We start from the raw sequence: 54,331 nt of genomic DNA, 5'->3' as shown, positions 1-54,331 counted from the left end.
GACCGCGACGTACCAGCTGCATCGCACGAACGGCCGCTACGCGCTCTGCACGATGTGCATCGGCGTCGGTCAGGGGATCGCCATCGCGATCGAGCGCGTCTGATCCGCGCCGCCGCGCAGCGCGCGGCGATCGGCCAATGCGGCTGATCGTCGGCCAATCCGACCTTACGGCCCTACGGCCCGTGCCCGCAAGCGCACGGGCCGTTTTGCTTCATGCGCATCGCGACGGCGGCGTCGGGCGCACCACGCCGCACTGCACCGCACCGTGTCGCGCAATCGTGGCGAATCGCGTCGGGCCCATTGCCCCTTCCCGCAGGATCGCTTTCGCATCGTCCGGCAAGCTCTTCATTATTCGGATAACTCCTTGCTTGAAAAAGGTAAATCCGATTCGTCGCGGAATTCCCGCTCACTCATATTGGCGCACGCCGCCCGCTTATCTCGCCATTCGAGGCAAGCTCCGAATATCAATGCATCTTATTTCCAATTCCTGAATATTCCGGTGATAAAAATCGTGAAATAATTCATCTTGAATTATTTGATGTCGATCAGAAGCGCCGAATGGGTTCGAGCAAACATTCTAGTGCTGCAGGGCCGGCAACGACGACGAAAAGCCACGCCGGAAGCCCGCGTGCGGAACTCCGGTTTGATATGCGTCAAAGCGCAATTCATCATCTCTTGTTTTCGGGCGCGCCGGATTTGCCGAATGGCTGACGAAAACGGGGTGCAGGCCGATCGAACACAATTCGATCGATTTTTTTCGGCCGATGAAATCAATTAAAGGACACAGATCCAGCAATCGGAGCGTTCATGCGTAACAACCAACCCGTCACCCAACACGAATTCGATTATCCCGACGATGCGACCTTGATGTCGACCACCGATCCGCACGGCCGAATCACGTATGCGAACGCGACGTTCGTGCACGTCAGCGGGTATTCGAGCGACGAGATCGTCGGCGAGGCGCACAACGTCGTGCGCCATCCCGACATGCCGCGCGAGGCGTTCGCCGACATGTGGGCGACGTTGAAGCGCGGCGAGCCGTGGACCGCGCTCGTCAAGAACCGCCGCAAGAACGGCGACCATTACTGGGTGCGCGCGAATGCGGTGCCGGTGATTCGCGCCGGGCAGACGCAAGGCTACATGTCGGTGCGCACGAAGCCCGCGCGCGGCGAGATCGCCGCCGCCGAAGCGCTCTATCGCGGCTTGCGCGAAGGCCGCGCGGGCAGCCGGCGCTTCCACAAGGGCCTGATCGTGCGCACGGGGCTGCTGCGCGTCGGTTCGCTGCTGCAGACGATGTCGGTGCGCGCGCGCGTCCATCTGCCGATCGTCGCGCTGACGCCGGCGGTCGTCGGCGTCGCCTGGGCGGCGGGCGTGACGGGCGCGCCGCTCGCGCAGCTCGCGGGCGCGACGCTCGGCGGCGCGGCGCTCGCCGCGTGGTGGCTCGACGCGCAGATCGCGCGGCCGCTGCGCACGCTGCGCCGGCAGGCGCTCGACGTCGCGACCGGATCGAGCCGTCAGGGCGTCAACATGAACCGCACCGACGAGATCGGGATGACGCTGCGCACGATCAACCAGCTCGGGCTGATGTTCCGCTGGTTGATCGACGACGTCAGCGAGCAGGTGCTGACCGTGCAGCGCGCGATCAACGAGATCGCGCAGGGCAACAACGACCTGAGCGCGCGCACCGAGCAGGCGGCGACGAGCGTCCAGCAGACGGCCGCGTCGATGGCGCAGATGACGGCGACCGTGTCGAGCAACGCCGAGACGGCGACGCAGGCGAACCGGCTGTCCGAATCGGCGAGCCACGCGGCGGAGCGCGGCGGGCAGGCGGTGCGCGAGGTCGTCAGCACGATGGGCGAGATCACCGAGAGCTCGCGGCGGATCTCGGAAATCATCGGCGTGATCGACGGCATCGCGTTCCAGACCAACATCCTCGCGCTGAATGCCGCCGTCGAGGCCGCGCGCGCGGGCGAGCAGGGGCGCGGCTTCGCGGTCGTCGCGGGCGAGGTGCGCGCGCTCGCGCAACGCAGCGCGAACGCGGCGAAGGAGATCAAGACGCTGATCGGCGCGAGCGTCGAGCGGGTCGACTCCGGCGCGCAGACCGTCGACTGCGCGGGCAGGACGATGGACGAGATCGTGTCGCAGGTGAAGCGGGTGTCCGATCTGATCGCCGAGATCAGCGCGTCGACGAGCGAGCAGCGCGCGGGCGTCGCGCAGGTCGACGACGCGGTCGTCCATCTCGACAACATCACGCAGCAGAACGCGGCGCTCGTCGAAGAGAGCGCGGCGGCGTCGGAAAGCCTGCGGCAGCAGGCGACGATGCTCGTCGACGCGGTGGGCGTGTTTCGCTGAAGACGGGGCGGCGATGCGCGCGCATGCGTGCCGGCCTCGGCCGGGCGCGGTGCGGCGCGAAACGCATGCGTGTTTCGTCGCCGCGCGAGGTTCGGGCTGGCCGGCGCGTCGCGGTGTCCGTGTCCGGCGATGCGCGTGTTCCGCCGATGTCGATGTCTGCCGCCGCGCGCGGCCGAACGCGCGCCGGCGTCTCGAGCGGCCGGTGCGGCGCGCATGACGCATGTGCGCGCGTCGGAGCGCGGGCTCGGCGACGCGGCTCGGGCGTTCGTCGTTTTGGCGTCTTGCTTGGAGGCGGCATCGGATGCGATCGCCCGCGCGCCGCCGATCGCGGTGCGTCGGCGGTGCGTCGGCGCGCGGGCTTGGCCCAGGTCCGCGTTCATCTCGGCGTTGCGCGCGTCGTCATGCGATCGCGCCATCGCATCGGCGGGCTTTTGCGCCTTGACGTCGCCGCCGCGGCGCGTGGCGCATGCGTCGCATGGCGCGTAGCGCCCGATCGTCGGGATGCCATGGCGCGGCGCGTGCGTCGCGCATGACCGACATTTCCGGCTGCGGAATCCGCCGCGATTTCAGCGCGCAAAACAAGAAACGCCGCCGGAGCACGAGGCGCCGGCGGCGTTTCGCATGCCCGCGCCGCTCGCGCGGCGCGCGTCGGACATCACACGGCGACGCACATGTACTTGATCACGACGTAATCGTCGATCCCGTAATGCGAGCCCTCGCGCCCGAGCCCCGACTGCTTGACGCCGCCGAACGGCGCGACCTCGTTCGAGATGATTCCCGTGTTGATGCCGACCATCCCGTATTCGAGCGCTTCCGCGACGCGCCACACGCGGCCGATGTCGCGGCTGTAGAAGTACGCGGCGAGGCCGAACTCGGTGTCGTTCGCATGGCGAATCGCTTCGTCGTCGGTCGAGAACCTGAAGAGCGGCGCGAGCGGCCCGAACGTCTCTTCCTTCGCGACCTTCATCTCGGTCGTCACGCCGGTCAGCACGGTCGGCTCGAAGAAGCCGTGGCCGAGCGCGTGGCGCTTGCCGCCCGTCGTCACGCGCGCGCCCTTGCCGAGCGCGTCGGCGATGTGCGATTCGATCTTCTGCACGGCCGCCTCGTTGATGAGCGGCCCCTGCACGACGCCCGCGTCGGTGCCGAGCCCGACCTTCAGCTTCGCGACGGCCGTGGAGAGCTTCTCGGCGAACGCGTCGTAGACCTTCTCGTGCACGTAGAAGCGGTTCGTGCACACGCACGTCTGCCCGCTGTTGCGGTACTTCGACGCGATCGCGCCCTCGACCGCCGCATCGAGATCCGCATCGTCGAACACGATGAACGGCGCGTTTCCGCCGAGCTCGAGCGACACCTTCTTCACGGTCGGCGCGCATTGCGCCATCAGCAGGCGCCCGACGGGCGTCGAGCCGGTGAACGACAGCTTGCGCACGACGGGGTTCGACGTGAGCTCGCCGCCGATCGCCTTCGGGTCGCCCGTGACGACGCTGAACACGCCGGCCGGCACGCCCGCGCGCTCGGCGAGCACCGCCATCGCGAGCGCGGAGAACGGCGTCGCCTCGGCCGGCTTCACGACGATCGGGCAGCCGGCCGCGAGCGCCGGGCCGACCTTGCGCGTGATCATCGCCGCCGGGAAGTTCCACGGCGTGATCGCCGCGCACACGCCGACGGGCTCCTTCGTCACGACGATGCGCTTGTCGGCGGCGGGCGTCGGGATCGTATCGCCGTACACGCGCTTGCCTTCCTCCGCGAACCATTCGAGGAACGACGCCGCGTAGCCGATCTCGCCCTTCGCCTCGGCGAGCGGCTTGCCCTGCTCGGTCGTCAGGATGAGCGCGAGGTCGTCCGCGTGCGCGACCATCAGGTCGTGCCACTTGCGCAGGATCGCCGCGCGTTCCTTCGCGGTCTTCTTGCGCCACGCGGGCCAGGCGGCGTTCGCCGCGTCGATCGCGCGACGCGTCTCGGCCGCGCCCATCGCGGGCACGGTGCCGATCAGCGCGCCCGTGGCCGGGTTGCGGACTTCGAACGTCGCGCCGCCTTCGGCGGCCTGCCATTCGCCCGCGACGAACGCGCGCTCGCGCAGCAGCGCGGGATCTTTCAGTGCAAGGGTTTCGTGAGCTGTAGTCATCGTGTGTCGACCGTATGCGGAACCGATTGGCGCCGCCCGCGCGGCGCGGCGAGGGCCGCGACGCGCGCGGGCGGGCGGCGAAAAACTCAGGCGGGCACGCCCACCGCTTCCTTCAGCACGCTCTCGAGAATGCCGAGCGCTTCGTCGAACACGGCGTCCTGAATGGTGAGAGGAAACAGGAAACGTATCACGTTCGCGTCGACGCCGCAGATGAGGAGCAGCAGGCCGCGCTCGAGCGCGAGCGTCTGCACGCGCTTCGTGAACGCGGCGTCGGCCGCGCGCGTGTCCGGATCGACGAATTCCGCCGCGACCATCGCGCCCGGGCCGCGCACGTCGGCGATCTGCGGCACGTCCGCGCGCCATGCGGCGAGCTTCGCCTTCAGCTTGTCGCCGAGCACGGTCGCGCGTTCGGCGAGCTTCTCTTCGTCGATCACGTCGAGCACCGCGTGCGCGGCCGCGACGGCGAGCGGGTTGCCCGCGTACGTGCCGCCCAGGCCGCCCGGCGCGGCGGCGTCCATCACGTCCGCGCGGCCGACGACGCCGGACAGCGGCATCCCGCCCGCGAGGCTCTTCGCGATCGTCATCAGATCGGCGGATACGTCGTAGTGCTCCATCGCGAACAGCTTGCCCGTGCGCGCGAAGCCCGTCTGCACTTCGTCGGCGATGAGCAGGATGCCGTGCGCGTCGCACAGCTTGCGCAGCGCGCGCACGAAATCGGCGGGCGCGGGGTTGAAGCCGCCTTCGCCCTGCACCGGCTCGAAGATGATCGCGGCGACGCGCTTCGGATCGATGTCGGCCTTGAACAGCGTCTCGACGGCGGCGATCGAATCGGCGGTCGTCACGCCGCGCAGCGCGTTCGGGTACGGCGCGTGGAACACGTCGCCCGGGAACGGGCCGAAGCCGATCTTGTACGGCGCGACCTTGCCCGTGAGCGCCATGCCCATCATCGTGCGGCCGTGGAAGCCGCCCGCGAACGCGATCACGCCCGGCCGGCCGGTGTATGCGCGCGCGATCTTCACCGCGTTCTCGACCGCCTCCGCGCCCGTCGTGAAGAACGCGGTCTTCTTCGGCAGCGCGATCGGCGCGCGCGCGTTGATCTTCTCGGCGAGCTCGACGTACGACGCGTACGGCACGATCTGGTACGCGGTGTGCGTGAAGTGCTCGAGCTGGTCGGCGATCGCCTTCACGATCTTCGGATGGCGGTGGCCCGTGTTCAGCACCGCGATGCCGGCCGCGAAGTCGATGAAGCGGCGCCCCTCGACGTCCCACAGCTCGGCGTTCTCCGCGCGCGCGGCGTAGAAGTCGCACATCACGCCGACGCCACGGGGCGTCGCAGCGTTCTTGCGGGCGTGCAGATCGGCATTTTTCACAATCGTCTCTCCTGGCGGTTCGAATGCGCGGGGGGCGGCGGCCGCCCGCGGGCACGTTGTCCCGGCGTGCGCGTTGAAACCACTATAATCAAACTTGGCTCTGAAAATCAGAGCCATTTTGATAAATATGTAGGAGCCAATTATGCGGGTGAGCGTGCTGTCGGACTGGCTGGCGCAGCGGATCGTGCGCGGCGGCGGCGCGCAGCCGATCTACCGGCAACTGCACCGGCTGCTGCAGCAGGCGATCCTGACCCGCGAGTTGCCGGCCGGCGCGCGCGTGCCGTCGTCGCGGCTCCTCGCGGCGGAGCTCGGGATCGCGCGCAACACCGTCACGCAGGTCTACGAGCAGCTCGCGCTCGAAGGCTACGTGAGCTCGGCGACCGGGCGCGGCACGTTCGTCGCGGACAGCGCGCCGGACGAGATCGTCGGCGCGCCGGCCGAATCGCCGCGGGGTGCGCGCGGTGCGGCGGCGTCGGGCGCTGGAGCGTCGATCGGCGGCTCGGCGTCCGGCACGGCATCCGGCTTGGCATCCGGCTTGGCATTCGACACGGCGTCCGGCTCGGCATCCGGCTCGGCATCCGGCTCGGCGTCCGGCACGGCGTCCGGCTCGGCGTCCGGCTCCGCATCCGCGCCCGGTTTCGCGCGCCGCTCGCTGTCCGCGCGCGGCGCGTGCCTCGTCGGCGGCGCGGGCGTGTCGAAGCGGCAAGGCGGCGCGTTCATGCCGGGCGTGCCGGATGTGTCGCGTTTCCCGGCGCGCGTGTGGACGCGGCTGCACAACAAGTACTGGCGGCGTCTGCGCCCGGAGCTGCTGACCTACGCGCCGGGCGGCGGCCTCGCGTCGCTGCGCGAGGCGCTCGCCGATTATCTGCGCACGTCGCGCTCGGTGCGCTGCGCGCCCGAGCAGATCATCGTGACGACGGGCATTCATCAGTCGATCGATCTCGCGGTGCGCCTCCTGACCGATCCGGGCGACGTGATCTGGACCGAAGACCCGTGCTACTGGGGCGTGCGCAGCGTGATGCACGTGTCGGGCCTGACGACGCGGCCGATTTCCGTCGACGAGGAAGGGATCGCGCCGACGCCCGCCGATTTCGCGGCGCCGCCGAAGCTGATGCTCGTCACGCCGTCGCATCAGTATCCGCTCGGCATGGTGATGAGCCTCGCGCGGCGGCGTACGTTGCTCGAATACGCGCGCCAGCACGGCGCGTGGATCATCGAGGACGATTACGACAGCGAGTTCCGCTACGGCAGCCGGCCGCTCGCGTCGCTGCAGGGGCTCGACACGGCGGGGCAGGTGATTTACGTCGGCAGCTTCAGCAAGACGCTGTTTCCGGGCCTGCGGGTCGGCTATCTGGTCGCGCCGGAGCCGCTCGCCGAGAGCTTCGCGACCGCGAGCGCCGAGCTGTACCGCGAAGGGCAACTGCTGCAGCAGGCGGTGCTCGCCGAGTTCATCGCGGAAGGGCACTTCGTGTCGCACATCCGCAAGATGCGCACGCTGTACGGGCAGCGCCGGCAGACGCTGCTCGACGCGCTCGCGCGCCGCTACGGCGATGCGCTGCCCGCGGTCGGCGGCGATGCGGGGCTGCATCTCGTGATGCGGCTGCCGGACGGCGCCGACGATCGCGCGGTCGCGCGCGCGGCGCTCGAGCGCGACATCGTCGTGCGCGCGCTGTCCGGCTATTACGCGGATGCGAAGCGCGCGGGCTCGGGCCTGCTGCTCGGCTACGCGTGCGTGCCGGAGGACGAGATCGGGCGCGCGTTCGACACGCTGTCGTACGCGATCGACGACATGGTGTTCGGGCGCGAGGCGGCGGCATCGGCGGCGGATCGGGCCGAGCGGGCCGCCGCCGCACGCTGAGCGGCGCGCGCGTTTGCCGGCGGCCGATCCCGCGCGGCGATCGCGAGCGCGCCGCGCGATGCGCATCATCCGCACGCGAACGCGGGGGCGGCGTTTTCCGGTTTCCTGTCGAAGCGCACGGACGTCGATCCGAGCGGGTTTCGTCAGCGCACGTCGCCCGGGGGGCCGCGGCTGCGATCGAGCAGGCGCGGCACCGTCGGGCACGCGCTGCGGAGCGCCGCCGCGGCGGGCATTCGGCACCAGTTCCGACGCGCCGCTCGCGCGCGGCCGCGCCGCGTCACAGCCGGATCAGCATCGCGCCCGCGACGACGAGCACGCATGCGGCGAGCCGTCGCGCGTTGGGCTGCTCGTGCAGCGCGAACCAGCCGATCGCGACCGCGAAGATCGAGCTCGTCTCGCGCAGCGCGGACACGGTCGCCACCGGCAGGTGCCGGTACGCGACGATCGCGATCGCATACGCGGCGAGCGACAGCGTGCCGGCGACGAGCCCGCGCGAGGCGGCGGCGCGCGTGCCGACGACCGCGCGCAAGCCGCGCAGCCGGCAGATCAGCGTGAACTGCGGCGCGTTCCATAGCAGGTACACCCATGCGACGTACGCGAGCGGGTTGCCGGCGAGCCGCACGCCGCGGGCGTCGACGACGGAGTACGCGGCGATGAAAAGGCCCGTCAGGATCGCGTACGGCACGCTTTCGCCGGAAAAGCGCAAGCCGCGCTTGAACGCGAGCGACACGATGCCGAGCGACACGAGCGCGATGCCGGCGAGCGCGAATGGCGTCGGTTTTTCGCCGAGCGCGCCGAGCGCGAGCGCGCAGACGACGAGCGGCGACAAGCCGCGCGCGATCGGATAGATCTGGCTGAATTCGCCGCTGCGGTACGCGCGCAGCAGCGCGACGCAATAGCCGAGCTCGAGGAGCGCCGAGCCCGCGATGTACGGCCACGCGGCGGCGGGCGGCAGCGGCAGCGCGAGCGCGAGCGCCGCGCCGAACAGCAAATACGGCACCGACATCGTGCCGAGCTGCGCGACGCGGTCTTCGCTGACGTGCAGGAACGCGTTCCACGCCGCGTGCAGCAGCGCGGAGAACAGCACGAGCAGGACGAATAGTTGATCCATCGGCGCGGGAGCCAGCGGCCGGCGAGCGGCTTGCCGGAATGGCGGAGCGCACGATTATCGCCGCGTTTGCGATCTCGCGTCGGTTTGCGCGGCGGCCGCGCGCCGCGCGCCGTGCGCATGTGCCGCCCGGAAAAAGGAGCACAGCGAACGCGCGCGGCGGCGGCGCGGTCGGCTCGCGCGCAATTGCGCGCCGGATTGTCGATAATAGAGCGTTCTGTCCTTTATCGGATTCAGCGATGACCGAGACCAAGCCAACCGACGCGGCGGCGCCGCGCCTCACGAGCCTGTCGCACGGCGGCGGCTGCGGCTGCAAGATCGCGCCCGGCGTGTTGTCGGAGCTGCTCAGGCGCAATGCGCCGCCCGCGCTCTTTCCCGATCTGCTCGTCGGCACCGAGACGTCCGACGACGCGGCCGTCTATCGTCTGAACGACGAGCAGGCGATCGTCGCGACGACCGATTTCTTCATGCCGATCGTCGACGATCCGTTCGACTTCGGCCGCATCGCGGCGACGAACGCGCTGTCCGACGTCTACGCGATGGGCGGCAAGCCGATTCTCGCGCTCGCGCTCGTCGGCATGCCGATCAACGTGCTGCCGCACGAGACGATCGCCGCGGTGCTGCGCGGCGGCGAGGCGGTGTGCGCGGACGCGGGCATCCCCGTCGCGGGCGGGCATTCGATCGATTCGGTCGAGCCGATCTACGGGCTCGCGGCGCTCGGCGTCGTCCATCCGGCGCGCGTGAAGCGCAACGCGGCCGCGCGCGCGGGCGACGTGCTCGTGCTCGGCAAGCCGCTCGGCGTCGGCGTGCTGTCCGCCGCGCTGAAGAAGGACCGCCTCGACGCCGACGGCTACGCGCAGATGATCGCGACGACGACGAAGCTGAACCGGCCGGGCACGGCGCTCGCCGCGCTGCCGGGCGTGCATGCGCTGACCGACGTGACGGGCTTCGGCCTGCTCGGCCACACGCTCGAGCTCGCGCGCGGCGCCGGGCTGACCGCGCGCGTGCGCTACGGCGCGCTGCCGTGGCTCGCGGGCGTCGAGGCGCTCGCCGCCGACGGCGTGTTCACCGGCGCATCCGGCCGCAACTGGGCCGCGTACGGTCACGATGTGCGCCTGCGCGACGGCCTGCCCGCCGTCGCGCAGGCGCTGCTGACCGATCCGCAGACGTCGGGCGGATTGCTCGTCGCCTGCGCGCCGGAAGCGGTCGACGACGTGCTCGCATGCTTTGGCGAAGACGGCTTCGATCGCGCGGCGGTGATCGGCGAAATGGTCGACGGGCCGGCGCGGGTCGATGTCAGCTGACGAGCGCTCGCGGAGGTTCACGCGAGCCCATGAGAGCCCGCGAGCGCCCACGAGGCGGCGCGATGCGCGCTCGCGGCGCGGCCCGCGGGCATGCGCCGCGGCGAACGGCGCCCGCGCGCGTGACCCGCAGACCGTTCGGGCACGGGGCGCGGGTTCGAATGCGCGATCGTGTGCTCGTGCGGTTGCGAGAGGCATGAAGCTTGGAACATGACGCGCGATCGGTAGCGGCGCGGTCGCATGAAACGCCCGGGCTCGGCGCGCGGCGCACGAACGTAGCGAAAGGCGGCGATGCGCGGCCCGTAGTGCGTGGCGAGAGGCGCGGCGAGTCGCTCGCGGCGAGCGGGCCGCTTCTGTCGCATGGACTGGTGTCCGGCATGTGCGGATTCGAGCACGTACAACGCGCGGCCGCGCCGTCTGCCCTCCGCCGCCACGCGGTCACGCGGTCATGCGGCCCGCGGCCCGCGGCCATGCGCCGCGGCGAACGCGCCTGTCGCGTCGCCATGCGCCGCGAATCGCTCGGCGCCATCCTCGTCGCACCTGCCTCGCCGGCCCGCGCTCGTCTCCTGCGCGAGCGCGCCGGCCGGTCAACGCTTTTCCTGCTCGCCGAACTTCGCCAGCAGGAAATCGATGGCGCTGCGCAGCTTGGCCGTCGGGCGGCGGTCCTGCGCGTAGACGAGATACATCGGCGACGGCGCGAGCGACCACGCGGGCAGGACGGGCACCAGGCGGCCGGCGGCGAGATCGTTGGTCAGCACGGCTTCAGGCTGCAGCACGATGCCGAGGCCTTGCAGTGCGGCGACGCGCAACGCATCGCCGTGGTTGGCGGTGAAGCTGCCGCGTACGGCGACCTCGCGGATCTCGCCGCGCGGCCCGACGAGCCGCCAACGGTCGCGGCGCCGCCAATACGACAGGCCGAGACACGCGTGCTCGGCCAAGTGCTCGGGACGCTTCGGGGCGCCATGCCGCGCGAGATAGGACGGCGCGGCGGCGAGCCGCCTGCGGTAGGGCTTCAGCGGCCGCGCAACCAGCCCCGGCGCGTCGATGTCGCCGATATGGACGCGCAGTTCGAAATCGTCGTGCCAGAAGCGCGGCGCGTCGTTGTCGAGCGTCAGGTCGACGCGAACCTGAGGATGTTGCGCCATGTATTCGGCGAGCGCGGGCACGAGGCTGTAGCTTCCGAAACCCACCGGCGCGACGACGCGCAGCACGCCGCTCGGCGTCGCGTGCAGTTCGGCCGCGCTGTGTTCGGCCAGCTCGACTTCCGCCAGCGCGCGCTTGCAGCGCTCGTAATAGAGCTGGCCGACGTCGGACAACTGCTGCCGGCGCGTCGTGCGATGAAGCAGCCGCGCGCCGAGGCGCGTTTCGATGGCCTGCACGCGTTTGGCCACCATCTGGGCGGACACCTGGCTCGCTTCGGCCGCGGCGGCGAAGCTGCCGCATTCGACGACCCGCACGAACATCTCCATATCGGCGAGGACATTCACGATTGACAACCCATGGGTTTGGAGTGCCGTGAATTGTCGCATGTTTATTCGTCGCGTCTTTGCGCTCATCCTGTCGCTTCGCCCCGATTCCCGGGGTCTTGGACGAGGACATGCGATGCCTACGATTCATCTGGAAATGCACCCGGGCCGCACGCTGGAGCAGAAGCGCGCGTTCGTGAACGAAGTGACGCGCGTCACGGCGCAGACGTTGAACTGTCCCGTCGAGAGCGTCGACATCGTCATCACCGAAGTGCCGCGCGACGCATGGGCGAAAGCGGGCAAGCTGATTTCGGATCGCTGAGCATGAGCGCGCGCGCATCGGCCATGCGCGCGCGTTCGCGTGCTCGGCGTTCCGGGACGACGCACGACGAACGTACGTTCGCCGCGGAGATCGGGGCGCGCGGGAGCGGACTGATCGCTTGCTCGCGCATTCGCGCTGAATGCGCTGAATGCGATGGGCGCTCGCGTGCTGTCGCAGGCGAGCGCCCCATCCGTGCCGTGCGCCGGAAGAAGCACTGCCCGCATTGCGCGTGCGCCGGCGCGCTTCGCCGCGCTCGCGAGCCCGCGACGATCGTCCTCTTCTTCCACGCCGATGCGCCGCCACCGGCCGCGTCCGTTCGCGCGCATTGCCCGCCGCGCACGCACACGGCTTTTGCCGCCAGCCTCGCCGGGCAGCGCATGTTCGCGCGCGGCCGCGGCGCGAACGCGCGTTTCGCCCGGTCTTCGAGCCGGCTCGCGGCGACGCGGGCCGCAACCGCCGTCGTCGTGCTCGCATGCGGCGCCGCAGCCTTTGCACCCGTTTGAATATTGACGTCCTTTATACTGCTCGCGCAGTCTCCGAACGCCGTTCTCATCGAACCTACTTTTAATAAGGAACGCTAATGCTGACTCGCTCGATACTTTCCGCAGCCGTGTTTTCGCTCGCCGCTTGCGCGACGGCGCAATCCGTCGCGCAGAACAACGGTGACGCGTTCGCCGAAGCCGGTGCACAGGGCCGCCCGGTGAAGGTGATGATCGTCACGATGTTCGGCCCCGAAGGCCAGGCGTGGCTCGACCGTCTCGGCCCGTGGAAGAACATCGCGGTGCCTGGCCTGTCGCCCGATTATCCGGACGTGCATTGCAACAAGCAGGACGTGTGCGTCGTTACGACGGGCATGGGCTACGCGAACGCGGCGTCGACGATCATGGCGCTCACGTTCTCGCGCCGCTTCGATCTGCGGCAGACGTACTTCCTGATCTCGGGCATCGCGGGCGTCGATCCGGCGCGCGGCACGCTCGGCACCGCCGCGTGGGCGAAATACCTCGTCGACTTCGGCCTGCAATGGGAGCTCGACGCGCGCGAGATTCCGGCCGGCTGGAGCGGCGGCTATCTCGGCATCAACACGAAGAGCCCGAGCGACAAGCCGCCGCTCGACTATCGCACCGAGGTGTTCCAGTTGAACGGCACGCTCGCGGACGCCGCGTACGCGCTGTCGCGCAACGTCCAGCTCGCCGACAGCGCGCAAGCGCAGGCGGCGCGCGCGAAGTTCAACTACGCGCCGGCGAACCAGCCGCCCGTGGTCACGCGTTGCGACACGTCGTCGGGCAACACGTGGTTCTCCGGCACGCTGCTCGGCGAGCGCGCGCGTCAATGGACGAAGATCCTCACCGACAACAAGGGCACGTATTGCATGACCGCGCAGGAAGACAATTCGACGTTCGAAGCGCTCAAGCGCGCGGCGAGCGTGAACCGCGTCGATCTGAATCGCGTCGCGGTGCTGCGCACCGGCTCGGATTTCGATCGCCCGTATCAAGGCCAGACGAGCGTCGACAATCTGCTGAACTACGCGGATCAGGGCGGCTTCCCGCTCGCGACCGAGAACCTGTATCGCGCGGGCAACCCGCTCGTGCAGGACATCGTCACGCACTGGGGCGAATGGAAGGACGGCGTGCCGCGCCGCTGACGCATGCGGCGCGCGTCGGTCAGCGTGACGGCGCGGTCGAGCGGAACGGTTTCCACACGGGCGTGCTGTCGTCCCAGTGATCGAGCTGCGATGGAATCGGACTGTTCATGATCGTGATCTCGCACTGAAGAATGACGTGGCTGCATGCTGCATGACGCGCCGCGCATCGGCTTCGATGCGCGGCGCGTCGCGTTTACCGGCCTGCGCCCGCGAGCTGATTCGCGTCGGGGTCCGGACGATACGCACGCTGCGCGACGAGCTCGGCGCCGGGCGGTGCGTACGACATCGACTTGCGCAACGCGGCGAGCGTGCCGTCGCGTTGCGCCTGTTCGAGATCCGCGCGGACTTCGGCGCGCGTGCGGGGGCTGTGGCCGTGCCACGACGCGTCGCCGTCGCTGCCCGCAGGGCTGATCCCGCCGTCCGCGAATGCCGGCGCGGCAACGGCGAGCGCGAAGGCGGCGACGGCGAGAAGACTGCTGCGTTTCATGATGTGACTCCTGTCGATTCGATGCGCACGCCGAAAGCGGTGCGCGACAGGCTGTACTTTAGGCGCGCGCGCGGCGGCGATAAATGGCGATGTCGCGAATTGAATTGTTGCGAGGATGGAACAATCGGAGTCCGTGACGTCGGCAGGGGCTTGCGACGAGGGCGCGCGACGCGTGTCGTGGATAAGCGGGGCGGCGTGCGAGCGGCGACGTGCGCGCCCGGGCGGAACGCTGCGCCGCGTGCGAATGCGCCGCGCACTTTCGCGGCGCGCCGCAACAAGCGCGGCGGCGCGTTGCGTGAAGCATCGCGCCGAATTTTCCGGGCGAGGGGGGATCTGCGCATTGCGCGATATGCGCTACGCGAACGGAGAGCGCAGCAAGCAGCGGCCACGTCGAACGCGAGCAACAAACTGGCTCGTCGTCCGAACGGGACGCGATGGGCTCGCGTCCACGTTTGCCCCCGATCGTCGCGCGTCATGCGCGGGTTTCGATCGACAGGCGCTGCCGCGATCTCGCGTGCGGGCCGCGCCGGCCGTCGTGCGCCGCGCGTTGCACATCGCACATTGCACGTCGCAATCAACCGTTGAAATGATGCAAGCCGGTGCGGCAAAGAGATTCGCGCAGTGCCGGGTGACATGCAGAGAAAGAGGACCTGCGAAGATTGTGCGCGTCGCCAGTCCGTTCATCGTTCACGCGCGCGCTGCGATATGCCCGAGCGCTTCGCAGGCGAGGGAGCCGGCGCGCATTCGCTGCTGCGGCTCGCAGGAACGCTGTCGGCGAAGGCGCTGCGAACGCCGCGCCGTCGACGTTCCGAATGCACTGGGAAGACGGTGCGGGGCCGGCAGACCGAATCGCGGCGCGCATTGCGCCGGGAGCGTTCTCGAGGTCTGGCGAACGCCGCGAAGCGCCGATTGCGTCAACCGGCCGATCCGCTCTTAAGAAGGCGTTCAATTAAAAGCGGACAAACGAAAGAATGAGTTGCGCGTACGATCGTCTATCGCGGCGCTCGCCGGCGCAACGCGGCATTCCCGCGCGCGGCCGCTGCGGCGCGCCCGTTCGTCGACGGCGAAAAAATTGGACGACCGGCCCGCGCGCGCTTTTGCACGCGCGCGCGACCGACCCCGACCGCTCAAGCGACCCACTCGTTCAACACCGGCGTGTCGAGCGACGGCGCGCGCTCGGCTTCCTCGAACGTGCGCTTGCTGCAGGTCGCATCGAGCCCCTTGCGGCCGCTCAGCAGCGGGCAGCGCTCGAAGATCTCGGCGATCCAGTCGACGAACACGCGCACTTTCGGCGACAGATGCCGGCTGTGCGGATAGACGACCGAAATCGGCATCGGCAGCGGCTTGTAGCCCGGCAGCACCTCCTTCAGCGCGCCGTTGCGCAGTTGCGGCAGCACCATGAAGAGCGGCGGCTGGATCAGCCCGAAGCCTTCGATCCCGCAGGTCACGTACGCGTCCGCGTCGTTGACCGATACGAGGCCGTTCATCTTCACCTCGACTTCCTTGCCGTCGATCAGGAACGCCCAATCGATCGTGCGCCCGGTGCGGCTCGAGAAGTAGTTGACGGCCTTGTGCTGCGCGAGCTCCTCGATCGTCTGCGGCTCGCCGTACTTCTCGAGATACGCGGGCGAGGCGACCGTCGTGCCCTCGAACAGCCCGACGCGCCGCGCGACGAGCGACGAATCCTGCAGCGCGCCGACGCGGATCACGCAGTCGATGCCTTCCTGCAGCAGATCGACCGGCCGGTCCGACAGGCCGAGCTGCAGGTCGATGTCCGGAAAGCGCGAATGGAATTCGCACAGCGCGGGAATCACGATCAGGCGTCCGATCGAACCCGGCATGTCGACCCGCAGCTTGCCGTGCGGTTTTCGATTGTTCGTCTGGAAGCTCGCCTCGGTTTCCTCGACGTCCGCGAGAATCCGCACGCAGCGCTCGTAGTACGCGGCGCCGTCGGGCGTGAGGGACAGACGGCGCGTCGTCCGGTGCATCAGCCGCACGCCGAGGAAGGCTTCCAGATTCTGGATGATCGTCGTCACCGACGCGCGCGGCAGGCCGAGCGTCTCGGCCGCTTTGGTAAAGCTGTTCGTATCGACGACGCGCGTAAACACCTGCATGGCCTGCAGCCGGTCCATTACTTTACCTCCGCGATATTGACGCCCTGAACAGACGCAGGCCGCGACACCGATGAAGGCGGCGCAGCCGACGATTGTTCAGGGGACGTGAATTGTGTTGCCGGATTATAGGCATTTATCCCGATGTCTGCCGGACCCAGAATTCGATCCATCTCGTAATGGACGCGCGACGCCGCGCACGACACGTCATGGACGCATTCGATTTCCGCCGCCCAATCCCCCGCACGAGCGCAGAAGGCGCGCGCGCGCGGCCGGCGCTCGCGGTGTCGGACGTCGTGATCGGCGGCTACGCGCAGGACATCGTGCTGCGCCTCTACCGGCGCCCCGAAAAGTCCTCGTTGCCGGTAGTGCTTTATTTCCACGGCGGCGGCTTCGTGCGCGGCTCGCTCGACGATGCCGACCGCGCCGCGCGCCATCTCGCCGAGCACGTGCCGGCGCTCGTCGTGTCGGTCGATTATTCGCTCGCGCCGCGGCATCCGTTCCCGGCCGCGCCGGAAGACGCGTACTGCGCGGCGCGCTGGGCCGAGGCCCGCGCGCGCGCGTTCGGCGGCAATCCGCGCAAGATCGGCGTCGCGGGGCACGACGCGGGCGGCCAGCTCGCGAACTGCCTCGCGTTCATCGCGCGCGACCGCGGCGAGATCCGCATCGCCGCGCAGGCGCTGATCGGCCCGATGCTCGATCCGAGCCTCACGCGGCTCGCCGACGCGGCGCGCGTCGCGTCGTCCGACATCACCGCGCAGGAGTGCGCCGCGTGCTATCGCGCTTACTTGCCGCAGCCGTCGCAGCGCATGCATCCGTATGCGGCGCCGCTCGAATCGGTGCGCCTCGCGGGGCTGCCGCCGACGCTCGTCGCGACCGCGCAGAACGACGTGCTGCACGTCGAGGCCGAGAAATACGCGAGCTGTCTGATCGACGCGGGCGTGCCGACGCAGGTGGTCCGCTACCGGGACGTGTCGCACGCGGCGCTCGCCGATCACGCGCCCGCGCTCGAAGAGGCGGCGCGATTCTTTCAAAGCCGCTTCAGCACGGGTTCGCCGGGCTGACGCTGCTTTCATCCGAATCCAGAACAACCGACAACTTGGGGGTTTATTCATGGCTATCTTGCGTACTTCCCGTTCGCGGATCGCGGCCGCGACGCTTGCGGCCGTCGTCATCGCGGGCCTCGGCGCGTTCGGCGCGATCCGCGTGAACGCGGGCGCGCCGGACAAGGCGGCGGCGCCGCTGCCGGAGGTCGACGTCGCGACCGTGCTGTCGAAGACGATCACCGACTGGCAGTCCTATTCGGGCCGGCTCGAGGCGGTCGAGAAGGTCGACGTGCGTCCGCTCGTGTCGGGCACGATCGTGTCGGTGAACTTCAAGGACGGCGCGCTCGTGAAGAAGGGCGACGTGCTGTTCGTGATCGATCCGCGCCCTTACCAGGCGGAAGTCGATCGCGCGGCCGCGCAGCTCGCCGGCGCGCAGGCCCGCAACGGCTACGCGCAGAGCGACTGGCAGCGCGCGCAGCGCCTGATCGGCGACAACGCGATCGCCAAGCGCGACTACGACGAAAAGCAGAACGCCGCGCGCGAGGCGACGGCGAACCTGAAGGCGGCCGAAGCCGCGCTCGAAACGGCGCGGATCAACCTCGGCTACACGAGGATCAGCGCGCCCGTGTCGGGCCGCGTGTCGCGCGCGGAGATCACGCTCGGCAACGTCGTGTCGGCGGGCGCGTCGGCCGCGCCGCTCACGACGCTCGTGTCGGTGTCGCCGATCTACGCGTCGTTCGACGCCGACGAGCAAACGTACCTGCAATACATCGGCGGCGCGAAGGACGGCCGCAAGGTGCCCGTCGAGCTCGGCCTCGCGAACGAGCGCGGCTACTCGCGGCAGGGCGTGATCGATTCGGTCGACAACCGGCTCGACACCTCGTCCGGCACGATCCGCGTGCGCGCGCGCTTCGACAACGCGGACGGCGCGCTCGTCCCGGGCCTCTATGCGCGCGTGAAGGTGGGCGGCAGCGCGCCGCATCCGGCGCTGCTGATCGACGATGCGGCGATCAACACCGACCAGGACAAGAAGTTCGTGTTCGTCGTCGACCAGCAGGGCCGCGTGTCGTACCGCGAAGTGCAGCTCGGCTCGCAGCACGGCAATCAGCGCGTGATCGCGGGCGGGCTCGCGGCGGGCGACCGGATCGTCGTGAACGGCACGCAGCGCGTGCGTCCGGGCGAGCAGGTGAAGCCGCATCTCGTGCCGATGACGGGCGGCGACGACGCCGCAGCCGCGACGCCCGTGGCGGGCGGCGTGCAGCGTCCGCAGGGCGCGCCGGGCAACGCGCGCGCGTGACGGGCGGCCGTATTCCCGGAGCGCCCGCCGCGCCGGCGCGCCTAATCAGATAGAGCCTTCCATGAACATATCGAAATTCTTCATCGATCGACCGATCTTCGCAGGGGTGCTGTCGGTCGTCATCCTGCTCGCCGGGATGATCGCGATGTTCCTGCTGCCGATTTCCGAGTATCCGGAAGTCGTGCCGCCGTCCGTGATCGTCAAGGCGCAGTACCCGGGCGCGAACCCGAAGGTGATCGCCGAGACGGTCGCGTCGCCGCTCGAGGAGCAGATCAACGGCGTCGAGGACATGCTGTACATGCAGTCGCAGGCGAACAGCGACGGCAACATGACGATCACCGTCACGTTCAAGCTCGGCACCGATCCGGACAAGGCCACGCAGCTCGTGCAGAACCGCGTGAACCAGGCGCTGCCGCGCCTGCCGGAAGACGTGCAGCGGCTCGGCATCACGACGGTCAAGAGCTCGCCGACGCTGACGATGGTCGTGCACCTGATCTCGCCGAACGACAGCTACGACATGACGTATCTGCGCAACTACGCGCTCATCAACGTGAAGGATCGTCTGTCGCGCATCCAGGGCGTCGGCCAGGTGCAGCTCTGGGGCGCGGGCGATTACGCGATGCGCGTGTGGCTCGATCCGCAGAAGGTCGCGCAGCGCAATCTCACGGCCGACGACGTCGTGCGCGCCATTCGCGAGCAGAACGTGCAGGTGGCCGCCGGCGTGATCGGCGCGTCGCCGACGCTGCCCGGCACGCCGCTGCAACTGTCGGTGAACGCGCGCGGCCGCCTGCAGAACGAGGACGAATTCGGCGACATCGTCGTGAAGACCGCGCCGGACGGCGGCGTCACGCACTTGCGCGACATCGCGCGCATCGAGCTCGACGCGTCCGAGTACGGGCTGCGCTCGCTGCTCGACAACAAGCCGGCCGTCGCGATGGCGATCAACCAGTCGCCGGGCGCGAACTCGCTCGCGATCTCCGACGAAGTGCGCAAGACGATGGCCGAGTTGAAGCAGGACTTCCCGGCGGGCGTCGACTACAAGATCGTCTACGACCCGACGCAGTTCGTGCGCTCGTCGATCAAGGCGGTCGTCCACACGCTGCTCGAAGCGATCGCGCTCGTCGTGATCGTCGTGATCGTGTTCCTGCAGACGTGGCGCGCGTCGATCATTCCGCTGATCGCGGTGCCGGTGTCGATCGTCGGCACGTTCTCGCTGCTGCTGCTGTTCGGCTATTCGATCAACGCGCTGTCGCTGTTCGGGATGGTGCTCGCGATCGGGATCGTCGTCGACGATGCGATCGTCGTCGTCGAGAACGTCGAGCGGAACATCGAGAACGGGCTCACCGCGCGGCAGGCGACCTACAAAGCGATGCAGGAAGTGAGCGGGCCGATCATCGCGATCGCGTTGACGCTCGTCGCCGTGTTCGTGCCGCTCGCGTTCATGTCGGGCCTGACGGGCCAGTTCTACAAGCAGTTCGCGATGACGATCGCGATCTCGACGGTGATCTCGGCGTTCAACTCGCTGACGCTGTCGCCCGCGCTGTCGGCGATCCTGCTCAAGGGCCACGGCGACAAGGAAGACTGGCTCACGCGCGTGATGAACCGCGTGCTCGGCGGCTTCTTCCGCGGCTTCAACAAGGTGTTCCATCGCGGCGCGGAGAACTACGGGCGCGGCGTGCGCGGCGTGCTGTCGAGAAAGGCGGTGATGATCGGCGTGTATCTCGCGCTCGTCGGCGCGACCGTGATGATCTCGAAGATCGTGCCGGGCGGCTTCGTGCCCGCGCAGGACAAGGAGTATCTGATCGCGTTCGCGCAATTGCCGAACGGCGCGTCGCTCGACCGCACCGAGAAGGTGATCCGCGACATGGGCGCGATCGCGCTCAAGCAGCCGGGCGTCGAGAGCGCGGTCGCGTTCCCGGGGCTGTCGGTGAACGGCTTCACGAACAGCTCGAGCGCGGGCATCGTGTTCGTCACGCTGAAGCCGTTCAATCAGCGTCACGGCAAGGCGTTGTCGGCGGGAGCGATCGCGGGCGCGCTGAATCAGCAGTACGCGGCGATCAAGGATTCATTCGTCGCGGTGTTCCCGCCGCCGCCCGTACTCGGCCTAGGCACGCTCGGCGGCTTCAAGATGCAGATCGAGGATCGCGGCGCGGTAGGCTACGCGCGGCTCGCGGATGCGACGAACGACTTCATCAAGCGTGCGCAACAGGCGCCCGAGCTCGGGCCGCTCTTCACGAGCTACCAGATCAACGTGCCGCAGCTGAACGTCGACCTCGACCGCGTGAAGGCGAAGCAGCTCGGCGTGAACGTGACCGACGTGTTCGACACGATGCAGATCTATCTCGGCTCGCTGTACGTGAACGACTTCAACCGCTTCGGCCGCGTCTATCAGGTGCGCGTGCAGGCGGACGCGCCGTTCCGCCAGCGCGCGGACGACATCCTGCAGCTGAAGACGCGCAACGCGGCGGGCGAGATGGTGCCGTTGTCGTCGCTCGTCACGGTGTCGCCGACGTTCGGGCCGGAGATGGTCGTGCGCTACAACGCGTACACGGCGGCCGACGTGAACGGCGGGCCCGCGCCCGGCTACTCGTCGGGGCAGGCGCAGGCGGCCGTCGAGCGGATCGCCGCGCAGACGCTGCCGCGCGGCGTGAAGTTCGAATGGACCGATCTCACGTATCAGCAGATTCTGGCCGGCGACTCGGCGTTCTGGGTGTTCCCGATCAGCGTGCTGCTCGTGTTCCTCGTGCTCGCCGCGCTGTATGAAAGCCTGACGCTGCCGCTCGCGGTGATCCTGATCGTGCCGATGAGCATTCTGTCGGCGCTCACCGGCGTGTGGCTCACGCAGGGCGACAACAACATCTTCACGCAGATCGGGCTGATGGTGCTCGTGGGGCTGTCTGCGAAGAACGCGATCCTGATCGTCGAATTCGCGCGCGAGCTCGAGCACGACGGCAAGACGCCGTTCGAGGCCGCCGTCGAGGCGAGCCGGCTGCGGCTGCGCCCGATCCTGATGACGTCGATCGCGTTCATCATGGGCGTCGTGCCGCTCGTGCTGTCGACGGGCGCAGGCGCGGAGATGCGGCACGCGATGGGCATCGCGGTGTTCTTCGGGATGCTCGGCGTGACGCTGTTCGGCCTGATGCTGACGCCGGTGTTCTACGTGGTGCTGCGCACGCTCGCGGGCGGCAAGATTCACGTCGCGCAGAAGGATTCGGCGGGCTACGGGCTGCCGGCTCCGGACGCTTGAGGATAGGAAGATGAACAAGACCAACATCAACGAACGCATCGCGCGCGTCGCGAAGATCGCGGCGGCGAGCGGCCTGCTCGTCGCGCTGCTCGCCGCGTGCGCGGTCGGGCCCGACTACAAGCGGCCGGACGTCGCGACGCCCGCCGCGTTCAAGGAAGCGCCGACGCTCGCGCAGGGCGAGCAGGCCGGCACGTGGAAGGCCGCCGAGCCCGCCGACGACGCGCATCGCGGCGAATGGTGGCGGGTATTCGAAGACCCCGTGCTCGACGCGCTCGAGGAGCAGGCGCTCGCGGCGAACCAGAACCTGAAGGCCGCGGCGGCGCGCGTCGAGCAGGCGCGCGCGGCGACGCGCGCCGCGCGCTCGCAGTGGTTCCCGCAAGTGGGCGCCGGCTTCGGGCCGACGCGCGAGGGGCTGTCGTCGGCGTCGCAATTCCAGCCGCAAGGCGCGGGCCCGACGAACGCGACGCTCTGGCGCGCGCAGGGCACGGTGTCGTACGAAGCGGATTTGTTCGGCCGGGTCGGCCGCAACGTCGAAGCGTCGCGCGCGGATGAAGCGCAGAGCCAGGCGCTGTTCCGCTCGGTGCAGCTCGCGTTGCAGGCGGACGTCGCGCAAAATTATTTCGAGCTGCGCCGGCTCGATTCCGACCAGGATCTGTACCGGCGCACGGTCGAACTGCGCGAGCAGGCGCTGAAGCTCGTGCAGCGGCGCTTCAGCGAAGGCGACATCGGCGAACTCGACGTGTCGCGCGCGAAGAACGAGCTCGCGACCGCGCAGGCGGACGCGGTCGGCGTCGAGCGGCGGCGCGCCGCATCCGAGCATGCGCTCGCGATCCTGCTCGGCAAGGCGCCCGCGGATTTCTCGTTCAAGGAAACGCCGATCGTGCCGGTGGCGGTGCGGGTGCCGGCGGGGCTGCCGTCGGCGCTGCTCGAGCGGCGGCCCGACATCGCGGCCGCCGAGCGCGCGATGATGGCCGCGAACGCGCGCATCGGCCTCGCGAAGTCCGCGTACTTCCCGAAGCTCGACATCACCGGCTCGTTCGGCTATGAAGCGGCGACGCTCGGCAATCTGTTCCTGTGGTCGAGCCGCACGTTCCTGCTCGGGCCGTTCGCGGGCACGGCGCTCACGCTGCCGATCTTCGACGGCGGACGGCGCAGCGCGGGCGTCGCGCAGGCTCGCGCGAAGTACGACGAGGAAGTCGCGAACTACCGGCAGCAGGTGCTTGTCGCGTTCCGCGAGGTCGAGGACAACCTCGCCGATCTGCGTCTGCTCGACGATCAGATTCGCGCGCAGAGCGATGCGGTCAACGCGTCGCGGCGCGCGGCGACGCTCTCGCGCACGCAGTATCAGGAAGGCGCGGTCAGCTATCTCGACGTGATCGACAGCGAGCGCTCGGTGCTCGAATCGCAATTGCAGTCGAATCAGCTGACGGGCACGCAGGCGGTGTCGACGGTCAACCTGATTCGCGCGCTCGGCGGCGGCTGGGCGGGCGACGTGGCCGTCGGTGCGCGCGAGCCCCGGCAGCAGGACGTCGCGTCGCGTTGAGCGGTGCGTGCGGCGGCTGCGGATCGTGAGCCGCCGCATGCGCCGATGCGCGTCTGACTTGCTTGGTCGGAAAACACGATAGCCGGGGGCACGGCGTCAGGAAGTCCGATGACGCTCACGAGCCTGAGAGTCGGAATCTGATGGGCCGAATGTTCGAACGCTCGATGATCGAAGCGCTCGAATGCTGAAGAGCTGAAGAGCTGAAGAGCTGAAGAGCTGAAGAGCTGAAGAGCTCTGCTGCCTGAGTGTCCAACTGCCTGCCTGACCGACCAAGAGCCCGTGAGCCCAAGAGCCCAAGAGCCCAAGAGCCCAAGAGCCCAAGAGCCCAAGAGCCTGAGGACCGCGCGAACGCGACGGACGCACGAATCCTACGCCCGTCGCGTGACGGCCGGCATGCGCGATGAAGAGCGGGAGGCGCAGCCGTCGCTTCGCATCGGCGGCGCAAGAACGACGATTCGTATCGAATCGATCCAACCGGCCTGCGGCGGCGCGACGCCTGTTTCGCGCGCCGTGTCTCGGCCTACACTTGGCAGCGGCGCATGAAACGCGAACTCATCGTTTCGTTGCGCCGCTGGGTCCGACAATAAAAAGCGCAGTCCCAGCGTGGGGCGACAGGGACTGCGTAACCGCCTGCATCCGAGGGCCAGAAATACTCGCAGACGGAACTACAATCGCGCGGGCGATGTCATGCGAGGCGGTTGCCGTGTCGTGCGCCGCCGCACGCGCGGCGTGCCGCATCCACCGAACCGCCGAGCATCGCGCTCGCAAAAACTTTCCCGCATCGGCCGGCGCGCCGCGCCGGTCGTCGAATCTTCGGTTTCCGGCAGCCTTCGCCGCGCCGTTTCCGCTTCGCGCGCCGGTGTCGACGGCGCGCACGACATGCTTCAGACGCGCGACGCGTGCGCCGCGGCGTCCGCGATCTCCGGCGTGACGCCCGACACGCGGCTCGCGAGCGTCGTCGCGACCGTGCTCGCGTACACGTTGAGCGCGGTGCGGCCCATGTCGAAGAACGCGTCGACGCCGAGAATCAGCAGCACCGCTTCGGCGGGCAGCCCGATCGCGGCGAGGATCACCGTGATCGCGACGACCGCGCCGGACGGCACGTTCGCGGCGCCGTCGATCGTGATGATCGTCAGCACGGCGATCGTGATCATCAGCGGCCAGCTCCATGCGAGCTGATACGCGTCCGCGAGATAGCACACCGCGAGCACCGTATAGAGCACCGCGCCTTCGCGATTGAAGATGTACGACAGCGGCAGCACCGTCGACGCGACCGACGCCGGCACGCCCATCTCCGTCAGCTTCTTCAGATGCACGGGGAACGTGATTTCGGACGAGCGCGTCGTGAAGCCGAGAATCAGCGGCTCGCTGACCTTGCGTACGACCGCGCGCGGCGAATGGCCGGCGAGCTTGACGATCAGCGTGAGCCACAGCGCGAGAACCGCCATGCCGAGGTATGCGATGCCGAGCAGCTTCGCGAGCGGCGCCATCGCGGCGAGCCCCTTCGACGACAGCAGCACTGCGATCGCAGCGAAGATCGCAATCGGGGACAGCGACACAACCCACTCCGTCATCTTGAAGAATGCGGCGAGCATCGATTCGCAGACGGCGACGAACGGCGCCGCGCGATCCTCGACGGCGGCGAGCGCGCAGCCGAGCAGCACGCCGAACACGAGCACCGGCAGCGAATTGCCGGCCGCGAGCGCGCCGACGATGTTCGACGGGATCATGTCGGTCAGGAACTTCAGCCAGTCGATGCCGCTCGCGAGATTCGCAGGCATCGACGCCGTCTGCGCATGGCTCGCGCCGATGCCCGGCCGGAACAGCCAGTTGAGCGCGAGGCCGAGCGACGCGGCGAGCACCGTCATCAACACGAAGAACACGAGGCTGAACGCGGCCGTCTTGCCGAGCCGGCCGCGCTGCGTGCCGGCGCGGAACGCGCCGAGCGTCACCGACAGCAGGATCAGCGGCAGCACGACCATCTTGATCGCGTGGCCGAACAGCGTCGAAATGAACGCCAGATCGCGGCTCGCGGCGGGCGCGATCAGGCCGAAGGCCACGCCGAACGCGAGGCCGAGAATCATCAGCAGCGATAAAGGAATTTTTTTATTGGCCAGTGTCATATTGAGCTCGAATTAATCGGATTCTGTCCGGAGTGCCGTCGATCACGTGATTCCACATCAGGCGCCGCGCCGTTTCCGCGTCCCGCATATCGATGGCCGCGCAAATCTCCAAATGTTCGAGCGTGCCGCGCCTGACCGTCGCGAAATCGCTTCGCGGCAATTCGTTCAGCGCGTGAGTTTGCGCGCGCAGTAGCTTGTATGTCGTAAATAGCCGGTCGTTGCGCGCGGCCTTGAATATTTCGTCATGAAAGACCCAGCCGATTTTCTGTTCGACCATGATGTCGGCGCTGTTTTCGTCGACGAGCCGGCGCATCTGCGCGTGCGAGCGCGACAGGCCGTCCGTCGCGCCGCCGCGCGCGGCGAGGTACGCCGCGGTGCTTTCCAGCGCGAGGCGCAGCTCGTAGATTTCGCGCAGATCGTCGCGCGTCGGCTCGTTGACGAAGGTGCCGCTCTTGTCGACGATGTTGACGAGCCCTTCCGACGCGAGCAGTTGCAGTGCGCTGCGCACCGGCATCTGCCCGACGCCCAGCTCGTGTGCGAGGCCCCGGTGAGAGATTTTCTGCCCGGGCGACAATCGGCCGTCGAAGATCCGCGAACGGATCTCGTCATAGGCGCTGCCCGTATCGGACGAGATTTTCTCCATTATCTGTGATCGCAGTTTGTTTGCTTGAAATTAATGAAGCGAGCAACATTTATTCAGATTAACCGCATCGGCCGGGGTGAACAACAAATATTTTTTTGCGAACGAAAACATTCGCGCATTTAGAATGGGTCAATCAATTTTTTCGTAAACAGCCGATGCTCGTCGATCAACAGTCGTACTCAATCGTGACCGTGCCGGTTGCGTCCGTGTTGCCGCTCAGGGCCAGAATTCTGCTGGACGGGGACGAGAACGCGAGCCGCTTTCCGTGCGACGACCACGAGGCGACGCTTCATCTGGCGGCCCGAACGCCGGACGGGATCGTCGCCGTCGCGACGATCTGCCGGCAGGCGTTCCGCGATTTCCCGCCGGACAGCGCGTGGCGGCTGCGCGGCGTGGCCGTCGAGCCGTTCATGCAGGGGCACGGCGTCGGCACGCGGCTGATGCGCGCGTGCATCGAGTACGCGCAGCGGCGGGACGGAAAGGTCGTCTGGTGCACTGCACGCGATTCGGCGCGCGGCTTTTACGAATCGCTCGGCTTCGTCGCGTCGGGCGTGCCGCTGAAGATTGCCGCGCGGCCCGACATGGTGTTCCACGAAATGCACCGGTTGTTGCCCGACGGTGCGTGACGGCCGCGCGAGCGCCGTTGCGCCGCGTTCGACCGACGGGGCGCGGCGCGCTTTTCGCCACGGTTGCGGCGAGAACCGCCGCGTGCACGCGAGATCCGCGCCGGGCACTCGACGAAGACCATGCGCCGCGGGCCGGACGGTTCGTGTTCCGAATCAAATCTCGCGGCCGTTTCGGCCGTCTCAATAGGGCAGCGCGCCGCGCCATAGCCACGCGGCCGCGATCGACGCCGGCACGCCCAGCGTCATCAGCGCGCCCGCGAGCGGCGGGTCGAGCTTCTTGTCGATCGCGATGAGCCCCGCGATGATCATCGGCGGCATCGTCGCCTGCACGAGCGCGACGGCGAGCGGCACGCCCCGCTGCGCGAACAGGTAGAGCCCGCACGCGAGCACGATCGCCGGCACGACGAGCAGCTTGAGGCCGATGCCCACGACGAAGTTTCGCGCGGCGTCGCGGGCGCTGCGCAGGCTGAAGCTTGCGCCCACCGAGATCATCGCGATCGGCGTGAGGGTTGCGCCGAGCGCGCTCAGCACGTCCTCGACGGCGGGCGGGAACGGCACCGGCCGCAACAGCAGCGCAAGCGCCATCGCCTGAATCGGACGGTAGTCGGCGAGCTGCCGCGCGACGCCGCGCCAGCTCGTCGCGCTGCCGGCATACAGATCGGCGGCGACGAGGCCCGCCGTGCACATCACGATGAAGTTCGCCTGGTCGACGACGAGCGCGTGGCCGACCGCCGCGCCGCCGATCAGCGCCTGCACGACCGGCACGCCGACGATCGACGTGTTGCTCGTGCCGCAGACGAGCGTGAGGCAGCCGACCGTCGCCTTGTCGAGGCCGAGCAGCGCGCCCGCCGCGAGCGCGAGCGCCGCGGTGGCCGCGAACACGATGACGGGCGTCGCGAAGAGCCACAGCACGTCCGCGCCGAAGGCGATTCGGTGCAGATGCTGCAGCACGAGCGCGGGCAGCGAAATCTGGATGACGAAATAATTGAGGCTGGCCGGGAAGTTGTCCGGCAGGCGCTTGCTCCGTGCGAGCGCGGCGCCCGCGACGAGGCAGGCGAGAACGAGAATCAACGAAGCCATCGATCGGCGTTTGAACGAATCGGATGCCGGACGGCCCGGCGGGCCGCCCGTGCGGGTTGGTGTCGAAGAACGGCGCGGCGCCGGGGCGGAGGCGACGGGCGTGCGCGTGGCGCATGTCACGTCGCGCGGCATGCATGCGTGCGTGCGGCGCGCGCACGCCGGACTATAACCCGGTGTGCGGCGCGATGCGAGGATTCCGGCGATGCGTGTCCGCGAATTCCGCTCGATCCATGCACGGCGTTCGCGGGACCGACGATCGCCGCGCAGGTAGAAAGTGGAGCGTAGAACGTACGACGCACGACACGCGCGACACGCACGACTCACGACTTACGACTCACGACACGCGACACGCGACACGCGACACCCGGCGCAGAACGCAAAACGCAAAACGCAAAACGCAAAACGCAAAACGCAAAACGCAAAACGCAAAACGCAAAACGCAAAACGCAAAACACCGCACGCCGCCACGCGACCGTCCGAGGAATCGAGCGCGAGCGCCGCGCCGCGCGCGGTCAGGCGACGGCCCGCGCGTCGCCTGAAGCCTCGCGGCCACCGCCCGCGCACCGCTCGATCAGCGGCGCGAGCCACGCTTGCGCGGCGTCGTGCAAATGCGCATCCTCGATCGTGAACGCGCCGTCCGCGAGCATCTTCGCGCAGGTCGCGCGCTGGATCTTGCCGCTCGACGTCGTATGGATCTCGCCCTTCTTCACGCGGATCACGCCGCTCAGCGTCAGCTGGCACGCGTCCCACACCTCGCGGCCGATCTCCGGCGCGAGCGTCGCGAGATCGAACCGGCCGATCGCCTCCAGCACGACGACGACCCCCGCCTGCTCGTCGCGCTCGACCATGATCGCGGCGAGCCGGTTCGCGCGGATCTGGTCGGATACGTTGAGCACCGCGCCTTCGATATCCTGCGGATAGTAGTTGACGCCGTTCAGGATGATCAGATCCTTGATCCGCCCCGAGACGAACAGATGGCCGCGATCGTCGACGAAGCCGAGGTCGCCCGTGCGCAGCATGCCGTTCGGAAAGGCGTCGCAGCGGTATGCGCGGAACGTTGCGTCGGTTGCGTCCGGGCGGCCGAAATAGCCGTGGCAGACGCTGTCGCTCGCGACGCAGATCTCGCCGATCGCGCCCACCGGCTGCGGCTCGCCCGTCGAAGGATCGACGATGCGAAACGTCTGATCCGCATGCGCGAGCGTGCCGACCGACACGACGTCGATCGACCTGCCGTCCCCCTCGTGCGGTTCGAAGCGCCCGTCGGCGAGCGCGCCGTAGTCGGCGCGCCGGATGACGACGGGCGCGCCGAGCTGCTTCGACGTTGCCGCGAGCGTCAGCTCCGCGAGCCCGTAGCAGGGCGCGAAAGCGTCGTAACGAAAGCCGGTGGACGCGAACGCGTCGGCGAACTCGCGCATCGTGCGCGGCCGCACCGGCTCCGCGCCGTTGAACGCCTGCTCCCATGTCGACAGATCGAGCCGCGTGAGATCCATGCGGCTCGCGCGCCGGCGGCACAGCTCGTAGCCGAAGTTCGGCGCGCCGCTGCAGGTCGCGCCGTAGTCGGACACCGCGTGGAGCCAGCGCGCCGGATGCTGGAGGAAGTCCTGCGGCGACATGAACACGGCGGGCCGCCCCGCGTAGATCGGATGCAGGATTGCGCCGATCAGCCCCATGTCGTGATAGTGCGGCAGCCACGACACCATCAGCCAGCGCTCGCGATCGCTGCCCCAGTGCCGGCGCAGCAGCCGCTCGTTCGCGAGCAGGTTGTCGTGGCCGACCATCACGCCCTTCGGATCGGACGTCGAGCCGGACGTGTACTGGAGGAACGCGATGCTGTCGGGCGCGACGGCGGGCAGCGCGGGCGCGGCGTGGTCGGCATCGTCGGCGATCGCGTCGAACGCGTCGACTTCGCGGCACGGCGGCGCGACGACGCCCGCCGCGCACAGCTCGGCGAGCACGGTGTCCCGCTCGCCCGCGCCGCAGATCGCGAACGACGGCGCGCAATCGCGCGCAATCGAAATCAGCCGGCGGCGCTCTTTCTCGGTGCGCGGCGGCAGCGCCGGCACGGCCATCCGGCCCGCGTACAGGCAGCCGAAGAACGCTTCGATGAAGTCGGCGGCGGACGGGAAGATCAGCAGCACGGGGTCGCCCGGGCGGCCGTGCGCGACGATTTCGCGCGCGATCGCGAGCGCGCGGCGGTGAATGTCGCCATAGCGCATCACGCGGTCCGGCATGCGGCCGTAGCCGAGGTAGCCGTATGCGAACTCGTCGGGCGTCGTCTCGGCGCGAAAGCGCAGCACGTCGGCGAAGTTGGACGCGGGCGCGAGCGGCGGCGGCGCGGTCAGCGTCCGGCAGGCGGCGAGGGCGGATTGGAGGGGTGACATGTCGGATCGGTCCTCTTCAAAGAGATGCGGGTGACGGCGCGGCGGGCTGTTCGGGCTGTTCGCGCCGGATTGCGTCGACGAGGCGCGTCAGGACCCGGCGGCCGGGGCCGAGCTCGACCCATTCGTCGACGCCCGAGCGCAGCATGTGACGGACGCTGTCGCGCCAGCGCACCGGTTGGTCGAGTTGCTCGACGAGATAGTCGGCGGGCGTGCCGGGCGGCTGATAGGGGCGCGCGGTCACGTTCGACACGACGGGCCGCGCGGGCTCGGCGAGCGTGAAGCGCGCGAGGAATGCGTCGAACTCGGGCTTGAGCGGCGTCATGCAGCGCGAGTGGAACGCGCCGCTCACCTTCAGCGGATGAACGGTGACGTCGCCGCACGCGTCGAGCATGCGCGCCGCGCCGTCGACCGATGCGGCCGGGCCCGCGATCACGGTTTGCCCGGCGCTGTTGTAGTTCGCGAGGTCGACGTCGTCGAAGCCGCGCGCGCGCAGGCGGCGGCCGAGCTCGGCCGCGCTCACGCCGACGACCGCCGCCATCGCGCCGCCTTCGACGGACGCGAACAGCTCGCCGCGCCGCTTGACGATCTCGAGCCCGGTGCGGAAATCGAACACGCCCGCCGCGAGCAGCGCGCTGTATTCGCCGAGGCTGTGCCCGGCGAGCCAGACGTGCGCGTCGTCGTGCGCGTCGTCGTGCGTGTCGCGCCAGGCGGCGAGGCAGAGCGCGTTGACGACGAAGATGGCCGGCTGTGCATAGCGGGTGTCGGCGAGCAGGCCGTCCGGATCGTCGATGCAAAGGCGCGCGACCGACAGGCCCATCACGTCGTCCGCCTGCTCGACGATCCGCGGATGCCGTTCGAACAGATCGCTGCCCATGCCGGCCGCCTGCGAGCCCTGGCCAGGGAAAATCAATGCCTTCATTTATGCTCCTGCGAACATGTAGCCGCCGATGCCGAGCGCGACGAGCATCGCGATCGCGACGATCCCGCCGAGCTTGTGCTGCACGCGGTCGATGCGTTCCCACGCCGCGTAGTCGTCGCGCGCCGCGTAATGCCTGCGCCGCACGACGATCCACACGCACACGGCGTTCAATGCGATCGCGAGCGTGCCGAACGCGACCTTCGCGAGCAGCAGCGGCGTCGGCGCGCGATGCGCGAGCAGGATCGCGCCCGTGATCAATACGATCGTGAAGGCCGGAATCTCGACGTATTTGTCGGTGGCCCAGTGCAGCTTCGAGATGAACGCGCGCTGCTCCGGACTCCGATCGATCGCGTGCTCGAAGATGCCTTCGACGATCACGCAGCTCATCCACGCGGCAACGAAAATCAGATGCAGGAACAGTACGAGCTTCATGGCGTCTCCTTCATGGTCGGTCGATGCGGTTCGGTGAAATGCGCGAGGCCGGCGGCCCGGCGCGTCATGCGGATTCCCGTTCGCGCCGCGCCGCGAAGTGCTCGAGCAGCTTGCGCCGGAGAATCTTGCGCGTCGGGCCCTTCGGCAGCTCGGGCAGATCGTCGAGCTCGTTGAGCAGCACGACGTGGCGCGGGCACTTGTAATGCGCGATGCGGCCTTCGCACAGGCGGCGGACGTCGTCCTTGCCGAGCGTCGACGACGGCCGCAGCTTCACGTACACGCACACGTCCTGGCCGAGAATCGGATCGGGCACGCCGAGCGCCGCGCATTCGACGATGTCGGCGCAGCCGTGCAGCACGTTCTCGATCTCGGCCGGATAGATGTTCTCGCCGCCCTTGATGATCAGGTCGTCCGCGCGCGTCGCGAAGAAGAAATGGCCTTCGTCGTCACAGTAGCCGTAATCGCCCGTGTGCAGCCAGCCGTCGCGAAAGCGCCCGGCGGTGAGCTCGGCGCGCGCGTGATAGCGCGCAGCGACGTTGTCGCCGCGGATCAGCATCTCGCCCGTCTCGCCCGCGGCGACGTCGCGGCCGTGCGCGTCGACGATCCGCAGCGCGTTGCACGGCAGCGCGACGCCGATCGAGCCGAAGCGGCGGCGCTCGGCGGGATGGCGGTTCATCGTCGCGAACGATGTCGTCTCGGTGAGGCCGAAGCCCTCGAACACCGGCACGCGGTATTCGCTCTCGAAGCGGTTGCGCACCTCGTCGAGCAGCACCTGGCCGCCGCAGACGATGCCGCGCAGCGTGCCGTCGGTGCGCTTGAGCCCGTATTCGAGGAACGCGGACAGGAACGCGGGCATCACGCTCGTCCAGTTCACGCGATACGCGTCGATCAGCCTCCAGAACGACGGCAGCGCCGATTTGCCTTCGAGGATCACCGAGCTGCCGCCCGCGATCAGCGGCGACAGCAGCGTGATCACCTGGCCGTTGTTGTGGAACAGCGGCAGGATGCACATCGTGCGCGTGCCGGGCTCGAACGCGAACCAGTCGGCGAGCGCGCGCGCGTCGGCCAGCAGGTTCCGGTGCGACAGCACCACGCCTTTCGGGTGGCCCGTGGTGCCGGACGTGTAGAGGATGCTCGCGTCGTCGTCGGCGGCGAGATCGGGATCGGCGGCGATCGTCGCGTGCTCGGCCGCCGCCGCGAGCGCTTCGAGGCCGAAGCCGGACGCGGCGTCGGCGCTCGCGAGGCGCGCGCCGTCATCGTCGCCGAGCTCGGCGCGCACCGCGTCGCGCAGGTTCGTCATTCGCCGGTCGAACACGACGAGCTTCGCGCCGCTGTTGCGGACGATGTACGCACACTCGGCCGCGCTCAACGCCGGATTGATCGGCACCGAGACGACGCCGAGCAGATGCGCGCCGAAGTAGTACGCGAGGAACTCGGGGCCGTTCGGCAGCACGACCGACAGCCGATCGCCGCGCCGCAACCCGTGCGCGTGCAGTGTTTCGGCGGCGGCGCGCGAGAGATCGTGGAACGCGCGATACGTGTAGCCGCGATCGTCGGCGGGGAAGAACAGGAACGGCTCGTCGGGCAGTGCGTCGGCGCGCGCGTGCAGCAGCGCGCCGATCGTGGCGGGGGCGGCGCCGGCCGTGTCCGCGGCCGATATGGGCGTTGCGCCCGCTGGCGGCGCGTCGCCGGCCGGCCCGCGCTGCCGCTCGATGTAATGCAGCAGCCGCTCGAAGCTGTCGAGCCGGTAGGCGTCTTCGAGGCCGATGTCGATGCCGAATTCGGCGGCGACCTTGCCGAGCAGTTGCACATGCGCGAGCGACGACCATTCGGCGAGATTCTGCATCGACACGCCGGGGCCGAACGGCGCGCTCGTGAAGATCCGGCTGCCGAGATCGCTCAATTGTCGTGAAAGCGAGGACACGCTGGGGCTCCTTATCGTTGAAGTTGAGGTCAATGCGGCGCGGCGTCGAACAGCGCGAGCTCGCGGAACTGTCCGCGCAAGCAGTGGTTCGAGCTCATCGACGACGCGTAGCCGCCCGCGTTCAGCAGCGCGACGAAGTCGCCCGGCTCGACGGGCGGCAGGCTCACGTGGTCGCCCCACACATCGAGCGCCTCGTTGATGTTGCCGGCGAGACACACCGATTGCACGGTGCCCGGCCGCCGCACGCACGGCACGGGCTCGCACGGCAGGCCGTAGAACGCGGGCTCGATCGCGAGGTTGAAGCCGCCGTTCAGGCCGACGAAGCGGCGGTTGCGCTTGAGCTCGACGTACGCGACGCGCAGCACGAGCATGCCGCCGTCCTTCGCGATGAAATCGCCGGGCTCGATCGCGAGCGCGAGCGGGCGGCGGCCGAAGCGCGCGTGCACGGCCGCGCGCCAGCGCTCGAGGTCGAGCGGCCCGTCGGTCGCGCGATGCGGCAGGCCGAGCCCGCCGCCGAGGTTGACGCCGCGCAGGCCGGGCACGCGCGCGACGAACGCGTCCAGCGCGTCGAGCACGCGCTCGAACGACGCGAGTTGCGCATCGAGGTAGCCGCAGCCCGCGTGGCAGTGCAGCCACGTCACGGCGAGCCCGTGCCGCGCGGCGAGCTCGAGCGCCGCGCCGAACTGCTCCGCATAGATGCCGAACTTCGTCACGTTCGCGCCCGCGTAGCTCAGGCGTTCGCTGTCGCCGTAGCCGATGCCGACGCCGGGATTCACGCGGATGCCGATCTCGCGGCCGGGCGAGCGGCTGCCGAGCAGCGCGATCGCGCTGAGCGTGTCGCAGTTCACGTGCACGCGGGGCAACGCGGCGAGGAGGGCCGCTTCGTCCGGCATCATCCCGTGCGCCGTGTACGAGATGCGCTCGGGCGCGAAGCCGCACGCGAGCGCTTCGCGCAATTCCTCGGGCGAGCACGCGTCGATGCCGAAGACTGGCGAGCGCCGCAGCTCGGACAGCAGCGGGCGAAAGCGATTCGCCTTCATCGCGTAATAGACGCGGAAGTCGCCGCCTTGCAGGCCGCCGAGCGCGCGTTGCAGGCGTTCGACGTTGTCGACTGCGCGCTGCGTGTCGTACAGGAAGAGCGGTTCGGCGAAGGCGGCCGCGAGCTCGGCGACGTTGCGGCCGCAGAAGTGCAGCGCGCCGTCGCGGTAGTGCAGCCTGTCGCGCGCCCACCAGTCGTCGGGCGGCGCGGCGCGGGATGGGTTGAAGGCGTCGGGGTTCGCGTTCATCGGTGGGCGGTCGGGTAAGCGGTTGAACGGAAGAAGAGCGGGGCGAGGTCGAGCGCCTGCGCGCTCGACGCGAGCGCGTGAGGCGCTTTCGCGCAGGCGAGCACCGCGTCGGCGAGCGCGGCGGGCGCGATGCGCAGCCGCGCGCGCGGGCCGCTTCGCTCGACGGCGACGCCTGCTTGCGCGGCAATCGCGTCGACGAACTCGACGGCCGGCTGATTGCCGTCGGTGCGCACGTAGTCGAGCGCGACGGCCGGCAGCGCGGCGCGTTGCGCCGCGAGCGCGAGCGCGAGCAGCACGCCGTGCTCGGCCTGCTTGCCGAGCACCGTGCAGCTCAGCACGAATTCGGCGAGAACGGGCAGCCCGGCCTCCGCGCGCACGAGCGCGAAGCCGCTGCAGCCGTATTGGCCGAAGCGGTCGGCGATGGTCAGCGCGAGGCCGCATGCGTCGCGCGCGATCGCGTCGAGCAGGTCGGCTTCGAGATACGGGCGGCCGCTCAGGTGGAACGTCGCGGCCGTGTGGCTCAGGCGCGCGCTTTTCGCGAGCGCCGTTTCGTCGTCGAGCGCCACGCTCGCGACGCGCAGTTGCAGGCGCTCGAAGAAGCGGGCGAGCGACGGCGCGGGCGCCGCGGCCGTCGTGCCGCTGGCTGGCGAGCCTGTGTGCGGCGGCGCGGCGTCGTGCGTGGCGGCGGTGTTCGTTTGAATGGCGGACCCGGTGGCCCCGCCGAGCGCGGGGGCGTGCGCACTCGTCGCGGCGGCTCGCGAATCGGCGCTTGCGCGCGCGCAGGCCGGCGTGTCGGCGGCGCGGGTTTCGACGGCGCTGGCTTCGGTGGCGGCGGCGGGCGCGTGCGCGCTCGCAACAGCGGCCAATTCGGCGCGTGCGGTATCGTTCGCGTTCGCCGCGGCACGCGTCGTTTCGCTTGCTTCGCCGCGCACGCGCTCGGCGAGCCACCGCGCGAACGCGGCGAATCCCTCGATCGTCAGCGGCACGTGGCCGAGCTTGTCCGCGACCGGATCGAACGGCTGCGCGATCGCGCTCGACGCGGCGAAGTCGGCCCAGTCGAGCGCGCGCAAGCCGGGCACGCCGAGCAGCGCGTGTTCGAGCCGTCGGCACGCATCGGCGAGATTCGCGCCGCGCTCGTCGAGCGCGGGCGACGGCAGCACGACGATCCACGACGGCGCCGCACGATTCGCGCCGAACGATGCGAGCGCGTCGAGCCATGCGTGCGCGCGCTGCGCGAGCAGCGCGGCGAGCGCGTCCGGCGTTTGCGCGCGCTCGCCCGCTTCGTGACGCACGAAGTCCGCGAGCCGCACGAGCAGCAGCGTCGCGTCGCCCGCGTGCCGCGGATCGGGGGCGACGAGCGTTTGCAAAAGCTGGTTGTAGCGCGTGAACGCGACGTCGTCGAAACCTTGCGCGCGCAGCAGCGGATCGAGCGGAGACGCCGTGAACGTCGCGCCGACGAGAAGACGCCGGGCGCTCATCGTGCGATCTCCGGCTCGGCGTCGGCGGCGGCCGCCGCCGTCGATTGATAGAGCCCGCCCGCGCTCTCGGTCGGGAAGCGGAACGCCGCGCGCACTTGCGCGTGCGTCACGTTGAGCGGCCGCTTCAGCACCGCGCGGCGCGCCGCGTCGAGCGACGCGTAGTCGTTCGACGCATGTTCCTTCAGATAGGCGGAGAAGTCGCCGCTGTCGATCTGATCGAGCACGCGCGCGGCGAGCTCGCGCACGGCGGCGGGCAGCGTGCGGCCGCGCCAGCGGTGATAGCCGACCTGACAGGTCGGCGAGCCTTGCAGCGCGACGACTTCGTCGAGCCCGATATCCGCGCCGTCGAGCATCATCTTGCCCATCTCGCCCGAGCCGTAGACTTCGAGCAGCGCGGCCTTCGGATTGAAGCCGCGCTCGACGAGCGCCTGAAACCCCGCCTCGACGAGATCGACGAGCGCGGGCGCGAGGAACTGCTCCTGAAACAGATCGAGGAACGTCTCCTGCCGGTAGCCGAGCGCCATCACGCCCGCGCGCGTGAAGCCGACCGCGCGCGCGACGGCGAGCACCTTCTCGCGCGCGCGGCCGGTGTGGTCCGCGACGATGTCGAAGTACGCGGGCGCGCCCTGCCCGGCGAGATAGTAGCGGCGGATCGGATCGCCGTACATGCGCGGCGCGAGCATCGCGAGATCGCGCCCGGCGAGCGGGCGCACGTCGCCCTGCACGAGCGAGTGCCCATGCGCGACGCACAGCAGCGCGCCTTCGCGCAGGTTGGGCGCGATGCCGGCATCGAACACCGCGCCGTGCGCCTCGTCCGGAATCAGCAGCAGCACGATGTCCGCGTGCGCGACCGCCTCGGCGATGCCCGTCACGCGATGGCCTTCCGCGCGCGCGAGCTCGAAGTAGCGGTCGTCGATGTTGCCGACGCGCACCGACACGCCGCTGTCGCGCAGATTCGCCGCGAACGCGCGGCCCTGAATGCCGTATCCGATCACGCTCACGGTCAGGCCTTCGAGCGGTTGCAGCGACGCATGTTCGTCTTGATAGATGAGATCGTCCATGAATTTCATTTCACGTGTGGGAGTGAAGGGAGGAAGCGCGCTCGCCGTCGTCCGGCTCGGGCGCGAGCGCGCGCAGGTCCGCGTCGTCGTCGAACATGCCGCGCAGGTATCGCTGCAACAGCGCGTCGTCGAACACGGGCACGACGATGCCGGCCGCCTCGAGCTCGCGATGCGTCGCCGTGCAGTCATAGATGAACGTGGTTTCCTCGCGCTCGCGGGCGAGCTTCACGAGCTCCGCGTCGCTCATGTTCATCATCCATTGCACGACGGGCACGATCGGCTGCACGTCGCCGCGCCGGTAGCGCACGCGCAGCTCGTCGATCCATGCGCGGTGCGTGAGCATGCGCATCGGCGCCGGCAGGTGCGCGTTCATCATTTCGAACACCGTGCGCATCGGCGTGACCTGCATCGTCGACAGATGAAACACGCGGCCGCCGCCCGGATGCTTCGCGCCGAGATGCGCGAGCGCGCGCGCGACGTAGTCGACGGGCGTGATCACGAGGTCGTAGCGGAAATCGTCGAACGCCGCGCCCATCAGCACGCAGCTCTTCAGCAGCCGGTAGTACGCCTGCAGCGCGTCGTAACGGCCGTGGCGCACGTCGCCCGTCACGAGGCCGAGACGGAACACGTTGCACGGCACGCCGCGCGCGGCCGCGAGATGCGCGAGCTGCTCGCCGACCCACTTGCTCGTCGTGTAGCCCTGGTCCGACGGATGCTGTTCGGCGTCGATCGGCGCGGATTCGTCGAATACGTGCGTGCCGGTGCGCTCGCGCATGCTGAACACCGCGAGCGTCGACACGTAGTTGAACGTCTTCGGCCGGCCTTCGGTCGCGATCCGCAGCAGCTCGATCACGCCGTCGACGTTGGCCGCGCGCGCCATCTCGAACGATTCGAGATGGTTCATGCTGGTGCCGTTGTGATAGATCGCGTCGACTTCGGCGACGAGCCGCGCGCGGTCGGCGCTCGACAGGCCGATTCGCGGGCGGCCGAGGTCGCCCGGCACGGCGATCACGCGCGCCTCGTCGCCGTCGCGCCACAACGACCAGCGCTCGAGCGTCGCGCGCAGCCGCGCGAGGCCCTGCGCGGCGTCGGGCGAGCGCACGAGGCAGTAGATCGTCGCGCCGGTGCGGTCGATCAGCTCGCGCAGCAGATGGCGGCCGACGAAGCCCGTCGCGCCCGTCAGGAGCAGCGCGCGCGGCGTGCCGGCGACGGGCTCGGGCAGCGGCGCGACGTCGTCGGGCAGCACCGCCGCGCTCGCGAGGTCGACGTATTCCGGGCCGTCCGGCGCGTCGCGCATCCGCTCGGCGAGCCGGCGCACGGTCGGCGCCATGAAGATGTCCGCGACCGACAGCGACGTGCCGAATGCTTCGTTGATCTGATAGACGACGCCGATCGCGAGGATCGAATGGCCGCCGCAGTCGAAGAAGTTGTCGTCGACGCCGAGATCGTCGAGCTTCAGCGCGGCCGCGAAGATCGGCGCGAGCGTTGCCTCGGCGTCGTTCGTCGGCGGCGCGTACGGCGCGCGGCGCGCGCGCGCGTCGCCGGCCGGCGCGGCGAGCAGGTGCTCGGCGTCGTCGCGGATCTGCGCGGCGAGCCGGTTCCATGCGTCGTCGAGCGGCACCGACGCGTGCTGGAACGCGGTGCGCGCGATGTAGCTCGCGAGCGCCGCGTAGTACTCGCTCGTGAACGGCACGTGGCCCGCCGCGTCCGCGTGCGGATCGAACACGTCGGCGACCGGATAGATCGCCGCGACGTCGCGCCAGTGCGCGACCGTCACGGCCGGCAGGTCCGCGAGCGCCGCGGCGAGCGTGCGGTACGGCGCGAACGTCGAATCGCGCGCGCGTTCTTCGCCGCAATCGCCGCTGCATTTGCTGTTGCGTTTGCCGCTGCAAGCGCCGATGCATTCGCCGCCGCTGCGCGCGTCGCACGCCGCGAGCGACGAGGCGTCGTCGGGCAGCACCAGCACGAGCAGCGGCACAGCGAGCGACGGCGCGGCGTCGGCGAGCGCGTCGGCAAGCTCGTCGACGTAGAGCGCGATTTGCTCAGCCGCGGCGCTCGCGTCGGCGTCCGCGTTGTCGTCTGCGTCCGCGTCCGCGTCCGCGTCTGCGGCTTCGGCGCTCGCGCTCGCCTCGCCGAAGCGCAGCCAGTCGCGCGGCCGGACGAGCACGACGTTCATTCCGCGCCGGTTCGCATGGAACGGCGTCGACGGATCGTAGAGCGTCTGGAGCAGTTGCCCGTACGGCGCGAAATTCGGCTCGATCGGCTGGCCCGTCGCGGCGCCCCAGTAGCGCAGCGTGCCGGCGAGCGGGCGATCCGTGAACGTCGACGCGATCTCGATGCGCAGCGGCGGCATCGCGTCGGCGATCGTTCGCGCGAGCGCGAGCCCGGCGGGCGGCGCGAGGCCCGCGAGCGGCAGCGACGGAAGCGCGAGCAGCGTATGCAGCAGCTCGACGTAGTACGTCGCGATCGCTTCGGCGGTCGAACGATCGAAGAGATCCGCGCTGAATTGCAGCACGCCTTCGATCGCGCGGTCCGATGCGCGCAGCCGCACGAACAGGTCGTAGTCGAGCCAGCCGGAATCCACTTCGACGGGTTCGACGCCGTCCGGCAGCGCAGGCATCGGAATCACGTTGAACATGATCTGGTAGAGCGGATTCGCGCCGCCGTGCCGCGCCGGATTCAGCGCCTCGACGAGCCGCGGATACGGCACGCCGAGGTGATCGAACGCGCCGTGCACGGTGCGTCGCACGAGCGAGACCGCATCCGCGAAGGTCTCGGCTTCGCCGACGCGCGTGCGCAGCACGAGCGCGTACGCGAGGCAGCCGATCATGTCGGCCGTGTCGTCGTCGGCGCGGTTCGCGTAAGGACTGCCGACGACCACATCGTCGCGGCCCGACAGCACGCGCAGCGCGACCTTGAACGCGGCGAGCATCACGACGAAGCGCGACAGCCCGTGCGCCTTGCAGTATGCGTCGAGCTGCGCGGTCAGCTCCGGCGGGAACGCGAGCGGCACGCTCTGCCCGCGATAGCTCGGCACGGGCGGCCGCACACGGTCGCACGGCAGCGGCAACGGCGGCGGCACGTCGCGCAGGCGCTCGAGCCAGTAAGGCAGCTCGCGCTCGACGAGCGCGGCGAGCGGCTCGTCCTCGCGCGCGGCCCACTCCGCATATTGCGGATGCGCATCGCACGGCGCGCTCGCGCGGCCCGTCAGCGCGGCGCGCGCGAGCGCGTCGAGCAGCGCGACGACGGACACCGCGTCGCCGACGATGTGATGCAGGTTCAGCAGGATCACATGATCGTCGTCGCGCAATTCGAGCACCGTCAGCCGGCTCGGCTCGCCCTGTTCGAGCGCGAAGCCCTCCCGGCTCGATTCGGTCAGGCATTCGGCGATGCGTGCGGCCTGATGCTTCGGCAGGAGCGCCGACAGATCGTGACGGCGGATCGTCGCCGCGCGGTGGGGCGCGACTTCGGCGCACGGCTTGCCGCCGCGCACGACGAAGCGGGTGCGCAGCACGTCGTGCGAATCGATGAGCGCCTGATACGCGGCTTCGAGCGCGTCGGCGTGCCACTCGCCGCGCACGCGCAGCGCGCCCGGCAGGTTGAACGCCGGGTTCGCCGGGTTCAGGCGATCGAGGAAGAAGAACTGCTGCTGGTTCGGCGACAACTTGTGCACGCGCGGGATCGCATCGCGCGGCGCGGGGGCGCTGCGGCGCGGCGACGCGGCTTGCAACGACGATTCGTCCGCGGGCGAGGCGCCCGGTTCGGACGCGAACGCGCGCAACGCGGGCTCGCCGATGTCGATCGAATCCGCGGTGGAGCTGCACGCCGCCGATGCGTCGCCCGCCGGAGTCAGCGTGCCGATCGCGCGCACGCAATCGGCGAGCGTCTTCGCTTCCAGCATCAGGCTGAGCGGAATCTTCACGCCGAGCGCCTGTTGCAGCGTCCGGTGCACGCGCGCCGCGCGAATCGAATCGCCGCCGAGCGACAGGAACGACTCGTTCAGATCGACCTCCGGATAGCCGAGCGCCTGCGCGACCGTGCGGCGCACGAGCGTTGCGACGTCGGGCGTCGATGCGGCGCGCGTCGACGCGTCCGGCGCGCCGGGCGCGTCGGCAATCGCGTCGCGCATCGCAGGCGTGCCGACGCGCGCGGCGTCGATCGCTTGCCGGCGCACGGGCTCGGCGGCGAGCGCCGCTTCGTCGCGCAGCCGGTAGCTCGGGCCGTCGAACGGATAGGCGGGCAGATGCATGCGCCGGCGCGCGTGGCCGCGATGCAGCTCGGACCAGTCGACGCCGAGGCCCTGGCACCAGAGCGCCGCGAGCCTGTCGAGCTTGCCGGTCGAGATGCATTGGCCGATGAGCGACGCGCGCAGCTCGGGATCGGCGTCGAGCTCGGCAAGGCCGTGGTGGCCGGCGGCGAGCCGATGCGCATGCCAGCCGTGCGGCGCGTCGCCTTCGACGAACGCGGCGAGCATCGCCTTAAGCGCGGCGGCGCAGCCGGCGACGCAGCCAAAGCGCGCGGCCATCGGTTCGCGGCCGACCTGCAGCGTATAGGCGAGATCGTGCAGGCGGTCGTCGCCGATTTCGCCTTCGGCGAGCAGCGCGTGAAGCTGTTGCGCGCGGCGGCGCAGCGCGTCGTCGGTCGCGGCGGACAGCACGACGATCGCGGGGCCGCGCGCGTCGTCGGCGGACGCGGCGCGCGCGTCGACGAACTCCTCGAGCACGACGTGCGCGTTCGCGCCGCCCGCGCCGAACGACGACACGCCCGCGATCCGCGGCCAGCCGTCGAGATCCGGCTTCGGCCACGGCGCGAGCCGGCGTTGCAGCGCGAACGGCGACTGCGCGAAATCGATGTCGGGGTTCGCTTCGTCCGCGTGCAGCGTCGGCACGAGTTCGCGATGCTTCATCTGCAGCAGCACCTTCGTCACGCCCGCGACGCCCGCCGCGCTTTCGCAATGGCCGATGTTCGATTTCACCGAGCCGAGCGCGCAGAAGCCGCGATCGCCGGTGGTGTCGGCGAACGCGCGCGTGAGGCCCGCGAGCTCGATCGGATCGCCTAGCGCGGTGCCGGTGCCGTGCGCCTCGACGTAGCCTACCGCGCGCGGGGGCACGCCGCTTCGCGCGAGCGCCGCGGCCACCACTGCCTGCTGCGCGCGCGGGTTCGGCACCGTGAGGCCGTGCGTCTTGCCGCCCGCGTTGATCATGCTGCCGCGGATGACGCCGTGGATCGCGTCGCCGTCGGCAAGCGCGCGCGACAGCGGTTTCAGCACGAGCACGCCGACGCCCTCGCCGTCGACGAAGCCGTCCGCGCCCGCGCCGAACGCGCGGCACGCGTCGCCCGCCGACAGCATCGTCAGCGACGACAGGCCGACCAGATGCTTCGGACTCTGAATCAGGTTGACGCCGCCCGCGAGCGCGCAATCGCAGGTGCCGCTGCGCAGGCTGTCGAGCGCGAGGTGGATCGCGGTGAGCGACGACGAGCACGCGGTGTCGACGGCGAGGCTCGGCCCATGCAGGTCGAGCGCGTGCGACACGCGGTTCGCGATGCTCCAGAACTGCGCGCCCGTCGGATAATCGCCGTTCATCACGCCGACGAACACGCCGACCTGGCGGTTCGCGCTGAGAGTCGCGCTCGTGTAGCCCGCATCCTCGATCGCGGCCCACGACTCTTCCAGGAACAGGCGGCCTTGCGGATCGATGTTTTCCGCGTCGCGCGGCGCAATCCGGAAGAACGCCGCGTCGAAGCGGTCGATCTGTTTCAGGAAGCCGCCCCAGCGGCTGTACGTGCGGCCGGGCGCGCCTTTTTCCGGGTCGAAATGCGTGCGCCAGTCCCAGCGCTCGGCCGGCACCTCGGTGATGCAGTGGCGGCCCGCACGGAGGTTCGCCCAAAACTCGCGCAGGTTGTCGGCCTGTGCGTAGCGGCCGGACATGCCGATCACGGCGACGGCCGCGTCGTCGGCGAACGCGGGGAGCGCGGGGAGCGTGCGCGGGAACGCCGCGTGTGTTGTCGGCGTGGCCGGCATCGTCGTGCGCGATGCGGATGCGTTCCGCGCGGCCGGGTCGGGCATCGTCGATGCGTAAGCAGGTGCGGGCGCATCGATCGATACGCCGATGGCCGCGTGAGGCTGAGCGGCCGCGCGCGCGAACGTCGACGCGTTTGCATCGCTCGCGGCGTTTGCCGGGGCCGCGGCGTCGCCGCCGAGCACGCGCTCGCACGCGGTGCGATGCTCGGCGACGAAGAAATCGGCGAGCGCGTTCAGCGTCGCGTGCTCGAACAGCGTCGCGTTCGACAGCGCGACGCCGAGCGTCTCGCGCAGCGTCTTCGTGAGGCCGATCACGAGAATCGAGTCGACGCCGTAGCCGCCGAGCGGCTGATCCGGCGCGAGCTTGCCGGTGGGCATCTTCAGCGTCCGCGCGACGAGTTGCGTGAGCCATTGCACGCAGCGTGCGCGCAGGTCCGCGCCGGCGGATGCGGCGGCGGGCGGCGGGGCGGCGATGGCGCTTGCGGCAGAAGCGCCGGAAGCGGCCGATGCGGCCGATGCGGCGGCGCCTGCGTGCGCGCTCATGTCGCCGCGCGCCGCGTCGTGCGCGCCGACGATCGCGGGCTGCACGATCACGCCGTCGCTGACCGCGACGATCACGCCCTGGCCAGCCGGCGCGCGATCGGCGGGATCTCCGTCGAGCACCGCGAAGCCTGCCTCGCGCAGCGCGCGCGCCCAGCCGTCGCGCGACAGCAGCGGGCTGCCGGGCAGCCGCCGCGCGCTGTCGCGATGCCGCCACCAGCCGGGCAGCAGACCGAACGTCGCGTGCGCGAACGCGTGCGTGTCGAGCAGTTCGTTGACGATCAGGTGGCCGCCCGTCTTCAGCAGCGCCTTCGCGTTGCGCAGCGTGACGCTGATGTCCTGCGTCGCGTGCAGCACGTTGGTCGCGATCACGATGTCGTAGCCGCCCGCGTCGAGCGCCTGCTCGGCGATTGGCCGCTCGACGTCGAACAGCCGGTAGCGCAGGTCTTCGCGGCCGCGGCCGAACGATTGCTCGGCGTTCAGCAGGAACGCCTTCGAGATGTCGGTGAAGTCGTAGCGGCCGAGCCGCGCGCCGCTCGCGTCGAGTGCGGCGAGCAGCGGCGCGGTCGTGCCGCCGGTGCCCGCGCCGATCTCGGCGAGCGCCGCCGGCGGCGCGGCCGATGTGCCGCCGACGAGATGCAGCACCGCGTCGGCGAGCGCGCGATTGCAGCGGTCCGCCTGCTCGTTGCGCTGATAGACGGCCTCGACGCGGCTCAGGTCGCCGTCGGGGAACAGGATCGACGTCGCGCTCACGCGGCCTTCCAGGATCGCGGGCAGCGCGTCGAGCGTCGCGTCGACGAGCGCGAGGTGCGCGTCGACGAGCCCGGTGCGTGCGAGGTCGGCGCGCGCTTGCGTCCATTCGGCACGTGCATTGTCGACGGACGCCGGCACTTCGACGAGGCGGCCCGTTCGGCCGTTCCACGCGATGCAGCCGTGCTTCGCGATCAGTGCCAGCGCGTGCGCGAGCCAGCGGCCGTATGCGGGCGCGATGCGGCCGGAGCGCAGCGCGGTGTCGATGTCGAACTTGCCGGCGTTCAACGCGTCGTCGCCGCCGAACACGCGCAGCGCGGCGAGCGCCGCGAACAGCCGGCGCGCGATCGCGCGGTCGAGCGCGGCGAGCGCGTGCCGCCACTGCGCGCTGTCGCCGGTCGCGTCGGCATGCGGCGGCGCATCGGCGAGCGCGTTCGTGCGCGGCGCGATGCGCGCGGCGAGCGCCGGTGCGAGCGTCGGCAGCGCGGCGCTCGCGGTCGTCTTCAGGTAGCCGACCTGATCGACGGACGCGCCGAGCAGCGCGTCGACGACCGCCATCGCCGCCGCGGGCTCGATCGAGCCGATGCCGAGCGCGGCCATTCGCTGGCGATACGGCTCGGACGCGACGACGCCCGTTTGCCCCCAGAAGCCCCAGTTCACGACCTTGACCGCGCAGCGGACCTGCGTGCGCAGCCAGTCGGCGAAGGCGTCGCGGAACGTGCAGCCCGCCGCGTAGTTGCCTTGGCCCGCCGCGACGAACGCGCTTTGCAGCGACGAGAAGAACAGGATGAAGTCGAGCGCGTCGCCGCCGAACACGCGCGCGAGGTTCGCGCTCGTCGCGACCTGAGCGCTCAGCGCCGCGCTGAATTGCGCTTCGTGCTGCTGCGCGAGGCCGCCGTCTTGCAGCACGATCGCCGTGTGCACGACGCCGTCGATCCGGCCGAAGCGCGCGAGCACCGTGTCGCGCGCGGCGCGCAGGGCGTCGGCGTCGCTCGCGTCGGCGCTCAGATACGATGGGCGCGGCCCGAGCGCGGCGAGTGCGCTGCAGTGCGCATCGATTTGCGCGTCGAGCGGCCGCCGCCCGATCCACACGACTTGCGCGCCGCACGCGCGGATCACGTGCTCGGTCCACACGCGGCCGATGCCGCCCGCGCCGCCGATCGCGACGTAGACGCCGCCCGGCCGGTACGGCGGTTCCGCGCGCGCGGGCAGCGCCGCGAGCGGCACGAGGCGGCGCGCGAACCATTGGCCGTGCCGGTGCAGCAGCAGCGGGGGGCCGCTTTCCGCTTCCCGCGCGCGCCAGTCGGCGGGCAGCGCGTCGTCGTCGGACAAGTCGACGAGCCGCACGCGCCAATGCGGATATTCGTTCGCGAGCGATCCGCACAGCCCGGCGAGATCCGCATGCGCGGGGAACGCGGGCGCGTCGCCCGGCATCGTCCACGAGCGGACGGTCAGCACCGTCAGCTCGAACGCGCGGTCGCCGACGCCGAGCGCGAGCAGCCGCTTGACGAGGCGGAAGCCGTCGAGGCCCGCGCATCGGGCGAGCGGCGCGTGCGCATCCGTGCCCGCATCCTCCGCCGCGGGCGGCAGCCAGACGAGATGCGAGACGTGCGCGTCGAGTTCGGCGAGGTCGTCGATCGTGTGCAACTTCGTTGGGTGCGTCGCCGCGAGCGCCGCGTGCTGCGCCGGCGTGCCGCCCAATACGGTCAGCGCGCCGGCGCGCGGCGCGGGCGCTGCCGTGCTCGCCGCGCCGTTCGCGCACGGCAGCCACTGCGGCGCGAGCAGATGGTCGCCCGGCGTCGCGAGGCGCGGCGCTTCGCGCGCCGCCGCGCGCCGCCCGGACGCGAGCGCGAGGCCGCGCAGCGCCGCGCACGGCTCGCCGCGCACCGTCACGAGATCGAGGTCGAACGTGCGGCGGCCCGCGTCGCTCGACACTTCGCGAATCCACGCGTGGGCGCTGTCCGCGAGCGGCCCCGTCAATTCGATGCGCGTGAGCGACGCGGGCAGGAGCGCGCCGTCGATGCGCCCCGCGCCCGCGAGCTGCAAGCCCGCGATCGCCTGGAACGCGCCGTCGATCAGCGCGACGAGGCGCGCATCGCCCGTCGTGCGCGCGAGCGCCGACGCGTCGAATTCGGCGAGCACTTCGTCGCGGCCGATCGCGAGCGCGCGCAGCGGGCGGAACGTCGGGCCGTAATCGATGCCGATCGCGGCGAACGCGTCGTAGCAGGCGTCGGCCGAGATCGGCTGCGTGCAGCGTGCGCGGATCGCCTCGATGTCGAGCGCGGGCGCGTTCACCCGGGCGTTTGCGACGCGGCTTGCGTGGCCGCGGCCGAGCGGCGCGTCGACGGCGGGGGAGACGGCGATCGAGAATTGGAGCGCGCCGCCGGTTTCGTTTGCGTTCCGGTTTTCGCCGCGCTCCGGATTGACGTTGGCGTAGTCGTTGCCGCCGTTGTCGGCTCCCGCGTGCGCGAGCGCGACGTGCAAGTCGGTCGGCTCGGCGATCGCGATCGGCGCGAGCCATTCGATGTCGTGCAGCGCGATGTGCGTCGCGACGGCCGCGCCGATCGTGCTACGCGAGTCGTGCGGGTAGCCGGTGGCGTCCGAATCGGTCGAAGCGCTCGAAGGATTCGGCGCGCTCGAGTTGCTCGAGTTGCTCGAACCGCTCGAACCGCTCGAACCGCTCGAACCGCTCGAACCGCTCGAACCGCTCGAATCGTTTGATCCGGTCGGTTCATTCGATTCGCCTGCGCCGCTCGCGTCAATTGCATCAATTGCGTTCGCGTTCGCTTCGAGCGCGCGCCACGCGATCACGATCTGCGCGGCCGCGGCGAGCACGGGCTCGCCGGCGAGGCGATGGTCGGCGACGAGCGGCGCGTCCGGCGTGATAGACATCCGGTACGCGCCATCGCCTTCGGGCGCGAGCGCGAAGCGCGACGGCGGCGCTTCGTCGGTCGGCCAGTGCCGCTCGCCTTCGAACGGATAAACGGGCAGCCGCAGGCGCGGCGTCTCTTCATCCCACGCGACGGGCAGCGGCGCGGCATCACCCGAGAGCCACGCGGCGTGCGCGGGGGCGGGCGGCCGCAGCCGTGCGTCGTCGCGCGTGAGCGATTCGGCGGAGCCGTCGAGCGCGATCGCGAGCTGCGCGCGAAGCTCGGCGAGCGACGAGCACGTGATGCCGAAGCGGTGCGCCATCGGCTCGCGGCCGATCGACAGCGTTTTCGCGAGCGCCGGCAGCGATGCGTCGTCGATGCGTTCGGCGTCGAGCCAGCGCGCGAGCTGCGCGGCGCGTTCGCGCAACGCGGTGTCGGTGCGGGCCGATAGCGGGACGAACGATGCGGGCGAGCCGCTTGGGTCTTGCGCATTCGAGGCGCGCCGCGCGTTCGACGAAGGCGATCGGGCGGCGCTTGCGCGATCGATCGGCCGTGCGCCGGCCGATTGCAGCACGACGTGCGCGTTCGATCCGCCGAACCCGAACGAGCTGACACCCGCGCGCAGCGGCGTCGGCGTTGCCGCGCCCGGCCACGGCGCCGGCTCGGTGACGACGTAGTAGCGGCTGTCGTCAAGCTTCAGAAACGGATTCGGCTCGCGGCAATGCAGGCTCGGCGGCAGCGTCCGCCGGTTCATCGCGAGCACGACCTTGACGACGCCCGCGAGGCCCGCCGCCGCCTCGAGGTGCCCGATGTTGGTCTTGACCGAGCCGAGGCCGCAGCGCGCGGGCGCATGTGCGCCGGCGCGCTCGCGCGCGCACGCGTCGAAGCCCTGGCGCAGCGCCTGCACTTCGATCGGATCGCCGAGCGACGTGCCGGTGCCGTGCGCTTCGACGTACGAAACGGTGGCGGGATCGACGCGCGCGTCGCGATACGCGGCCTCGATCAGCGCGGCCTGCGCGTTCACGTCGGGCGCGGTCAGGAACGCCGCGCGGCCGCCGTGGTTGATCGCGCTGCCCTTGATCACCGCGAGCACCGGATGCCCGCCCGCGCGCGCGCGTTCGAGCGGCATCAGCACCAGCGCCGCGACGCCTTCGCCGCGCACGTAGCCGTTCGCCGACGCGTCGAACGTCTTGCAGCGCCCGTCGGGGCTCAGCATGCCGGCGGCGGCGAGCGCGCGGTGCAGCCGCGTCGTCAGCATCACGTTCACGCCGCCGACGATCGCGACGCCGCTCTCGCCGCGCCGCAGCGCGCGCACCGCGCGATGCAGCGCGACGAGCGAGCTCGAGCACGCGGTGTCGACGGCCTCGCTCGGCCCGTGCGTGCCGAGCAGATGCGACAGCCGGTTCGGCAGCATCGCGTGCGCGTTGCCGACGGCGAGATGGCCGTCCGCGCCGGGCAGCAGATCCATGTAGTCGGACGTGCTGACGCCGACGAACACGGCGGCGTCGCTGCCCATCAGGTCGGACGGCCGGATCGCCGCGTCTTCGAGCGCGGCCCATGCGGTCTGCATCAGCAGGCGCTGCTGCGGGTCCATCTGCTCGGCTTCGCGCGGCGAGATGCCGAAGAACGCGGCGTCGAAATATTCGACGCGCGGAATGAAGCCGCCCCAACGCGACGCGGGCTCGCCGTCGGCCGCGCGCCAGTCCCAGCGCGACGGCGGCGCTTCGGCGATCAGGTCGTCGCCCGCGGCGAGGTGCCGCCAGAATTCGGCGAGGTCGGCCGATTGCGGGAAGATGCCGGCCATGCCGACGATCGCGACGTCGCTTGCTGTTTCGTCATCCGTATCGTCGGATGCTTCGTTTAGGGATTCGCCGTTGGCGTCGCGGTGCGGCGCGTCGTCCGGCGCATGGGCATCCCGAAGCGGCTCGCTCTCGTGCGGCGGGCTCTCGATTGGCGCGGATTGCGCCAATTGCACGGGCGCGGGCTGCTGCTGGCGCGCGCCGGCCTCCAACCGGCCGCCGGGCGCGGCGGCGGATGCGCCGGTCGCCGCGTGCGTTTCGTTCCCGAGCGCGAAGCCGTGCTTGCGCGCGACCTCGGCCGCGTGCCGCGCGAGCAGATGCTCGGCGATCGCGCGCGGCGCGTGCACCTCGAAGAACAGTGTCGGCGCGAGATCGAGACCGTAGTAATCGTTCAGGCATCCGGACAATTCGACGTACTGCAACGAGTCGAAGCCCAGTGCGTGCAGCGGGCGCTCCGCGGCCGACGCGTCGAACGTGCGGCCGGCGATGTCGGCGGCGAGCGACAGGACAGCCGCTTCGACGGCTGTGGCGAGTTCGCGGGAAGGAGAAGATGCGGTCATGGGAATCGTCTGTGTCGGGTTCGAAAAGTCGCGCGCTGCGCTCACGCGCCGCGCGCTGCGCCGTGCGCGTCAATGCCGCCACATCACGTGGCGCGGCTGCGTGTAGTCGGCGAGGCCGAGCGTCGACAGATCGCAGCCGTAGCCGGACTGCTTGGTGCCGCCGTGCGGCATGTCGGCCGTGTAGGTGAAATGCGCGTTCACCCACGTGACGCCCGCCTCGATGCAGGCGGCGAGCCGCATGCCGCGCGCCGCGTCGCGCGTCCACACCGACGACGCCAGTCCGTATTCCGAATCGTTCGCCCACCTGAGCGCCTGCGATTCGGTGTCGAACGGCGTCAGCGTGACGACCGGGCCGAACGCCTCGCGGCGCATCGGCGCATCGTCGTGCCGCACGCCGGCGATCACCGTCGGCGCGTAATAGCAGCCGGGGCCGGCGAGCGGCGCGCCGCCCGTGAGCACCGTCGCGTGCGGCAGCGAGGCCGCGTCCTGCACGAAGCGATCGACGCGCGCGCGATGCGCGGCGCTGACGAGCGGCCCCATCTCGACGCCGGCGCGATCGGGCGAGCCGACGCGCAGCGCGCCCGCCGCGTCCGCGAGCCGCCGCGCGAGCGCGTCGTAGACGCCGCGCTGCGCGTAGATCCGCGTCGCCGCCGTGCAGTCTTGCCCGGCGTTGTAGAAGCCCGCGTAGCGGATGCCGGCGACGACCGCGTCGAGATCGGCGTCGTCGAACACGAGGACGGGCGCTTTGCCGCCGAGCTCGAGATGCGTGCGCTTCAGGTTGCCGGCCGCCTCGGCGAGCACGGACTTGCCGGCTTCGACCGAGCCCGTCAGCGAGATCATCCGCACGCGCGGATGCGCGGCGAGCGCGCGGCCGACCGTCGCGCCGCTGCCGAGCACGACGTTGACGACGCCCGCCGGAAAGAGGCGCGCGAGCGCCGCCTCGAGCGCGACGATCGACAGCGGCGTCCACTCCGACGGCTTGAACACGACCGTATTGCCGGCCGCGAGCGCCGGCGCGAGCTTCCACGCCGCCATCATCAACGGGTAGTTCCATGGCGCGATCTGCGCGACGACGCCGACGGGATCGCGCCGCACCATGCTCGTGTGCCCCTCGACGTATTCGCCCGCGCTCGGCCCGCTCGCGGTGCGCGACGCGCCGGCGTAGAAGCGCAAGCAATCGGCGACGGCGGGCATCTCGTCCTCCATGACGAGATGAAGCGGTTTGCCGGTGTTGCGGCTCTCGATGCGCGCGAGCGTGTCCGCTTGCCGCTCGATTTCGTCGGCGAGCGCGAGCAGCAGGCGCGCGCGCGTTTGCGGCGTCGTCGTGCGCCACGCGGGGAACGCGGCTTCGGCCGCGGCGACTGCGCGCTCGACGTCGGCCGCGCTCGCGGACGCGGGCGCGGCGAGCGGCTCGCCCGTCGCCGGATCGACGATCGAAAGCGGCTCGCCGCTTCCTTCGATGCATTCGCCGTTGATCAGCATGTCGCGTTTTCCTCGTGAAGGGGCGCGCGTTTCGCGAGCTCGTGCTGCGTGCGCTCGAGCGCGGCGGCGAGAATCGCGCAGATTTCGTCGATGTCGGCGCGCGTCACGGTGAGCGGCGGCGACAGGATGCACATGCTCTCGTACGGCCGCACGAGCAGGCCCATCTCCTCGCAATGGCGGTCGACGCGTTGCGCGATCGCGATGTCCGCTGGCGTCGGCAGCGCGCCTGTCGCGCTGGCGCCGCTCGTGCATTCGATGCACGCCATCAGGTGATCGCCGCGCACGTCGCCGACTATGGGGAAGCGCCGCAGCGCGTCGAGCCGGCGGATGAAATACGGGCCGACGTCGCGCACGTGTTCGCAGATCCGCTCGCGCTCCATCAGCTCGATGTTCGCGAGCGCGGCCGCGCACGCGACCGGATGGCCGGAATACGTGAAGCCGTTCGTGAACACGCCGTTGCCGTATGCGTGCTCGCCGGACACCGCGTCGACGAGCCGCTCCGAGATCAGCACCGCGCCGAGCGGCTGGTAGCCGGACGTGAGCCCCTTCGCGGCGACGATCATGTCGGGCTCGATGCCGAAGTGCGCGTGCGACGCAAAGAAGTGGCCGACGCGGCCGAAGCCCGTGACGACTTCGTCGGAGATGTACAGGATGTCGTGCCGGCGGCAGCGCTCGCGCATCGCGGCGAGGTAGCCGGGCGGCGGCACGATCACGCCGCCGGACGCGAGGATCGGCTCGGCGATGAAGCACGCGATGCGATCGGCGCCGAGTTTCGCGATCAGTGCGTCGAACTCGTCGACGAGCATCGCGCAGAACGCGTCGACGCTCATGCCGGCCGGCCGCCGGTACGGATTCGGCGACGACAGGTGATGGACGATCGTGTCGTCGTAATGGAAGCACGTGCGGTCCCACGCCTTGCCGGACACCGACGCGGCGAGATATGTGCTGCCGTGGTAAGCGTCGCCGCGCGTGACGATGTGGCGCTTGCGCGGGCGGCCTGTCGCGCCGAAGTAGTAATGCGCGAAGCGCAGCGCCGATTCGACCGCGGTCGAGCCGCAGGTGGTCAGGTGCACGCGCTTCAGGTCGCCGGGCGCGAGCTCGGCGAGCCGCGCGCCGAGCGCGGCGGCCGGCTCGTTCGTCATCGCGCCGAACGGCGTGTAGAACGGCATGCGCAGCGCCTGGTCGCGGATCGCGTCCGCGATCTCGCGCCGGCCATAGCCGACCGTCACGCACCACATGCCGCCGATCGCGTCGAGATACGTGCGGCCCTCGGCGTCGGTCACGCGCGTGCCTTGCGCGTCGACGACGACGGTCGGCGTCTCGCGGCCGAGCGCGGACAGGTCGGCCCATGGGTGCAGCAGATGCCGCGCGTCCTGCTGCGCGCTCGTGAGAGGAGAATCGTTTCGGTATGCCATTGAAAACCTCAGTCGCTCAAGCTGACGAGATGCAGGCGCGGCCCGGAGAACGCGAAGCGGCCGTGCTGCACGTAGACGTTGTCGAGCACGAGCACGTCGCCCGGCCGCATCGCGACCGCGCGCGACGTGCGCCACAGCGCCGCGCGCAGTTTCGTGACGAGCTCGGGGTCGATCGGCTCGCCGTCGCCGTACGTCGTCGTCGCCGGATAGCGCGCGTCGTTCCAGTCGGACGGGAAGAGCGGATGGCTGCGCCAGTACGATGCGTGCAGCTCCGTCACCTGGTTGAACCACAGCGGCGGGCCGCCTGCGGGATCGTCGAGGAATGCGTCGTGCACGTAGCCGTAGCCGAGGCCGTCGCCGTCGAGCCAGCGGTGTTCGTAGCCCTTTTCGCGCATCAGCGCGTCGACGGCGTCGCGCTCGCGCGCGCCGAACGTGTCCATCCAGCCGATCTGCGTCGGCGTCGATTCGCGCGGCAAATAGCGGTGGTAGCCGATCCGCTTGCGCTCGAACTTCGCGAGGACCTCGTCGGGGATCTGCTCGGCGGCGAGCCGGATGTCGTTGATCGGCACTTCGCCGCCTTCGTTCGCGGCGGCCGCGCAGAAGAAGAACACCTTGCGCGGCGGATTCGGCAGATACGCCATCTCGTTGTGCGGCGCCATCGTGATGCGCGGGTCTTCCTGGCTGGCGACGAGCGCGTAACCCGCGTCGCGCGAGCGCACCGCGATGCCGCCGTCGTAGCTGTGCGGCGCGTAGCCGAGCGAGCGCATGAACGCATCGAAGCCGGCGCGATCGGCGATCGGCAGGTTGCGCAACAGCAGCGCGCCCGTGTCGGGCAGGCGCGCGTCGATCGCGTCGCGGCAGAGCGCGGCGGCTTCGGCGGGCGTGTCGGCGGCACGCGCGAGCCCGAGCGCGAGATCGTTCGCGATCGGAATCGTTACCGGCACGAGCGGGCTGTCGGCCCCCGCCAGATAGGCGCGGCCGCGCACGGGCACCTGACGCCCGTCGTTTTCTTGCAGTTCGATGAAGGAATCCATAACGCGTTCTCCTTTCGTTCATGTAGTGGGCGTGGCGCGGCGCCGAGGCGCATGCGTGCGGCCCGTGTCGAGCAGCGCGTGATCGGGGCGGCGAGGCGTTGCGTCGCGCGCGGCGTTGGCGACGGCGAGGCGTGTGACGGCGGCCAGGCGGTCGAATTCGAGGCCGGCGCCCACGCCGATGGCGACGCCGTCGACACCGGCGCTGCAAACGCATCGTCGGAGCCTGCATGTATGCATGCGCCGGCCGATGCCGTAGCCCGAGTCGGCGCGAGTGCAACAACAGTGGCTGCCGACGTTGCTGCGCATGTCGTGGCCGCCGACGTCCGACGTCCGACGTCCGACGCTCGACGCTCGACGCTCGACGCTCGATGCCCGATGCCCGATGCCCGATGCCCGATGCGATTGCGACATCGCCGTGCGCAACCGGCCTGCGCACCGGCATGAACGCGCGATGCATGCGATCGCCGGGCATCGAAACGTCGCGTAACGCTCGACGAACGTTCGACATTGAACGTCTGGGCCTCGGCCACGGCCGCAACCGCAGAACCGCAGAACCGCAGAACCGCAGAACCGCAGAACCGCAGAACCGCAGAACCGCAGAACCGCAGAACCGCAGAACCGCAGAACCGCA

32 protein-coding genes and 1 pseudogene are annotated in these 54,331 nt (G+C 70.1%); 12 read left to right on the top strand and 21 right to left on the bottom strand.

Annotated features, from left to right (window positions below; genetic code table 11):
* The first annotated feature begins 807 nt into the window (after positions 1-807).
* Positions 808-2,352 carry a methyl-accepting chemotaxis protein gene (locus X946_RS16730; RefSeq protein WP_038749620.1) on the top strand — a complete coding sequence of 515 codons (1,545 nt, stop codon included), beginning with the start codon at positions 808-810 and terminating at the stop codon, positions 2,350-2,352.
* Between the two features lie 655 nt (positions 2,353-3,007).
* On the opposite strand, the gene gabD is transcribed toward X946_RS16730, so the two are convergent.
* Both gabD and X946_RS16715 read right to left on the bottom strand, forming a co-directional pair.
* On the bottom strand, positions 3,008-4,477 hold the full coding sequence (gabD, locus tag X946_RS16720; protein ID WP_038749616.1) for an NADP-dependent succinate-semialdehyde dehydrogenase: 1,470 nt from the start codon (positions 4,475-4,477) through the stop codon (positions 3,008-3,010).
* An 86-nt stretch (positions 4,478-4,563) separates the two neighbouring features.
* Positions 4,564-5,847 (bottom strand): 4-aminobutyrate--2-oxoglutarate transaminase, encoded by a 1,284-nt coding sequence (locus tag X946_RS16715; RefSeq protein ID WP_038749615.1) that lies wholly within the window; start codon positions 5,845-5,847, stop codon positions 4,564-4,566.
* A gap of 142 nt (positions 5,848-5,989) precedes the next feature.
* On the opposite strand from X946_RS16715, the gene pdxR reads away from it, so the two are divergent.
* A complete protein-coding gene (pdxR, locus tag X946_RS16710; protein ID WP_038749613.1) occupies positions 5,990-7,705 on the top strand; it encodes a MocR-like pyridoxine biosynthesis transcription factor PdxR in 1,716 nt (571 codons plus the stop codon).
* Between the two features lie 277 nt (positions 7,706-7,982).
* Here the strand turns inward: pdxR and X946_RS16705 are convergent, their stop codons facing one another.
* A complete protein-coding gene (locus X946_RS16705; protein ID WP_038749611.1) occupies positions 7,983-8,816 on the bottom strand; it encodes a DMT family transporter in 834 nt (277 codons plus the stop codon).
* 236 nt (positions 8,817-9,052) lie between these two features.
* Between X946_RS16705 and selD the strand changes: the two genes are divergently transcribed.
* Entirely contained in the window at positions 9,053-10,117 is a 1,065-nt protein-coding gene (selD, locus tag X946_RS16700; protein WP_038749610.1) for a selenide, water dikinase SelD, read from the top strand.
* Between the two features lie 584 nt (positions 10,118-10,701).
* Here selD and X946_RS16690 read toward each other — a convergent pair.
* Positions 10,702-11,601: a LysR family transcriptional regulator gene (locus X946_RS16690; RefSeq protein ID WP_038749625.1), complete on the bottom strand. Its 900-nt coding sequence runs from the start codon at positions 11,599-11,601 to the stop codon at positions 10,702-10,704.
* A 115-nt stretch (positions 11,602-11,716) separates the two neighbouring features.
* Here X946_RS16690 and X946_RS36885 point away from each other — a divergent pair, with 115 nt between their 5' ends.
* The 3 genes from X946_RS36885 (at position 11,717) to X946_RS16675 (ending at position 13,544) form a co-directional block, all read left to right on the top strand.
* Entirely contained in the window at positions 11,717-11,902 is a 186-nt protein-coding gene (locus X946_RS36885; RefSeq protein ID WP_038749606.1) for a 4-oxalocrotonate tautomerase, read from the top strand.
* Between the two features lie 2 nt (positions 11,903-11,904).
* Complete coding sequence (locus X946_RS35160) at positions 11,905-12,405, top strand: hypothetical protein (RefSeq protein ID WP_038749605.1); 501 nt, start codon at positions 11,905-11,907, stop codon at positions 12,403-12,405.
* 77 nt (positions 12,406-12,482) lie between these two features.
* Positions 12,483-13,544 carry a purine-nucleoside phosphorylase gene (locus X946_RS16675; RefSeq protein ID WP_038749603.1) on the top strand — a complete coding sequence of 354 codons (1,062 nt, stop codon included), beginning with the start codon at positions 12,483-12,485 and terminating at the stop codon, positions 13,542-13,544.
* Positions 13,545-13,737: 193 nt separating this feature from the next.
* Here the strand turns inward: X946_RS16675 and X946_RS16670 are convergent, their stop codons facing one another.
* The gene (locus tag X946_RS16670; RefSeq protein WP_038749602.1) at positions 13,738-14,031 is read right to left on the bottom strand and encodes a DUF4148 domain-containing protein; all 294 of its coding nucleotides are present in this window, start codon (positions 14,029-14,031) and stop codon (positions 13,738-13,740) included.
* 1,127 nt (positions 14,032-15,158) lie between these two features.
* Positions 15,159-16,163: a putative multidrug efflux transcriptional regulator CeoR gene (ceoR, locus tag X946_RS16665; RefSeq protein WP_038749600.1), complete on the bottom strand. Its 1,005-nt coding sequence runs from the start codon at positions 16,161-16,163 to the stop codon at positions 15,159-15,161.
* 188 nt (positions 16,164-16,351) lie between these two features.
* Here ceoR and X946_RS16660 point away from each other — a divergent pair, with 188 nt between their 5' ends.
* The 4 genes from X946_RS16660 (at position 16,352) to X946_RS16645 (ending at position 23,275) form a co-directional block, all read left to right on the top strand.
* Positions 16,352-17,206, top strand: a complete 855-nt coding sequence (locus X946_RS16660) for an alpha/beta hydrolase (RefSeq protein ID WP_038749623.1) — start codon at positions 16,352-16,354, stop codon at positions 17,204-17,206.
* Between the two features lie 49 nt (positions 17,207-17,255).
* A complete protein-coding gene (locus X946_RS16655; RefSeq protein WP_038749598.1) occupies positions 17,256-18,485 on the top strand; it encodes an efflux RND transporter periplasmic adaptor subunit in 1,230 nt (409 codons plus the stop codon).
* Between the two features lie 61 nt (positions 18,486-18,546).
* Positions 18,547-21,732: a multidrug efflux RND transporter permease subunit CeoB gene (ceoB, locus tag X946_RS16650; protein WP_038749596.1), complete on the top strand. Its 3,186-nt coding sequence runs from the start codon at positions 18,547-18,549 to the stop codon at positions 21,730-21,732.
* A gap of 10 nt (positions 21,733-21,742) precedes the next feature.
* Positions 21,743-23,275, top strand: a complete 1,533-nt coding sequence (locus X946_RS16645; protein WP_038749594.1) for an efflux transporter outer membrane subunit — start codon at positions 21,743-21,745, stop codon at positions 23,273-23,275.
* A gap of 884 nt (positions 23,276-24,159) precedes the next feature.
* Here X946_RS16645 and X946_RS16635 read toward each other — a convergent pair.
* Positions 24,160-25,398 carry a dicarboxylate/amino acid:cation symporter gene (locus tag X946_RS16635; RefSeq protein WP_038749590.1) on the bottom strand — a complete coding sequence of 413 codons (1,239 nt, stop codon included), beginning with the start codon at positions 25,396-25,398 and terminating at the stop codon, positions 24,160-24,162.
* Positions 25,382-26,041, bottom strand: a complete 660-nt coding sequence (locus X946_RS16630) for a GntR family transcriptional regulator (RefSeq protein WP_038749588.1) — start codon at positions 26,039-26,041, stop codon at positions 25,382-25,384. Before X946_RS16630 ends, X946_RS16635 begins: the two co-directional genes overlap by 17 nt.
* Before the next feature lie 155 nt (positions 26,042-26,196).
* On the opposite strand from X946_RS16630, the gene X946_RS16625 reads away from it, so the two are divergent.
* On the top strand, positions 26,197-26,667 hold the full coding sequence (locus tag X946_RS16625) for a GNAT family N-acetyltransferase (protein WP_038749586.1): 471 nt from the start codon (positions 26,197-26,199) through the stop codon (positions 26,665-26,667).
* Positions 26,668-26,847: 180 nt separating this feature from the next.
* Here X946_RS16625 and X946_RS16620 read toward each other — a convergent pair whose 3' ends face one another.
* The 13 genes from X946_RS16620 to X946_RS16560 all read right to left on the bottom strand — a co-directional run bounded on the left by X946_RS16620 (position 26,848) and on the right by X946_RS16560 (position 54,006).
* Positions 26,848-27,747: an AEC family transporter gene (locus X946_RS16620; protein WP_038749584.1), complete on the bottom strand. Its 900-nt coding sequence runs from the start codon at positions 27,745-27,747 to the stop codon at positions 26,848-26,850.
* Between the two features lie 512 nt (positions 27,748-28,259).
* Positions 28,260-30,128 (bottom strand): fatty acyl-AMP ligase, encoded by a 1,869-nt coding sequence (locus X946_RS16615; RefSeq protein ID WP_038749582.1) that lies wholly within the window; start codon positions 30,126-30,128, stop codon positions 28,260-28,262.
* 16 nt (positions 30,129-30,144) lie between these two features.
* Positions 30,145-31,047, bottom strand: coding sequence for an ACP S-malonyltransferase (gene fabD / locus X946_RS16610; RefSeq protein ID WP_038749580.1), 903 nt, complete (start codon positions 31,045-31,047; stop codon positions 30,145-30,147).
* Entirely contained in the window at positions 31,048-31,479 is a 432-nt protein-coding gene (locus X946_RS16605; RefSeq protein ID WP_038749578.1) for a hypothetical protein, read from the bottom strand.
* Positions 31,480-31,543: 64 nt separating this feature from the next.
* Positions 31,544-33,403 (bottom strand): AMP-binding protein, encoded by a 1,860-nt coding sequence (locus X946_RS16600; RefSeq protein WP_038749577.1) that lies wholly within the window; start codon positions 33,401-33,403, stop codon positions 31,544-31,546.
* Between the two features lie 29 nt (positions 33,404-33,432).
* A complete protein-coding gene (locus X946_RS16595; protein WP_038749575.1) occupies positions 33,433-34,689 on the bottom strand; it encodes a diaminopimelate decarboxylase in 1,257 nt (418 codons plus the stop codon).
* The gene (locus X946_RS16590; RefSeq protein ID WP_038749572.1) at positions 34,686-36,167 is read right to left on the bottom strand and encodes a hypothetical protein; all 1,482 of its coding nucleotides are present in this window, start codon (positions 36,165-36,167) and stop codon (positions 34,686-34,688) included. Before X946_RS16590 ends, X946_RS16595 begins: the two co-directional genes overlap by 4 nt.
* Positions 36,164-37,228 carry an NAD(P)-binding domain-containing protein gene (locus tag X946_RS16585; RefSeq protein ID WP_038749622.1) on the bottom strand — a complete coding sequence of 355 codons (1,065 nt, stop codon included), beginning with the start codon at positions 37,226-37,228 and terminating at the stop codon, positions 36,164-36,166. Before X946_RS16585 ends, X946_RS16590 begins: the two co-directional genes overlap by 4 nt.
* Positions 37,229-37,238: 10 nt before the next feature.
* Positions 37,239-49,769 carry a thioester reductase domain-containing protein gene (locus X946_RS16580; RefSeq protein ID WP_038749570.1) on the bottom strand — a complete coding sequence of 4,177 codons (12,531 nt, stop codon included), beginning with the start codon at positions 49,767-49,769 and terminating at the stop codon, positions 37,239-37,241.
* 69 nt (positions 49,770-49,838) lie between these two features.
* Positions 49,839-51,251, bottom strand: coding sequence for a gamma-aminobutyraldehyde dehydrogenase (locus X946_RS16575; protein ID WP_038749567.1), 1,413 nt, complete (start codon positions 51,249-51,251; stop codon positions 49,839-49,841).
* Positions 51,245-52,666 (bottom strand): aminotransferase, encoded by a 1,422-nt coding sequence (locus tag X946_RS16570; protein ID WP_038749565.1) that lies wholly within the window; start codon positions 52,664-52,666, stop codon positions 51,245-51,247. The genes X946_RS16575 and X946_RS16570 overlap by 7 nt, the downstream gene beginning before the upstream one ends.
* A gap of 8 nt (positions 52,667-52,674) precedes the next feature.
* The gene (locus tag X946_RS16565) at positions 52,675-53,700 is read right to left on the bottom strand and encodes a TauD/TfdA family dioxygenase (protein WP_038749562.1); all 1,026 of its coding nucleotides are present in this window, start codon (positions 53,698-53,700) and stop codon (positions 52,675-52,677) included.
* An 18-nt stretch (positions 53,701-53,718) separates the two neighbouring features.
* Entirely contained in the window at positions 53,719-54,006 is a 288-nt protein-coding gene (locus X946_RS16560; protein ID WP_161788669.1) for a hypothetical protein, read from the bottom strand.
* A gap of 83 nt (positions 54,007-54,089) precedes the next feature.
* Here X946_RS16560 and X946_RS36290 point away from each other — a divergent pair.
* Positions 54,090-54,331: pseudogene (locus X946_RS36290) on the top strand (hypothetical protein); the annotation flags it as partial.

It is taken from the genome of Burkholderia sp. ABCPW 111, assembly GCF_000773065.1.
Taxonomy (GTDB): domain Bacteria; phylum Pseudomonadota; class Gammaproteobacteria; order Burkholderiales; family Burkholderiaceae; genus Burkholderia; species Burkholderia savannae.
This window is presented reverse-complemented; position numbering and strand designations above follow the sequence as displayed.

What these genes read in the sequence shown, in the direction of transcription:
- X946_RS16620 (WP_038749584.1), bottom strand. Translation starts at nt 27,747, where the DNA reads ATGGCTTCGTTGATTCTCGTTCTCGCCTGCCTCGTCGCGGGCGCCGCG.
- X946_RS16590 (WP_038749572.1), bottom strand. Translation starts at nt 36,167, where the DNA reads ATGAGCGCCCGGCGTCTTCTCGTCGGCGCGACGTTCACGGCGTCTCCG.
- X946_RS16570 (WP_038749565.1), bottom strand. Translation starts at nt 52,666, where the DNA reads ATGGCATACCGAAACGATTCTCCTCTCACGAGCGCGCAGCAGGACGCG.
- X946_RS16635 (WP_038749590.1), bottom strand. Translation starts at nt 25,398, where the DNA reads ATGACACTGGCCAATAAAAAAATTCCTTTATCGCTGCTGATGATTCTC.
- X946_RS35160 (WP_038749605.1), top strand. Translation starts at nt 11,905, where the DNA reads ATGAGCGCGCGCGCATCGGCCATGCGCGCGCGTTCGCGTGCTCGGCGT.
- ceoB (WP_038749596.1), top strand. Translation starts at nt 18,547, where the DNA reads ATGAACATATCGAAATTCTTCATCGATCGACCGATCTTCGCAGGGGTG.
- X946_RS16630 (WP_038749588.1), bottom strand. Translation starts at nt 26,041, where the DNA reads ATGGAGAAAATCTCGTCCGATACGGGCAGCGCCTATGACGAGATCCGT.
- X946_RS16565 (WP_038749562.1), bottom strand. Translation starts at nt 53,700, where the DNA reads ATGGATTCCTTCATCGAACTGCAAGAAAACGACGGGCGTCAGGTGCCC.
- X946_RS16625 (WP_038749586.1), top strand. Translation starts at nt 26,197, where the DNA reads ATGCTCGTCGATCAACAGTCGTACTCAATCGTGACCGTGCCGGTTGCG.
- X946_RS16675 (WP_038749603.1), top strand. Translation starts at nt 12,483, where the DNA reads ATGCTGACTCGCTCGATACTTTCCGCAGCCGTGTTTTCGCTCGCCGCT.
- X946_RS16575 (WP_038749567.1), bottom strand. Translation starts at nt 51,251, where the DNA reads ATGCTGATCAACGGCGAATGCATCGAAGGAAGCGGCGAGCCGCTTTCG.
- X946_RS16660 (WP_038749623.1), top strand. Translation starts at nt 16,352, where the DNA reads ATGGACGCATTCGATTTCCGCCGCCCAATCCCCCGCACGAGCGCAGAA.
- X946_RS16560 (WP_161788669.1), bottom strand. Translation starts at nt 54,006, where the DNA reads ATGCGCAGCAACGTCGGCAGCCACTGTTGTTGCACTCGCGCCGACTCG.
- X946_RS36885 (WP_038749606.1), top strand. Translation starts at nt 11,717, where the DNA reads ATGCCTACGATTCATCTGGAAATGCACCCGGGCCGCACGCTGGAGCAG.
- X946_RS16730 (WP_038749620.1), top strand. Translation starts at nt 808, where the DNA reads ATGCGTAACAACCAACCCGTCACCCAACACGAATTCGATTATCCCGAC.
- X946_RS16655 (WP_038749598.1), top strand. Translation starts at nt 17,256, where the DNA reads ATGGCTATCTTGCGTACTTCCCGTTCGCGGATCGCGGCCGCGACGCTT.
- X946_RS16595 (WP_038749575.1), bottom strand. Translation starts at nt 34,689, where the DNA reads ATGAACGCGAACCCCGACGCCTTCAACCCATCCCGCGCCGCGCCGCCC.
- X946_RS16585 (WP_038749622.1), bottom strand. Translation starts at nt 37,228, where the DNA reads ATGGACGATCTCATCTATCAAGACGAACATGCGTCGCTGCAACCGCTC.
- gabD (WP_038749616.1), bottom strand. Translation starts at nt 4,477, where the DNA reads ATGACTACAGCTCACGAAACCCTTGCACTGAAAGATCCCGCGCTGCTG.
- X946_RS16645 (WP_038749594.1), top strand. Translation starts at nt 21,743, where the DNA reads ATGAACAAGACCAACATCAACGAACGCATCGCGCGCGTCGCGAAGATC.
- X946_RS16615 (WP_038749582.1), bottom strand. Translation starts at nt 30,128, where the DNA reads ATGTCACCCCTCCAATCCGCCCTCGCCGCCTGCCGGACGCTGACCGCG.
- X946_RS16605 (WP_038749578.1), bottom strand. Translation starts at nt 31,479, where the DNA reads ATGAAGCTCGTACTGTTCCTGCATCTGATTTTCGTTGCCGCGTGGATG.
- ceoR (WP_038749600.1), bottom strand. Translation starts at nt 16,163, where the DNA reads ATGGACCGGCTGCAGGCCATGCAGGTGTTTACGCGCGTCGTCGATACG.
- pdxR (WP_038749613.1), top strand. Translation starts at nt 5,990, where the DNA reads ATGCGGGTGAGCGTGCTGTCGGACTGGCTGGCGCAGCGGATCGTGCGC.
- X946_RS16580 (WP_038749570.1), bottom strand. Translation starts at nt 49,769, where the DNA reads ATGACCGCATCTTCTCCTTCCCGCGAACTCGCCACAGCCGTCGAAGCG.
- X946_RS16705 (WP_038749611.1), bottom strand. Translation starts at nt 8,816, where the DNA reads ATGGATCAACTATTCGTCCTGCTCGTGCTGTTCTCCGCGCTGCTGCAC.
- fabD (WP_038749580.1), bottom strand. Translation starts at nt 31,047, where the DNA reads ATGAAGGCATTGATTTTCCCTGGCCAGGGCTCGCAGGCGGCCGGCATG.
- X946_RS16670 (WP_038749602.1), bottom strand. Translation starts at nt 14,031, where the DNA reads ATGAAACGCAGCAGTCTTCTCGCCGTCGCCGCCTTCGCGCTCGCCGTT.
- selD (WP_038749610.1), top strand. Translation starts at nt 9,053, where the DNA reads ATGACCGAGACCAAGCCAACCGACGCGGCGGCGCCGCGCCTCACGAGC.